Source organism: Pseudoduganella sp. RAF19 (assembly GCF_052114165.1).
In the GTDB taxonomy this organism is placed as follows: Bacteria; Pseudomonadota; Gammaproteobacteria; order Burkholderiales; family Burkholderiaceae_D; genus Rugamonas.
Genome location: NZ_JBFREF010000001.1, coordinates 224,050 through 278,075, shown reverse-complemented (window position 1 = coordinate 278,075; position 54,026 = coordinate 224,050). Strand labels below are relative to the sequence as shown.

At 62.4% G+C, this 54,026-nt stretch carries 58 protein-coding genes and 1 riboswitch (2 of these 59 only partly in view); of the genes, 39 read left to right on the top strand and 19 right to left on the bottom strand.

All coding sequences use genetic code 11. The features are described from left to right. The 21 genes from AB4Z19_RS01355 to AB4Z19_RS01255 form a co-directional block, all read left to right on the top strand. On the top strand, nucleotides 1-126 hold the final stretch of the coding sequence (locus AB4Z19_RS01355) for a sensor histidine kinase (RefSeq protein ID WP_442024941.1). 1,518 nt of this gene lie to the left of the window's left edge; only the last 126 of its 1,644 coding nucleotides appear in the window; the start codon falls outside the window, past its left edge; the stop codon is at nucleotides 124-126. A gap of 9 nt (nucleotides 127-135) precedes the next feature. After that, nucleotides 136-825, top strand: coding sequence for a response regulator (locus tag AB4Z19_RS01350; protein ID WP_442024943.1), 690 nt, complete (start codon nucleotides 136-138; stop codon nucleotides 823-825). Between the two features lie 259 nt (nucleotides 826-1,084). Further along, nucleotides 1,085-1,231, top strand: coding sequence for a hypothetical protein (locus tag AB4Z19_RS01345; protein ID WP_442024945.1), 147 nt, complete (start codon nucleotides 1,085-1,087; stop codon nucleotides 1,229-1,231). A 75-nt stretch (nucleotides 1,232-1,306) separates the two neighbouring features. Next, entirely contained in the window at nucleotides 1,307-1,480 is a 174-nt protein-coding gene (locus AB4Z19_RS01340) for a Flp family type IVb pilin (protein WP_442024947.1), read from the top strand. 65 nt (nucleotides 1,481-1,545) lie between these two features. Next, entirely contained in the window at nucleotides 1,546-1,722 is a 177-nt protein-coding gene (locus AB4Z19_RS01335) for a Flp family type IVb pilin (RefSeq protein ID WP_442024949.1), read from the top strand. Next, nucleotides 1,719-2,786 (top strand): phosphatase PAP2 family protein, encoded by a 1,068-nt coding sequence (locus tag AB4Z19_RS01330; RefSeq protein ID WP_442024951.1) that lies wholly within the window; start codon nucleotides 1,719-1,721, stop codon nucleotides 2,784-2,786. The genes AB4Z19_RS01335 and AB4Z19_RS01330 overlap by 4 nt, the downstream gene beginning before the upstream one ends. Beyond that, nucleotides 2,776-3,363: an A24 family peptidase gene (locus AB4Z19_RS01325; RefSeq protein ID WP_442024955.1), complete on the top strand. Its 588-nt coding sequence runs from the start codon at nucleotides 2,776-2,778 to the stop codon at nucleotides 3,361-3,363. Before AB4Z19_RS01330 ends, AB4Z19_RS01325 begins: the two co-directional genes overlap by 11 nt. 28 nt (nucleotides 3,364-3,391) lie before the next feature. Continuing rightward, on the top strand, nucleotides 3,392-4,012 hold the full coding sequence (locus AB4Z19_RS01320; RefSeq protein ID WP_442024957.1) for a methyltransferase family protein: 621 nt from the start codon (nucleotides 3,392-3,394) through the stop codon (nucleotides 4,010-4,012). Nucleotides 4,013-4,025: 13 nt separating this feature from the next. Beyond that, nucleotides 4,026-5,342: an ATP-binding protein gene (locus AB4Z19_RS01315; protein WP_442024959.1), complete on the top strand. Its 1,317-nt coding sequence runs from the start codon at nucleotides 4,026-4,028 to the stop codon at nucleotides 5,340-5,342. A gap of 23 nt (nucleotides 5,343-5,365) precedes the next feature. Next, the gene (gene cpaB, locus AB4Z19_RS01310) at nucleotides 5,366-6,205 is read left to right on the top strand and encodes a Flp pilus assembly protein CpaB (protein ID WP_442024961.1); all 840 of its coding nucleotides are present in this window, start codon (nucleotides 5,366-5,368) and stop codon (nucleotides 6,203-6,205) included. A 16-nt stretch (nucleotides 6,206-6,221) separates the two neighbouring features. Next, nucleotides 6,222-7,790: a type II and III secretion system protein family protein gene (locus AB4Z19_RS01305; protein WP_442033991.1), complete on the top strand. Its 1,569-nt coding sequence runs from the start codon at nucleotides 6,222-6,224 to the stop codon at nucleotides 7,788-7,790. Nucleotides 7,791-7,799: 9 nt separating this feature from the next. After that, on the top strand, nucleotides 7,800-8,075 hold the full coding sequence (locus tag AB4Z19_RS01300) for a hypothetical protein (RefSeq protein ID WP_442024965.1): 276 nt from the start codon (nucleotides 7,800-7,802) through the stop codon (nucleotides 8,073-8,075). Nucleotides 8,076-8,100: 25 nt separating this feature from the next. Continuing rightward, on the top strand, nucleotides 8,101-9,747 hold the full coding sequence (locus AB4Z19_RS01295) for a pilus assembly protein TadG-related protein (RefSeq protein ID WP_442033990.1): 1,647 nt from the start codon (nucleotides 8,101-8,103) through the stop codon (nucleotides 9,745-9,747). A gap of 5 nt (nucleotides 9,748-9,752) precedes the next feature. Further along, nucleotides 9,753-10,217 (top strand): TadE/TadG family type IV pilus assembly protein, encoded by a 465-nt coding sequence (locus AB4Z19_RS01290; protein WP_442028762.1) that lies wholly within the window; start codon nucleotides 9,753-9,755, stop codon nucleotides 10,215-10,217. A 9-nt stretch (nucleotides 10,218-10,226) separates the two neighbouring features. Then, nucleotides 10,227-10,766 carry a TadE/TadG family type IV pilus assembly protein gene (locus tag AB4Z19_RS01285; RefSeq protein ID WP_442028761.1) on the top strand — a complete coding sequence of 180 codons (540 nt, stop codon included), beginning with the start codon at nucleotides 10,227-10,229 and terminating at the stop codon, nucleotides 10,764-10,766. Nucleotides 10,767-10,788: 22 nt separating this feature from the next. Continuing rightward, nucleotides 10,789-11,946, top strand: a complete 1,158-nt coding sequence (locus AB4Z19_RS01280) for an AAA family ATPase (protein WP_442028760.1) — start codon at nucleotides 10,789-10,791, stop codon at nucleotides 11,944-11,946. Between the two features lie 27 nt (nucleotides 11,947-11,973). Next, nucleotides 11,974-13,338: a CpaF family protein gene (locus AB4Z19_RS01275; RefSeq protein WP_442033988.1), complete on the top strand. Its 1,365-nt coding sequence runs from the start codon at nucleotides 11,974-11,976 to the stop codon at nucleotides 13,336-13,338. Between the two features lie 3 nt (nucleotides 13,339-13,341). Beyond that, the gene (locus AB4Z19_RS01270) at nucleotides 13,342-14,319 is read left to right on the top strand and encodes a type II secretion system F family protein (protein WP_442029283.1); all 978 of its coding nucleotides are present in this window, start codon (nucleotides 13,342-13,344) and stop codon (nucleotides 14,317-14,319) included. Nucleotides 14,320-14,333: 14 nt separating this feature from the next. Continuing rightward, nucleotides 14,334-15,290 carry a type II secretion system F family protein gene (locus AB4Z19_RS01265; protein WP_442029282.1) on the top strand — a complete coding sequence of 319 codons (957 nt, stop codon included), beginning with the start codon at nucleotides 14,334-14,336 and terminating at the stop codon, nucleotides 15,288-15,290. A gap of 20 nt (nucleotides 15,291-15,310) precedes the next feature. Further along, a complete protein-coding gene (locus tag AB4Z19_RS01260; protein WP_442033986.1) occupies nucleotides 15,311-16,501 on the top strand; it encodes a LytR C-terminal domain-containing protein in 1,191 nt (396 codons plus the stop codon). 17 nt (nucleotides 16,502-16,518) lie between these two features. Beyond that, nucleotides 16,519-18,534, top strand: a complete 2,016-nt coding sequence (locus tag AB4Z19_RS01255) for a hypothetical protein (RefSeq protein ID WP_442033984.1) — start codon at nucleotides 16,519-16,521, stop codon at nucleotides 18,532-18,534. Here AB4Z19_RS01255 and AB4Z19_RS01250 read toward each other — a convergent pair. Continuing rightward, on the bottom strand, nucleotides 18,531-20,000 hold the full coding sequence (locus tag AB4Z19_RS01250; RefSeq protein WP_442033982.1) for an aminotransferase-like domain-containing protein: 1,470 nt from the start codon (nucleotides 19,998-20,000) through the stop codon (nucleotides 18,531-18,533). The two genes, AB4Z19_RS01255 and AB4Z19_RS01250, sit on opposite strands and share 4 nt — an antisense overlap. Before the next feature lie 104 nt (nucleotides 20,001-20,104). On the opposite strand from AB4Z19_RS01250, the gene AB4Z19_RS01245 reads away from it, so the two are divergent. The 5 genes from AB4Z19_RS01245 to AB4Z19_RS01225 all read left to right on the top strand — a co-directional run bounded on the left by AB4Z19_RS01245 (nucleotide 20,105) and on the right by AB4Z19_RS01225 (nucleotide 25,423). Further along, a complete protein-coding gene (locus AB4Z19_RS01245; protein WP_442026123.1) occupies nucleotides 20,105-21,082 on the top strand; it encodes a threonine dehydratase in 978 nt (325 codons plus the stop codon). A 143-nt stretch (nucleotides 21,083-21,225) separates the two neighbouring features. Further along, nucleotides 21,226-22,083: a DMT family transporter gene (locus tag AB4Z19_RS01240; protein ID WP_442026127.1), complete on the top strand. Its 858-nt coding sequence runs from the start codon at nucleotides 21,226-21,228 to the stop codon at nucleotides 22,081-22,083. A 70-nt stretch (nucleotides 22,084-22,153) separates the two neighbouring features. Continuing rightward, a complete protein-coding gene (locus tag AB4Z19_RS01235) occupies nucleotides 22,154-22,615 on the top strand; it encodes a RidA family protein (protein WP_442026124.1) in 462 nt (153 codons plus the stop codon). Between the two features lie 55 nt (nucleotides 22,616-22,670). Beyond that, complete coding sequence (locus AB4Z19_RS01230) at nucleotides 22,671-23,864, top strand: aminotransferase-like domain-containing protein (RefSeq protein WP_442026125.1); 1,194 nt, start codon at nucleotides 22,671-22,673, stop codon at nucleotides 23,862-23,864. Between the two features lie 200 nt (nucleotides 23,865-24,064). Beyond that, on the top strand, nucleotides 24,065-25,423 hold the full coding sequence (locus AB4Z19_RS01225) for a diguanylate cyclase domain-containing protein (RefSeq protein WP_442026126.1): 1,359 nt from the start codon (nucleotides 24,065-24,067) through the stop codon (nucleotides 25,421-25,423). Here the strand turns inward: AB4Z19_RS01225 and AB4Z19_RS01220 are convergent. The 3 genes from AB4Z19_RS01220 to AB4Z19_RS01210 all read right to left on the bottom strand — a co-directional run bounded on the left by AB4Z19_RS01220 (nucleotide 25,420) and on the right by AB4Z19_RS01210 (nucleotide 30,274). Beyond that, nucleotides 25,420-26,982: an FGGY-family carbohydrate kinase gene (locus tag AB4Z19_RS01220; protein ID WP_442033980.1), complete on the bottom strand. Its 1,563-nt coding sequence runs from the start codon at nucleotides 26,980-26,982 to the stop codon at nucleotides 25,420-25,422. The two genes, AB4Z19_RS01225 and AB4Z19_RS01220, sit on opposite strands and share 4 nt — an antisense overlap. A gap of 8 nt (nucleotides 26,983-26,990) precedes the next feature. Then, the gene (locus tag AB4Z19_RS01215; protein ID WP_442033978.1) at nucleotides 26,991-28,583 is read right to left on the bottom strand and encodes a glycerol-3-phosphate dehydrogenase/oxidase; all 1,593 of its coding nucleotides are present in this window, start codon (nucleotides 28,581-28,583) and stop codon (nucleotides 26,991-26,993) included. 95 nt (nucleotides 28,584-28,678) lie between these two features. Next, nucleotides 28,679-30,274 carry an FAD-binding oxidoreductase gene (locus AB4Z19_RS01210; RefSeq protein ID WP_442029329.1) on the bottom strand — a complete coding sequence of 532 codons (1,596 nt, stop codon included), beginning with the start codon at nucleotides 30,272-30,274 and terminating at the stop codon, nucleotides 28,679-28,681. A gap of 67 nt (nucleotides 30,275-30,341) precedes the next feature. On the opposite strand from AB4Z19_RS01210, the gene AB4Z19_RS01205 reads away from it, so the two are divergent. After that, nucleotides 30,342-31,379, top strand: a complete 1,038-nt coding sequence (locus tag AB4Z19_RS01205) for an AraC family transcriptional regulator (protein ID WP_442033976.1) — start codon at nucleotides 30,342-30,344, stop codon at nucleotides 31,377-31,379. A gap of 48 nt (nucleotides 31,380-31,427) precedes the next feature. Here AB4Z19_RS01205 and AB4Z19_RS01200 read toward each other — a convergent pair whose 3' ends face one another. Genes AB4Z19_RS01200 through AB4Z19_RS01175 form a run of 6 tightly spaced genes read right to left on the bottom strand, consistent with a single transcriptional unit; the run spans nucleotide 31,428 to nucleotide 38,109 of the window. Next, nucleotides 31,428-31,859 carry a hypothetical protein gene (locus tag AB4Z19_RS01200; RefSeq protein ID WP_442033975.1) on the bottom strand — a complete coding sequence of 144 codons (432 nt, stop codon included), beginning with the start codon at nucleotides 31,857-31,859 and terminating at the stop codon, nucleotides 31,428-31,430. 42 nt (nucleotides 31,860-31,901) lie between these two features. Next, on the bottom strand, nucleotides 31,902-32,288 hold the full coding sequence (locus AB4Z19_RS01195; RefSeq protein ID WP_442028060.1) for a hypothetical protein: 387 nt from the start codon (nucleotides 32,286-32,288) through the stop codon (nucleotides 31,902-31,904). A gap of 1 nt (nucleotide 32,289) precedes the next feature. Beyond that, nucleotides 32,290-32,814 (bottom strand): SRPBCC family protein, encoded by a 525-nt coding sequence (locus AB4Z19_RS01190; RefSeq protein WP_442028061.1) that lies wholly within the window; start codon nucleotides 32,812-32,814, stop codon nucleotides 32,290-32,292. 39 nt (nucleotides 32,815-32,853) lie between these two features. Next, nucleotides 32,854-34,302, bottom strand: coding sequence for a cytochrome P450 (locus tag AB4Z19_RS01185; RefSeq protein WP_442033973.1), 1,449 nt, complete (start codon nucleotides 34,300-34,302; stop codon nucleotides 32,854-32,856). 2 nt (nucleotides 34,303-34,304) lie between these two features. Then, nucleotides 34,305-35,228, bottom strand: a complete 924-nt coding sequence (locus AB4Z19_RS01180; protein ID WP_442033971.1) for a sulfurtransferase — start codon at nucleotides 35,226-35,228, stop codon at nucleotides 34,305-34,307. Nucleotides 35,229-35,253: 25 nt separating this feature from the next. Then, a complete protein-coding gene (locus AB4Z19_RS01175; RefSeq protein ID WP_442033969.1) occupies nucleotides 35,254-38,109 on the bottom strand; it encodes a M16 family metallopeptidase in 2,856 nt (951 codons plus the stop codon). Nucleotides 38,110-38,200: 91 nt separating this feature from the next. Beyond that, nucleotides 38,201-38,349: riboswitch (FMN riboswitch) on the top strand. Nucleotides 38,350-38,446: 97 nt separating this feature from the next. Here AB4Z19_RS01175 and ribB point away from each other — a divergent pair. Next, complete coding sequence (ribB, locus tag AB4Z19_RS01170) at nucleotides 38,447-39,076, top strand: 3,4-dihydroxy-2-butanone-4-phosphate synthase (RefSeq protein WP_442033967.1); 630 nt, start codon at nucleotides 38,447-38,449, stop codon at nucleotides 39,074-39,076. A gap of 71 nt (nucleotides 39,077-39,147) precedes the next feature. Here ribB and AB4Z19_RS01165 read toward each other — a convergent pair whose 3' ends face one another. Further along, a complete protein-coding gene (locus tag AB4Z19_RS01165; protein WP_442026619.1) occupies nucleotides 39,148-40,560 on the bottom strand; it encodes an MFS transporter in 1,413 nt (470 codons plus the stop codon). A gap of 45 nt (nucleotides 40,561-40,605) precedes the next feature. Between AB4Z19_RS01165 and AB4Z19_RS01160 the strand changes: the two genes are divergently transcribed. The 6 genes from AB4Z19_RS01160 (at nucleotide 40,606) to AB4Z19_RS01135 (ending at nucleotide 44,825) form a co-directional block, all read left to right on the top strand. Further along, a complete protein-coding gene (locus tag AB4Z19_RS01160; RefSeq protein WP_442026617.1) occupies nucleotides 40,606-41,466 on the top strand; it encodes a LysR family transcriptional regulator in 861 nt (286 codons plus the stop codon). Next, complete coding sequence (locus AB4Z19_RS01155) at nucleotides 41,463-42,266, top strand: ABC transporter permease (RefSeq protein WP_442026615.1); 804 nt, start codon at nucleotides 41,463-41,465, stop codon at nucleotides 42,264-42,266. The genes AB4Z19_RS01160 and AB4Z19_RS01155 overlap by 4 nt, the downstream gene beginning before the upstream one ends. A gap of 1 nt (nucleotide 42,267) precedes the next feature. Continuing rightward, the gene (locus AB4Z19_RS01150; RefSeq protein ID WP_442026614.1) at nucleotides 42,268-43,218 is read left to right on the top strand and encodes an MlaD family protein; all 951 of its coding nucleotides are present in this window, start codon (nucleotides 42,268-42,270) and stop codon (nucleotides 43,216-43,218) included. Further along, nucleotides 43,215-43,877, top strand: coding sequence for a hypothetical protein (locus tag AB4Z19_RS01145; protein WP_442026612.1), 663 nt, complete (start codon nucleotides 43,215-43,217; stop codon nucleotides 43,875-43,877). Before AB4Z19_RS01150 ends, AB4Z19_RS01145 begins: the two co-directional genes overlap by 4 nt. Before the next feature lie 92 nt (nucleotides 43,878-43,969). Then, on the top strand, nucleotides 43,970-44,407 hold the full coding sequence (locus AB4Z19_RS01140; protein WP_442026610.1) for a carboxymuconolactone decarboxylase family protein: 438 nt from the start codon (nucleotides 43,970-43,972) through the stop codon (nucleotides 44,405-44,407). Nucleotides 44,408-44,417: 10 nt separating this feature from the next. Continuing rightward, complete coding sequence (locus AB4Z19_RS01135) at nucleotides 44,418-44,825, top strand: cupin domain-containing protein (RefSeq protein WP_442026608.1); 408 nt, start codon at nucleotides 44,418-44,420, stop codon at nucleotides 44,823-44,825. Between the two features lie 48 nt (nucleotides 44,826-44,873). On the opposite strand, the gene AB4Z19_RS01130 is transcribed toward AB4Z19_RS01135, so the two are convergent. Then, the gene (locus tag AB4Z19_RS01130) at nucleotides 44,874-46,133 is read right to left on the bottom strand and encodes a DEAD/DEAH box helicase (protein WP_442034437.1); all 1,260 of its coding nucleotides are present in this window, start codon (nucleotides 46,131-46,133) and stop codon (nucleotides 44,874-44,876) included. Between the two features lie 89 nt (nucleotides 46,134-46,222). Between AB4Z19_RS01130 and AB4Z19_RS01125 the strand changes: the two genes are divergently transcribed. After that, on the top strand, nucleotides 46,223-47,188 hold the full coding sequence (locus tag AB4Z19_RS01125) for a dipeptidase (RefSeq protein ID WP_442029911.1): 966 nt from the start codon (nucleotides 46,223-46,225) through the stop codon (nucleotides 47,186-47,188). Beyond that, nucleotides 47,188-48,165, top strand: coding sequence for a hypothetical protein (locus tag AB4Z19_RS01120; RefSeq protein WP_442033965.1), 978 nt, complete (start codon nucleotides 47,188-47,190; stop codon nucleotides 48,163-48,165). Before AB4Z19_RS01125 ends, AB4Z19_RS01120 begins: the two co-directional genes overlap by 1 nt. Nucleotides 48,166-48,175: 10 nt before the next feature. Here the strand turns inward: AB4Z19_RS01120 and AB4Z19_RS01115 are convergent, their stop codons facing one another. The 3 genes from AB4Z19_RS01115 to AB4Z19_RS01105 all read right to left on the bottom strand — a co-directional run bounded on the left by AB4Z19_RS01115 (nucleotide 48,176) and on the right by AB4Z19_RS01105 (nucleotide 49,572). Beyond that, on the bottom strand, nucleotides 48,176-48,712 hold the full coding sequence (locus tag AB4Z19_RS01115) for a dihydrofolate reductase family protein (protein WP_442026817.1): 537 nt from the start codon (nucleotides 48,710-48,712) through the stop codon (nucleotides 48,176-48,178). 63 nt (nucleotides 48,713-48,775) lie between these two features. Then, on the bottom strand, nucleotides 48,776-49,165 hold the full coding sequence (locus AB4Z19_RS01110; protein ID WP_442026819.1) for a VOC family protein: 390 nt from the start codon (nucleotides 49,163-49,165) through the stop codon (nucleotides 48,776-48,778). Next, nucleotides 49,147-49,572, bottom strand: coding sequence for a hypothetical protein (locus AB4Z19_RS01105; protein WP_442026820.1), 426 nt, complete (start codon nucleotides 49,570-49,572; stop codon nucleotides 49,147-49,149). Before AB4Z19_RS01105 ends, AB4Z19_RS01110 begins: the two co-directional genes overlap by 19 nt. A 57-nt stretch (nucleotides 49,573-49,629) precedes the next feature. Here AB4Z19_RS01105 and AB4Z19_RS01100 point away from each other — a divergent pair, with 57 nt between their 5' ends. Continuing rightward, nucleotides 49,630-49,989 (top strand): MerR family transcriptional regulator, encoded by a 360-nt coding sequence (locus AB4Z19_RS01100; RefSeq protein ID WP_442026822.1) that lies wholly within the window; start codon nucleotides 49,630-49,632, stop codon nucleotides 49,987-49,989. Here the strand turns inward: AB4Z19_RS01100 and AB4Z19_RS01095 are convergent. Then, nucleotides 49,986-50,873, bottom strand: coding sequence for a LysR family transcriptional regulator (locus AB4Z19_RS01095; RefSeq protein WP_442026824.1), 888 nt, complete (start codon nucleotides 50,871-50,873; stop codon nucleotides 49,986-49,988). The two genes, AB4Z19_RS01100 and AB4Z19_RS01095, sit on opposite strands and share 4 nt — an antisense overlap. Nucleotides 50,874-50,969: 96 nt before the next feature. Here AB4Z19_RS01095 and AB4Z19_RS01090 point away from each other — a divergent pair, with 96 nt between their 5' ends. Then, on the top strand, nucleotides 50,970-52,163 hold the full coding sequence (locus tag AB4Z19_RS01090; protein ID WP_442026826.1) for an MFS transporter: 1,194 nt from the start codon (nucleotides 50,970-50,972) through the stop codon (nucleotides 52,161-52,163). A gap of 38 nt (nucleotides 52,164-52,201) precedes the next feature. On the opposite strand, the gene AB4Z19_RS01085 is transcribed toward AB4Z19_RS01090, so the two are convergent. From AB4Z19_RS01085 to AB4Z19_RS01075, 3 genes are read right to left on the bottom strand one after another with little or no spacing between them, the layout of a single operon-like run. Next, nucleotides 52,202-52,483 carry a DUF1330 domain-containing protein gene (locus AB4Z19_RS01085; RefSeq protein ID WP_442026827.1) on the bottom strand — a complete coding sequence of 94 codons (282 nt, stop codon included), beginning with the start codon at nucleotides 52,481-52,483 and terminating at the stop codon, nucleotides 52,202-52,204. Then, on the bottom strand, nucleotides 52,480-53,046 hold the full coding sequence (locus tag AB4Z19_RS01080; protein ID WP_442026829.1) for a flavodoxin family protein: 567 nt from the start codon (nucleotides 53,044-53,046) through the stop codon (nucleotides 52,480-52,482). The genes AB4Z19_RS01085 and AB4Z19_RS01080 overlap by 4 nt, the downstream gene beginning before the upstream one ends. Then, nucleotides 53,043-53,654: an isochorismatase family cysteine hydrolase gene (locus AB4Z19_RS01075; RefSeq protein ID WP_442026831.1), complete on the bottom strand. Its 612-nt coding sequence runs from the start codon at nucleotides 53,652-53,654 to the stop codon at nucleotides 53,043-53,045. Before AB4Z19_RS01075 ends, AB4Z19_RS01080 begins: the two co-directional genes overlap by 4 nt. 116 nt (nucleotides 53,655-53,770) lie before the next feature. Here AB4Z19_RS01075 and AB4Z19_RS01070 point away from each other — a divergent pair, with 116 nt between their 5' ends. Then, nucleotides 53,771-54,026 carry the start of a LysR family transcriptional regulator gene (locus tag AB4Z19_RS01070; protein ID WP_442033963.1) on the top strand. The gene runs 626 nt beyond the window's last position, so only the first 256 of its 882 coding nucleotides appear in the window; it begins with the start codon at nucleotides 53,771-53,773; its stop codon lies off the right edge, out of view.

Below are 54,026 nucleotides of genomic sequence, written 5' to 3'. Positions count from 1 at the left end.
GGTCATCCGGTGCTAGACTTTACCCCGAGTTCAATCGCCGAGCGTGCCGCGGCGTTGGGCGGCGTAGCGCGAGTACAGCGGGGCCGGCACAATAACACGGCGGTTCAGATCATCATCCCGGTGTAGGAGGCTCGTATGGTGCAGGCTGAAAAGCGTATTCGCATCTTGCTGGTTGACGATCACAAGACCCTGTTGTGGGGCTTGAGCAGATTGATCGAAAGCGATGCCAGTCACATGATTGTGGTGGGCACAGCGCGCGACTGTCCCAGCGCCATTGACATGGCAGCCCAGGTGCTGCCCGATGTGATTTTGCTCGATCTCGATCTGGGTGGCTGCAGCTCGCTTGACGTGCTGCCGGAGCTGCTCGAAAAAAGCGGCGGTGCACGCATCCTGATCCTGTCCGGCACCCGTGATCGCGACATGCTGGATAACGCCATCATGCGCGGTGCGCGCGGCGTGGTGAGCAAGGACGAACCGGCGGAAACCGTGCTCAAGGCGATCGAGAAAGTGCAGGAGGGCGAGCTGTGGCTGGATGGTGTGGCCTTAAGCCGCGTCTTCGAAGCCATGCGCAATCCGCAAGCCTCACGGCGCCAGGACCCTGACCTGGACAAGATCGCCCAGTTGACCGCCAAGGAACGCCGCATCTGCAGCCTGATTGCGACCGGCGGCGGCGCGGTGAATAAGGCATTGGCGCAACAGTTGTTTATCTCCGAACACACACTGCGCAATCATTTGACGCAGATTTACCACAAACTGGGCGTCAGCAACCGCCTGGATCTCTACGTTTTTGCCACGAAGCATCGTCTGGACCAGGTCGACGCCTGAGCCTTTTTCCCTCTTAATAACGGCGTTTTCATAGGGCGGACTTCGGTCCGTCCTTTGTCGCTGCGTCATTGTTGCTTCGACACCAGTGACAAATGTCACGGATTCTCACATTCAAATCGCGCGGTCCGTCCTGAACAGAAAGTGACCACTGTCCGATGTCGCAGCGCTGTTGAGTCTCTAAAGTGAACTCATCAGCACGGCAGACATGTCGGCTGAGACTAACCAGGCAAGGCCAACACAACCATGTCCGGAGCACAAAATGCGCGAAGACAAGCAGCCAGCAACCGACACCAGAACCTTCCTTGACGAGGAAGATGGCGGCTCGTTTTACGAATATGTGCTTGTAGCCTCACTGACAGTTGTCGTCGGCATCATTGTGCTTCTGGCGCTTGGAAAGAGCATGTGAGGCGGAGCAGCAACCGCCGATCTGCAAACACTTTGGTGCATTTGATCGCTTCTAAAAAACTGAAAGGGAATCATCATGAAAGCCATCCAAAAATTCATCCGTGACGAAGAAGGCGTAACCGCAATCGAATACGGCCTGATCGCTGCCCTGATCGCTGTCGTCATCATCACGGCTGTGAAGTATGTCGGCACCCAACTGAAAGCGACTTTCAACTTCATCGGTACGTCGCTCAAAGCAGCTAATGCCTGATGTAGCGCCTGGGGCGTGAGCAACCGCCACGCCCCGTCCTGGTCACTTGCCACGGAGCCTTTATCGTGAAGAACCGCATCCTTCATTTTCTTAGGGACCGGACGGCAGTAGCCTCCATCGAATACGCGCTACTTGGTCTGCTGATTTCGACCGTCATCCTGCTTGCGGTCCAATACACCGGCACCCAGCTTCTGGGGATTTTCAACTTCGTTAAGGACCAAGTTGTCCAAGCAATGTCATGAGCGCGATCCTAACTACACCGGTCACTACGCCCAGCTTTGAGTACCGCACACTTTGGCGTGAGCACGCAAGCCTGGCAGTAATCGTAGGTCTGCATACGCTGGCGGCAACATCGCTGTCCTGGAGCCTGCCAGGTAAATACAATCACAGCCTGCAATTAGAGGGTTTTGTACTTTCTCTCGTACTCGGCCTCTTATTTGCGCTGTGCTCTTATACCTTGTGGGTCATGGCCTTCAAGCGTCCGGCTCAATTGCTGCGTTATCTTCGCCAGCATTTGACCGCCTATCTGACCCGCGAGCGCATCACTTTTGCGCTGCCAGTGCTGTTGATGATGCCGCTCTTTGCATCCAGCTTCAGTCTCGTCAAATCGACAATACCTGTCCTGCGCCCCTACGCGTGGGACCACTTCATGTCGCGCTCAGACGCATGGCTGCACGGCGGAGTCCAGCCATGGGAATTGCTTCAACCGGTGTTTGGCCATCCTTTCATGACTGCCATACTGAACGTCAACTACCACCTGTGGTTCTTCATCATGCTCGCCACGGTTTACTGGCTGGCATTTTCGATCGAACGCCGCGCCCTGCGTATGCAATTCCTGCTTAGCTTCGTTCTAAGCTGGATCGTGCTTGGGAACGTATTTGCAATTTTGTTTTCTTCTGTTGGCCCATGCTACTACGGCCACATGGTCGCCGGTCTCGATCCTTACCACGGACTGATCGAATACCTCCGCCATGCGGACAAAGAAATTCCGGTGATGGCGTTGACGGTACAAGATGCCCTGTGGAGCGACTACAGCCGAGGCGTTGGCAGCACAGCGCTTAGCATTTCGGCGATGCCGAGCATGCATGTGGCAAGCGCAGTCCTTCTGGCACAGCTGGGTTGGAGTCTTTGCCGCAAGGCGGGAATCGCCCTGACGATTTTTGCGATCCTGATCTTCCTCGGCTCCATCCATCTTGGCTGGCACTACGCACTGGACGGCTACGTCGGAGGCGCTGGCGCATGGATCATCTGGAAGCTGGTTGGACGTTTCACGTCTTCCCGTCATGGCGGCGCATATGGACGTTGAATTTCATCGCCTTCTGCCGATCATTGCTCTGGGCCTGATTTTTATCAGCGCGATGCGGAGCGATCTGAAGGAGCGACGCATTCCCAATGCACTCGTTCTCGGAGGCCTCATTACTGGCCTGGTCATGCAGTCGATTCTAAAGCCGGGGATGGGACTCTTCAACTCCGCTTACGGAGCACTCGGCTTTGTTGAGGCCGGCGAAGGCGCGTTGCTTGGCCTGGCCCTGCTGCTTCCAATGTACGCGGTGGGGGCGCTCGGCGCCGGTGACGTCAAATTCATGGCAGTGATAGGTAGCTTCCTTGGCCCCACAGACATCGTTGGCGCTACCGTTTTCACTCTGCTCGCTGGTGGTGTCCTTGCAATTAGCGTCGCAGCCGTGCAAGGGCAACTTCGGCAAGTGATGCACAACATAAAACTCATCATTTTTGGATTCTTACTTCGCGCGTTCGCTGGACAAGGTTTGACGGTCGACGCGCCGGCGAAGCAAACTGGAAAACTTCCATACGCTATCGCGATTTGCACTGGTACAGCAGCCTATCTTTTGTTTGCCAAGGCGGCCGGATATCGGATTTGGTAATCCACACGATCTGCAAGGGATTGGAATCATGGAAAGCACGTCAAACGTTCTATCTGCAAGGTTTACGAATCTGGCAGTCGCTGTACTTATGGCAGGGTTGTGGGGTGCGTTTGCCAGCAGCCATATCACCGGTTTCTATCGTAATGGTGACTGGTCGCTACTGCTGTTCTGCGCTTCGGAGACACTGGTTGCTTTGTTATTTGTATTGCGATCAAAGCCCGTTGACGTATCCACCTCTCCAATTGATTGGCTGCTGGCGATCGCCTCCACCTTTGCACCGTTCGCATTCGCACCGGTCGGCGGCAACATTGTTCCCCTTGCTCGCTTGCTGATTGTGGCTGGTGTCTGCATTCAGATTGCGGGACTTCTGTCCTTGAACCGCAGCTTCGGTCTGGTCGCAGCCCGGCGCCAGGTCAAGACTTCCGGCATGTACCGGTTCGTGCGGCACCCCCTCTATGCCAGCTATCTGATGTCGTATTTCGGCTATGTCCTGATTAACAGCAGCGTGAATAATATGCTTGTCGGCTTGGGGGCAACAGTGCTCCTCATCTATCGCATGCTGCGTGAAGAACGTTTCCTGGCACGTGACCTCGACTACCGCGTTTACATGCGGCAGGTGAAATATCGTGTCGTCCCAATGATTCTCTAACACGGAGAGCATCATGCCTGCCGACTACGACGATAACGCCGACCGCCCCTGGTCCGAAGATCCGCTCCGCGTGGCAGCGCCGCGCCGGGTGGAAGATACCGGCCTGCCCTTCCAGTTGCTGGTGGAGCTGGCTGCCAAAATTCTCTATCAGCGCGGCCAGGTCAAGCTGAGCGACCTGTCCGGCCACATGAAGCTGCCACTCAGTGTGCTCGACCCGGTGGCGGGCTTCATGCGTACCGAACGCCTGATTGAAATGGTCCGCCGCGGCACCAGCAACACGGACGCCGACATCGTCTATATCCTGACCGATACCGGCCGCCATCGTGCCGCGGAATTCGTGCGCCGCGACAGCTATGCGGGCGCGGCGCCAGTCTCATACACCGACTACACGGCACGCGTGCAGACGCATAGCGTGGCCGGCATGGAAGTGACGCGCAACCACATCCAGCAGGCCTTCAACGGCATTGTCGCCAGTCCCACCATACTGGACCAGCTGGGTGCCGCAATGAATTCGGGCCGCGCCATTTTCATCCACGGCCCGGCAGGCAGCGGCAAGACTTTCCTGGCCGAGCGCCTGAATGGCCTGCTGCGCGGCCACATCGCCGTGCCGCATGCCCTGCTGGTGGACGACGACATCATCCCGGTCTACGACCCGGCCGTGCACGACGCGGTGGAAGACAATCTGCCGCCCGGCATGGTATTCGACCGCCGCTCGCCGCGCGACCAGCGCTGGGTGCGTTCCAAACGTCCCGCCATCCTGACCGGCGGCGAACTGACCATGGAAATGCTGGACCTGCGCTTCGACCACGCCACCCGCCTGTATCAGGCGCCGCCACACCTGAAGGCCAATGGCGGCATCTTCATCATCGACGACCTGGGACGCCAGCGCTGCTCGCCGGTCGAACTGATGAACCGCTGGATTGTGCCGATGGACCGCCAGGTCGATTTTCTGGCACTGCAGAATGGCTACAAGTTCGCCGTGCCTTTCGATGTGGTGGTCGTGTTCTCCTCCAACCTGCCGCCCGAATCGCTGGCCGACGGCTCCTTCCTGCGCCGCCTGGGCTACAAGATTCACGTTGGTCCTTTGACGCCGCAGCAGTACGAGGCGGTGTTCCGCCAGGTCTGCAACCGCTATTCGATCATGTTTGACGGCGCTTCGTTCGACTGGCTGCTGCGCCGCCACACCGAAGAACAACGGCCCCTGATGGCCTGCTATCCGCGCGACCTGCTGTCGCAGCTGCGCGATCTGGCCGTCTATGAAGGCCGTATTCCCTCTCTCGACACACCGGGCCTGGACTGGGCCTGGCATAACTACTTCGCCCGCGCCTGAGGGCTTGATTCAAGGGGACTGACATGAGAAATACACGTGCACTCATCATGATGGTGGTAGCTGTTGGCATGGCACTGGTGGCCGTGGTGATGGCTGCGCGCTGGATCAACGCCCAGGCATCCACCAGCACCGCCAAGGTCGCTGTGGCGCAAGTCGATATCAGCCTCGGCGCCCGTATCACACCGGAGATGATCTCCATGGTCGACTGGCCCAGCAGCGTTCAGCCACCCGGCGCCATCCCGGACGCCAAGATGCTGGACGCCCGCGTAGCCCGCAGCAGCATCATGCGCGGCGAGCCTATCCTCGAATCCAAGCTGGCGCCACCGGGCACCCAGGGCGGCTTGTCCGCCGTGGTCGCGGAAGGCAAGCGCGCTATGACGGTACGGGTGAACGACGTGATCGGCGTGGCGGGATTCGCACTGCCGGGCAATTACGTGGACATCCTCGTCAACACGCAGGAAGAAGGCCAGCGCAATGGCAACAAGGACCCCAGCATCTCGAAAATCGTGCTGGAACGGATCCTGGTGCTGGCCGTGGCGCAGGAAGCGAACCGTGACGAAACCAAGCCGAAAGTGGTGAATGCCGTGACGCTGGAGCTAAGCCCTGAAGAAGTCGAAAAGCTTGATCTGGCGCGCAGCGTTGGCAGCCTGTCGCTGGTACTGCGCAACCAAGTCGATCCGAAACCGGCAGAAACCCGCGGTGCGACCAAAACCACCTTGCTGGCGCTGCAGCAGCAGCCGGCACCCAAGGCTGAACCGGCACCACGTCCCGCACCGGTGCACCGTGCCGCCCCGGCACCTGCTGCACCGGGCGTGAAAGTGGAAGTGATCAAAGGCCTGGAACGTAGCAGCCAGCAATTCTGATCTGACAGGAGCTACCATGAAAAGAATAACTACCTCAGCAAACAAGGCCGCTTTGGGCAAGCTGTGCATGGCTGCCGCCATGTCTCTCGCCTTGCCGGTGCTGGCGGAACCCGCCGCTACAGAGGCTGCTGCCAAAGACAGCAAGGTTTCCAAGGCATCCAAAGCCAAGAACGGCCCTGAATCGATGGCCACCGAGCCTCTCGGAAATGGCCGTACCGAGTTCGCACCGGCCATGCAGCTGGCCGAGGGCAAATCGAATATCGTGCGCCTGCCCTATCCCGCAACGCGCGTGGCGGTTGGCGACAATCACGTAGCAGACGTGATCCTGCTAAACCCACGCGAGCTGTATATCCTGGGCCGCGCGGTCGGAACTACCAACCTGATCCTGTGGCAGAAAAGTGGTGATACCGTGATTGCCGACCTGACCGTCAGCCTTGACACAGTCGCCCTGCAGGATGGCATCGACAAACTGACCGGTGCCAAAGGCATAGTGCGGGTTTCCTCCGCCGCGGATTCGTTGATCCTTACCGGCACCGTTCCTGACGTCGTGATGGCGGACCGCGTGATCTCGATGACCAACGCTTATCTGAGCCGCAACCGCGCACTCGCCACCCAGGCCGGCGCGCAGCAACAGCAGCAACCGCAGAATTCGTCGAGCAGCGAATTGATCGTTTCGACGAAGATCATTAATATGATGACCGTCGCTGCTCCGCAGCAGGTCATGCTGGAAGTGAAAGTGGCCGAAGTGTCGAAGAGCCTGGTCGACCAGTTGGGCACCAGCCTGGGTGTAAGCCATGCGATCGGCAACTGGACCTACACCTTGCTGTCCAATCTGCTGACTGGGAATCCCGGTGTAGCCGATGCCTTCAATCGCCGCAACGGCAACTTCCTCACCATCGACGCCCAGAAGCGGGACGGTCTGGTGAAGATGCTGGCAGAGCCAAACCTGATGGCCATCAGCGGCCAGGAAGCCAGCTTCCTGGCTGGCGGCAAGATCTTCATTCCGGTGGCGCAGACCGCTGCCAACGGTGCCTCCACCATCACCCTGGAGGAAAAGGAATTTGGTGTGGCTGTGCGCTTCACGCCCACCGTGCTGGAAGGCGGCCGCATTAACTTGAAGGTGGCACCGGAAGTCTCAGAACTGAACAAGGATGGCATTGGCGTCACTGCCACCGGCATCAATGGCACGGCCATCCTGCCTTCCTTCACCACACGCCGTGCAGCCACCGTCGTGCAGCTGTATGACGGCCAGAGCTTCGCCATCGGCGGCCTGATCAAGAACAACACGACCACCAATGTCAAAACGCTGCCCTTCCTCGGGGAGGTACCCGTACTGGGTGCCCTGTTCCGCAGCAATGACTTCCAGACGGACCGCTCGGAACTGGTCTTCGTCATCACGCCGCGTCTGGTCAAGCCGCTGCCGCCGGGATACGAAGACAAGCTTCCGACTGCTGGCTATGTTGATCCAAGCCGCGCGGAGCGACTGCTAATGGGGAAAATGGAAGGCGACCCGTCACCTGCCAACACCCCTGCCCAGCAAACCGACCGTACCGGCAAGCCAGCCGGCGGCTTTGACTTGAATTAGGAGGCAGCCATGAAAAACCAGCTCCTGCGCCACGCCTGCCTGCTCGCCACCGCCACCGCGCTGATGGCCTGCAGCAGCTCTACACCTTACTACGACGCACATTTTGGCGAGTCAGTCGCAGACATGCAGAAAATGCAGATTCTGAATCCTGGCGCCGAGCGCAATGCGACAGTACCAGTCGGCATCGACGGCAAGGCCGCCTATTCCGGTTACGAACAGTACCAGAAATCGTTCAAGGCACCGGAGCCGAAGACCAATGTCTTTACTATCGGCGTTGGCCGATAAGCCCTGGACTTATCGGGAGACCGTCATGCGATCGCTCAGGTATCCACACAATAAACGCCAGCGCGGCGCCATCGCCGCCATGACGGCTTTTCTGCTGTTATTCGTGCTGTGCGCAGTAGGTGGTTTATCGTTGGACCTGGGCCGTCTGTACATTGTAAAGAGCGAATTGCAAAACATCGCCGACGCGGCAGCGCTGGCGGCCGCAAAGGACCTGGACAATTCAGCCGCGGGGGTGCAAGCAGCCTACAACTCTGGCGTCGCGCTCGCAGCCAAGAACAAGTACAACTTCAACACGACGCTCACGCTGACACAGGCCAATTTCCGCTTTGCGGATACGCCTGACGGTCCGTGGTATTCATATGCGGATACCTACAGCAATCCCTCGGGCCGCACCTTTGTCGAAGTCGATACGCGCGTCGGTGGCAACGGTGGAACAAACCAGAGTATCGGCACCTACCTGATGCGTGTGGCCAGCATCAACAGCATGTCCACCCTCGGCTATGCCGTGGCCGGGCGCTACGTCGACTCGGTAACGCCGATCGGTATCTGCGCTATTGACCCGAACCACCGCAACGCCAACTATGACTACGGAACCTTTACTGAGCTGGTTGAGTACGGCTTCCGCCGCGGCATGGCATATAACGTCTTTGCGCTTGGCTCTCTTGGTTCTTCTTCCTCGGATCCCTATCTGATCAACCCGGTAAACGCCCCTCCCAACGCTTGCGACTCAAATAATTCCTCGGCAAGCAAAACGGCTCCTTTTATGTGCTCCGGCAACAGCGCTGTGCTGCCACTAGGTTCGGGAACGGTCTACGCCAATACCGGCGTCAGCGCGACCCTCGACACGGCATTGAACTCGCGCTTCAACTACTTCCCGAATAGTTCGCAATGCGATCCGACAACGGCACCGCCGGATGTCAATATTCGCGAATATCCTTGCCACGGCAACAGTGGCCCCTGTGTGAAGAACGCTTCCAATACGATATCCGTTACGCCATCGATGGACTGGATGGACAGCACCGCAGGAAGCTATACCTACCCGAACCAGCAGGACGTCACCGTCACGACGAGCCAGCCCTACACCCCGAAATATGCGCTGCCCTATGAAGCCAGCGCCATCAATTCCAGCAAGGTCTGGCCGAGCACGGTCAGCGCCAGTTCGCGCGTGACTACGCAAGACACCTATCCCGAACACGGCACGCTCTGGGCCTACACACCACCAGTGCAGTCCGATGGGACCACTTTGATCACCCCGGCCCAAGCCAACGGCACAATCGGAACCAATACACCAGGCACGGACAAGCTGATGTACGGCCCCAAGGGCGGTGCCACTGACTATATCGACGCGAGCAAATACCCAACCACAGCCGGCAACGCCTTCCCGGCCGGGACACCAGCCGCGCCATACAACCAGTCCAGCAACTCGAACTATTACCTGGGACCGACGGGCCGCACCGGTCAAATCGACCGCCGCGTGTTGAACCTTGTGTTGATTAATTGTTCCGCGACGCCGGTTGGCAGTGGTGCATGCGCCAAGATGCCGGCCGTCGGAATTGGCAAATTCTTCATGCTGACGCAGGCCGACTTTTCCGGCTCGCCTAAAAAACTGTTTGTGGAATTCACTGGCCTTGTCGAGCCGGTGCCCACCGCCGAAGTCAAGCTCTATAAGTGAATGCCATGAATAGCCGCCATCATCGCCATACTTCCGGATCCATCGCTGTGGAATTCGCGTTGATCCTGCCGATCATGATCACGTTGCTGGCCGGCGTTTTCGGCCTGGGACGAGCCTTGGCCCAGTACGAAACTCTGACCAAGGCGACCCGTGACGGCGCTCGCCTGTTCAGCATGGCCGCCAAAGCCACGATCAACTCGGCAGCCGTGCAGGCGGCCAAGGACCGCGTGGTGGCCGAGGCCCAGGCTGGCGGAATGCCAGGTTTCGGCAGCAGCAATGTCCTGGTGACCTGCCTGGACAAGACCACCTACGCCGACGGCACCTGCACCGACGGTACTGAGCCAGGCGGTGTGCGCGTCGAAACCACCGGTTGGAGCTATGTCTTCGGCAGCACGGTCCCTCTGCTTACGGGCTCGACAACACTGACGATGAAGGCTTCGACCACCATGCGCTATATGCAGCCCAATTAGGAGGCCGACATGAATGCCCGCCCGTCCCCCCGACACCTGCCGCGCCAGCGCGGCGGCGTAGCCGTCGAATTTGCGCTTCTGGCCTTGTTTGTGTTTTTCCCGCTCATGCTGGCCATCATCGAAGTCGGCCGCTATATGTACGTGTATAACACGATGCAGGAAGTGACCCGGCGCGCCGCGCGCGAAGCGGCCATCCGCTGGACCAGCACGGCGGACAACACGACGGCAAAAACCCTGGCCATGTTTAACAGGACCACTGTCGTTCCAGGCGCCAGCGAAATAACGCCCGGAACCATTAACATCACTTACCTGAACAAGGCCGGAACCGCCGTCATCAACCCGCCCACCGATCCCGCGGACAATATGTCAGCCTGCAATGATGCCCTCCGCACTGCAAGCTGCATCTATTCGGTCCAGGTCCAGATGACGAACGTGCAGTTCACGCCGTTCGTGGCCAACAGCTCCCTGTTCAACAGCAACAGCCTGAAGATCAACATGCCGGCTTCGACCGTGATCATGTATGCAGAAAGCATGGGCTTCACCAACTAGCGAGCGCGCACCGGAGAGCATCATGAAGATCACCGCCATCTCCAACAACGACAAGCATCTCTTCGAAATCGGGCGCCTGCTGCGCGAGCGCAGCGTCACCGATCACGTGGAGCTGGTTTCCGGAGCAATGGACAAGCTGAACACGTCCGAGCACGTGCCGGATCTGGTCCTGCTTGCACAGCCGGTCGTCAACGGCAAGGAATTCGAGCGCATCGAAAGCCTGAGCAGCCAGCATCCTGGCACCGCCATCATCGTCGCCTGCCAGCAGCAGACTCCGGAATTCCTGCTGCAAGCCATGCGCGCCGGCGTGCGCGAAGTGCTGCCGCTGCCGATGGACCAGCATGCACTGATCGAAGCGGTGCGCCGCATCGACGAAAAGCGTGCCGTCTCTTCCCGCGCTACCGGCAAGGTGTTGGCCTTCGTCTCGTGCAAAGGCGGCAGCGGCGCCACCTTCCTCGCTACCAATCTGGCCTACGCGCTGGCCGCTGCAGAAGGCAAGCGCGTGGCCCTGTTCGATCTGAACCTGCAGTTCGGCGATGCTTCCCTGTTCGTGTCCGACCTGCGTCCGGCCGCCAGCCTGGCCCAGGTAGCGCAGCAGATCCACCGCCTCGACCCGTCCTTCCTGGCTTCCAGCATGGTTCAGGTCACCCCCAACTTCGGCGTGCTGGCCGCACCGGAAGACCCGACGCATGCCAACGACGTGCAGCCGGAGCATATCGATGCCCTGCTCAAACTGGCCCGCCAGCACTACGACTTCGTCATTCTCGACATCGGCCGCAACTTCGATGCCGTCAGCGTGCGCGCGCTGGACCATGCGGACATGCTGTTCCCGATCCTGCAGGCCACCCTGCCCTACATCCGCGATGGCAAGCGCCTGCTTTCGGTCTTCCGCTCGCTGGGCTACAGCAGCGACAGAATCAACCTGATCGTCAACCGCTTTTCCAACAGCGGCGACATCCGCCTGGCCGACTGCGAAAAAGCCTATGGCACGCGCATGTTCAAAACCGTTCCGAATCATTACGAAGCGGCTGCTGCCTCCGTCAATCAGGGCGTGCCGATCCTGAAACTGGCGCGCAACAGCCCTGTATCCAAAACATTGCAGGAAATGGCCCGCGAACTGGCCGGCGAGCCAGAGGGCGAACAGCGCGGCTGGCTGTCGCGCATCCTGCAGCGCAATTGAAGACACCGAAGTCCCCGGGAGAGAATCATGCAAATACCAGCTCATACCCTTCGCAACCGCCTTGGCGCCGGCGCCAGCGGCAATGTCGCCCCGCTGCGCACGGAAGGCATCGACAACCGCGCCTATCAGCAGCTCAAGCACCGCATCCACCAGACCCTGCTCGACCGCGTGGATCTGGAAGGCATGCAGCGCCTGACCCAGGACCAGATCAAGGACGAGCTGCGCATCCTGGTCGAGCGCCTGCTCGAAGAGAATATGGTGGTCATCAACGACAGCGAGCGCCGCAACCTCACCCGCGACATCCAGTACGAGGTGCTCGGCTTCGGCCCGTTGGAACCGCTGCTGGCCGACCCGAATATCTCGGACATCCTGGTCAATACCGCGCGCCAGGTCTTCGTGGAACGCCGCGGCTGCCTCGAACTGACGCCGGTGACCTTCAACGACGACGCCCACCTGATGAAGATCATCGACAAGATCGTCTCGCGCGTGGGCCGCCGCATCGACGAATCCAGCCCGATGGTGGACGCCCGCCTGCCGGATGGTTCGCGCGTCAATGCCATCATTCCGCCGCTGGCCATCGACGGCCCGATCCTGTCGATTCGCCGCTTCTCGGCCGAGCCGCTGGGCATGAATGAGCTGATCAGCTTTGGCTCGATGACCGAAGCCATGGCCACCATCCTTCAGGCGCTGGGCAAATCCAAGGTGAACATCCTGATCTCGGGCGGTACCGGCTCCGGCAAGACCACCATGCTGAACGCCGTGTCCGGCCATATCAGCCACAGCGAACGTATCGTGACCATCGAAGACGCGGCCGAACTGCAGCTACAGCAGCCGCACGTAGTGCGCCTGGAAACGCGCCCGCCCAATATCGAAGGCAAGGGCGAGGTGACGCAGCGCGCCCTGGTGCGCAACGCCCTGCGTATGCGTCCCGACCGCATCATCCTGGGCGAGGTGCGCGGCGCCGAAGCGCTGGACATGCTGCAGGCGATGAACACCGGCCATGAAGGCTCGATGGCCACCATCCACGCCAACACCCCGCGCGATGCCCTGACCCGCCTGGAAAACATGATCAGCATGGGCGCCGCCGGCCTGCCGGTGAAAGCCATGCGCCAGCAGATCAGCTCCGCCATCGGCGTCGTGGTGCAGGTGGCGCGCCTGACAGACGGCAAGCGCAAGGTGATGTCGATCTCGGAGATCACCGGCATGGAAGGCGAAATGATCACCATGCAGGAGATCATCTGCTTCAAGCAGACCGGCCTGTCCAATGAAGGCGCAGTCCAAGGCTACTTCACCGCCAGCGGCGTACGCCCCCGCTTCGGTGAACGCCTGCGCAATTTCGGCGTCGTCCTGCCCGACGAGATCTTTACCCCAGCCCTGCCGACGAAAGGCTAAGCCATGGACTACCTCTACTACATCATGGGGACACTGATCTTCCTGGCCGTGGTGCTGGGGATCGAAGGTCTCTACCTCGCCTGGAATGCGCAGAAAGGCCCGGAAGCCGAACGCGTGGCACGCCGCCTGCGCCTGATGTCCGCCGGCGGCTACGCCGGCCAGCAAAACAGCTCGATGATCAAGCAACGGCTGCTGAGCGAGTCGCCTTACCTTCAACGTCTGCTGCTCAAGCTACCCCGCGTAAGCACTTTGGACCGCCTGCTCGAACAATCGGGTCTGTCCTGGAGCGTATCGGACTTTATCACGCTGTCCCTGTTAGCGGCTGCGCTGGCAGGCGGGTTCGCTCTTTGGCTCGGTCTCCATGGACTTCTGGTCTTTGCCGCAGCCGGACTTGCCATAGATCTACCCTTACTCTATGCGCGCCGCGCCAAGGCAAAGCGCTTGCACAAAATCGACTATCAACTGCCGGACGCGCTGGATCTCATTGGCCGGGCTCTACGCGCAGGCCACGCCTTCCCAACCGCCTTGAAAATGGTGGGCGACGAAATGCGTGATCCGATCGCCGAGGAATTTCGCATCGCCTTCGACGAAGTCAACTTCGGTATGTCCATGTCGGAGGCATTGATGAATCTTGCCACCCGCGTCCCCAGCACTGACGTGCGCTACTTCGTGATCGCAGTGATGATCCAACGCGAGACCGGCGGCAATCTCTCTGAGCTTCTCGGCAATATCAGCGCCATTATCCGCGAACGCATCAAACTGCTCGGCCAGGTGCGCGTGCTGTCGGCAGAAGGACGGATGTCAGCCTGGGTGCTAGGGCTGTTGCCCTTTGTGGCGGGCTTCGTTATCCAGCTGTCGAATCCCGAGTTCTTGCAAGTGCTGTACACCGACCCTGCAGGGCGCAAGATGATTATCGGCGCGCTGTCTCTGATGGTTTCGGGTGTATTCGTGATGCGCCGCATTATTAAAATTCGCGTGTAGTTACGGAGGCTGCCATGAGTATCATGCAGATCGCTTTCCTCGCAGTGGTCTTCACCGCCGTTTTCGGCATGGCCTATGCGATCATGAGCCGTTTCTCGGCCGACCCTGTGCAGGAACGCCTGCAGGCCGTAACGGACGCCGGCAGCCGGCGCGGGCATGACCGCAAGGAACGCGGGGCGGCCCGCATGGCGCGGCTGGCACGTATGACGGCGCCACTGGCCAAGTTGTCCGGCGAGTCCGACGAAAACTGGGAACACTCCGCGCTACGCACACGCTTCTTTAACGCCGGTCTGCGCCATCCCAGCGCGCCGGTTCTGTATTTCGCCGCCAAGACAGCCCTGGCGGCAGGGTTGCCGCTGCTGGTGATGATTTTTCACGCTGTCAGCAACAGCAAGATGTCCACGAACGGCACGCTGTTCTGGCTGTTGGTTTCTGCCGCTTTCGGCTACTACTTCCCAAACTTCCTGCTGGCGAATCTGATCCAGCGCCGGCAGCGCGAAATCTTTGAATCCTTCCCTGACGCGCTTGATCTGATGACCGTCTGTGTGGAAGCCGGCCTTGCGATGGACGCCGCCCTGCTGCGTGTGGCCGACGAGATCGGCCTGAAAAGCCCTGTGCTGAGCGACGAACTGCACCTCGTTACGCTGGAACTACGTGCTGGTCTGCCCAAGGAACGCGCACTGCGCAATCTCGCCTTACGCACCGGAGTTGAAGACGTGGATGCACTTGTCGCCATGCTGATTCAGGCCGAGCGCTTTGGCACCAGCATCGCCGATTCGCTTCGCGTGCAATCCGAACAGCTTCGTACCAGGCGCCGTCAGCGTGCGGAAGAAGCAGCCGCCAAGATCGCGCTGAAATTGCTGTTCCCGCTGATTTTCTTCATATTCCCCTCGCTGCTGGTCGTCCTGATGGGGCCAGCCTTCATCCAGATCTATCGCGTGCTGCTGCCCACCATGAGTGGCGTAAATTGAAAACAAGAAGGAGCAAAAAAATGAAGCTCAAGCCCATTGTCTTCGCCATTCTTACCGGTGGCCTTCTGCTACAGGGTTGCGGTGCTCCGCCATCCCGCCCGCTCGCCATGCAGCCGGTCATGCGCATTAATCAGGATAATCAGCTCGCATCATGGAATCGCCTCGGACGCTTTCATCAGGAACGCGGCCAACTGGCCCTGGCGCTCGGCGCTTATGCACAGTCACTGTCGCTGGACTCGAATCAGCTGGAAGCTCGCAATGCGGTCGCCGTCATCGAAGCGCAGCAAGGCCATCTTGAAGAAGCCCGCAAAGCGCTGGTCGCGCTGGTGAATGACTATCCGGGCGAAGCGCAGCCGCATACAAATCTCGGTTACATTCAATATCTGATGGGCGATAACGTGGCCGCCGTGCAGACGCTCCGCCGCGCAATGGCGCTGGGTGCAGGACCGAAGGCCTTCCAGAATCTGCAGTTGGCCGAAGCCGCCGCCCCTGTCACCAAGCCGTCGGAAGCTGAGCAACCCATGATCGCTGCCAACGCTCCTGCAGCCGCCCCCCTCGCCTCAGGCATTCCATCCGCTCCGGCAGCGCTTCAGCCCCAGGCACCGGTCGCGGAATCAACCGAACCGGCGCCGGAGCCTTATGTGCAGCGCGCGCCGAAGGCAACCATGTCCATCACCGACCCGACCCAGCTTGCCTCGCGCATGGAACTGGTGCAGCTCTCACCTAACGTCTTCGAGCTGAAGCAGCGCGTAGCTGTCGCAGCATCAGCGGCGGCTGGTTCCGCTACTGCGCCCGCCGCAGCGATACCACTTGCCAAGCAAGAACCGAAAGCAGCCCAGGCGGCGCTTGCCGCGATGCCCAAAGCGACCAAAGTGCAAATGGCGCGCCTTGAAATCTCTAATGGCAACGGCGTCACCGGCATGGCTAAACGCTTCCGCAGCATGCTGGGCCAAATCGGCATTCCCGTTGACCGTCTGAGCAACGACAAGCCATACCGCCAGGTCGCTACCACGATCCAGTACAGCCCAGGTTTCGAAAAGCAGGCCGAAAGCCTGCAGAAAGCGCTGCAGGGTAAAGCCCAACTGGCCAGCCGCCAGTTGCAGGCAAGCGATGTGCGTATTGTGCTGGGCAAGGATGCGCAGCAAAGCCTGACCGCAGCAACCGAAGCAGCGGGACTCACACTCGTGGTACTTAACAACGACAACAACTAAGCACAATGGGGTGGCAAATGTCGAACACATCGAGGCTCACTGGTCTAGCAACCTTCCTGATCGCTTTCCTGCTTGCAGCCTTCCTCTCAGCCTGCGGCGGCGGCGGACGGGATGACGGCTGCATCAACGTCGACCCCACACGAAGCTCAGCGCTGCCCGGCTGCGGTGGCGCCACAACAAGCCCTGGTTCAGGCACGTCGGCAAGCGCCATGACCATGTCGCTGCTGGACAGCTCCGGGGCAACAACCACGACGCTCATGCCGGGCAATGCCGCTACGGTGAAGGTCAATCTGAAGGACAGCAATAATGCAACCGTCGCCAACTTGGTGGTGACTTTCTCCAGCACGGATGGAACAGCCGTATTTTCGCCGTCATCACGCACCGCCATGACTGACAGCAGCGGTAACGCAACTATCACCTTGGCCGCCGGGACGCAAGCAGGGGCGTTCACGGTAAGCGCCAGCGCAACGGTCGGTGTAACATCGGTCAAGGCTTCCGCCAATTACACCGTCAGCTTCCCTGCCCTTAGCCTGAGCGCCATGCAGGTTGCACCGTCAACACTGTCTGCCGGCGGCAACGCCAGCCTGACGGTCAGCATCATGAATGGCGATGCGCCTTATACGACGCCAGTCACGGTGAACTTCACTTCCTCATGTGTCGCCGCTGGCAAGGCAATCATCGGCACGCCAGTCACCACACAGAACGGCACCGCAACGGCAAGCTATACGGACAAAGGCTGTGGCACGACCGACAGGGTAACTGCTACCGTGACGCTGCCCAATGCGACATTGACCCAGTCCGCCTCCATCAATGTGCTGCCAGCGACGATCGGCTCTATCAAGTATATTGGGGTCGATACCGCCAACATCGCCCTTAAGGGCACCGGTGGGCCGGGCCGCCCCGAATATGCGACGGTGAAGTTCCAGGTGTTCGACATGAACGGCAGTCCGGTCGCAGGTCGGCAGGTGAGCTTCGTTTTCGCGGACAGCAACTCATCCAGCACAACGGGCGACCTGAAGCTCAATCCCGCAACTGCAACCAGTGCTGCTGATGGCACGGTCACAACGGCGGTATCCGCCGGTACCATTCCAACCTCGGTCCGCGTCATCGCCACCGTTGCAGGTTCCAATCCTCCGCTGACGTCAGTGTCCAGCCAGCTGGTGGTGTCCAGCGGCGTGCCGGATCAGGCGCACTTCTCGCTATCCACATCCACTGGCAACTGCGAAGGCTGGAATATCGACAAATTGTGCAGCACCGTACAAGTGATCCTTGGCGACCACTTTGGCAATCCGGTGCCGGACGGCACGGCGGTTAACTTCTCCGCAGAAGGTGGCGTGATCGGAGCGTCCTGCCAGACGGTGAACGGCGTTTGCACTGTGCCACTGTATTCGGCGCAGCCGCGGCCAGAGTCACGCATCACTGTTCTGGCTTACGCACTGGGTGAAGAAACGTTCACGGATACGAACGGCAATAACGTCTACGATCCCGGCGAGCCCTTCGCCGACCTGCCGCGGAACATCTTCCGTGACGATAACGAGAGCGGCACCTGGACTGCGGGAGAACCATGCATCGGTACCAATCCGCCCCCAGGCTGCACGGCGCCGGGAGACGGCATCTACAACGGCGTACTGCGCATTCCGCAAGTACCAAGCGCTCAGACCCTGTACGTATCGAGTCAGTTGGTGCAGCAGTTCTCGACCAGTGCCGCGGCAATCACCATCGCACCGGGAACATTGAGCTGCGTTGGCGTTTCGTCGGTCACGGCACAAGTGACGGTGACGGACCTGCACGGTGTATGGATGCCGGCTGGCTCCACCATCAGCTTCAGCGCACTTTTCGGCACATCGACTGTCACAACGGTGCCGTCCAGTGCGACCGTGCCAAATGTGGTGCTGGGTATTGGTTCGCCGCTAGGTATTCCTACCTATGTGGTTACCATTCCTTGCCCAACAGCCGGTGGCTCCGGGCAGTTCAATGTCACCGTCCAGTCGCCCAGCGGCGTGCTGACGCCCGCCAGCCGGGTGATCAACTAAGCCCCCAGTTCGCGCTGCAGGAAGCGCCAGATTTCTGGCCCCTGCAGCGCAGCCACATTCAGGCGCATGAACGTGGACGGCAGCTGGCTTGGCGAGAACAGGCTACCGGGCGCCAGCAGCAGGCCTTCGGCCATTGCATGTTCGGTCAGCACATTGGTGTCGCGTCCTGCATCGGCCCAGACGAATATGCCGGCCGGCGGCGCCACCGGCACTTTCAATCCCACCTGCTCCATCTGGCGTACAGCACGGGCGCGGACCGCGTCCAGCCGGTTGCGCACGCGTTCGACGTGCTTGCGGTACAGTCCTTCCGACAGAATCTTGTACACCACCCGCTCGCCGATATCGCTGGTGGTCAGGGTTTGCAGCATCTTGCGGTCGGCCAGACGCTGCGCCAGCTCGGGCGAGGTGGCGATGTAGCCGACCCGCAGATTGGCTGCCATCGTCTTCGAGAAACCACCGAGATAGATCACCCGCTGCAACTGGTCCAGCGCGGCCAGACGCGTTGCGGGCTGCACTGCGCTGCCCGGATGCAGGTCGCAGTAGATATCGTCCTCCACGATGGTGATGCCGTGTTCTTCTGCAATGCGCAGAATCTGGAAGGCTTTGGCGGCGGACAGCGACGTCGAACTGGGGTTGTGCAGCACGGAGTTGATCACGTACAGGCGCGGCTTGTGGATCGCCGCCAGTTCCGCCAGCTGGGCGATATCGGGACCATCGGCCAGGCGCGGAATGCCGACCACTTTCGCACCCAGCGCGGCGAAGGAACCGAACATCAGAAACCATGCCGGATCGTCGACAAAGATCGTGTCGCCGGGCCGCGTGAATTCGCGCGCCACCATGTCCAGCGCCTGCGTCACGCCGGCGGTGGTCACCAGCTGTTCGGGCGTGGCGGCGATTTCCAGCTCGGCCAGTTTGTGCTGCAGCTGCTGGCGCAGCGGCAGGAAGCCTTGCGGCACGCCGTAATTGAGCAGCAGTCCCGCGTGCTGCCGGCTGATGGCGCGCAGCGCGTTGGCGATCACCGGGCCATCCAGCCAGTCCGCCGGCAGTACGCCTGTACCGGGAGTGTGCTGGTGCGCCATCGGGCGGAACATATTGCGGACCAGCCAGACCACGTCAAGCGTATGCCCGTCCGGGAACGGCGCCTGGCTGCGCTGCTCGGGCGCGTTCAATGCCGTTCGCTCGCGGATGTAGAAACCTGCGCCGCGCCGCGATTCGAGATAGCCGTGCGCCACCAGCTTGTCGTAGGCGGCGACCACGGTGAAGGCAGACACGCCATGCGTGGCGGCGAACTGGCGGATCGAGGGCATGCGCGCGCCGCTGCGCAGGACACGGTCGTCAATGCGTGCGGCGACCGAGCGCACGATCTGGTCGATCAGCGATTCGCCGGATTCGCGCGACAGCAACGCCATCGGCGCAGAGCCACGCGGCGCCCGGGCCGGGGCCGAAGAAATGAGTGTATCGGTCATTTTACCGTCACAGTGCGTAGGATTATCGTCGAAAGTGTACTGGTTCTGTACTGGTCATTTATCCTACGATACACCCATCGATCCACTTTTTCCAGCACACGATCATGAAGCTTCCAAGCGCCATTGAGATTGCCCATGCCGCCGACATCGTCTACTCGGTCATGCCGCCTACGCCACAGATCTCCTGGGCCTTGTTGAATGAGGCGCTGGGCACGCAAGCCTGGATCAAGCACGAAAACCATACGCCGACCGCGGCCTTCAAGGCGCGCGGAGGCCTGGTCTACATGCGCAAGCTGTTGCAGCGTTCACCGGACACGCCGGGCGTGATTACCGCTACGCGCGGCAACCATGGCGTGTCGACGGCGTTTGCGGCACAGCGCAATGGATTGAAGGCGACCATCGTTTTCCCGCACGGGAATGGCGCGGAGAAGACGGCCATGATGCGCTCACTTGGCGCAAATATCGTCGAACACGGCGATGATTTTCAGGCCAGCCGCGAGCATGCCGTGATGCTGGCGGAGCGTGATGGACTGCATATGGTGCCGCCATGCCACGAAGACCTCGTCGCTGGCGTCGCCACCTATTGGCTGGAGCTGCTGCGCGCACGGCCGGATATCGACACGGTGTTCGTGCCGATCGGACAGGGCTCCGGCTTTTGCGCGGCCATCGCAGCACGCGGGGCGCTGGGCTTGAACACGCGCGTGATTGGCGTGGTGTCGGCCGGTGCGCCGGGCTATCAGCTGTCGTTCCGCGCCGGCGAGCCGGTCAGCGCTGCGGTGGATACGGCGATCGCGGACGGCATGGCGTGCCGCACGCCTGATCCGGCGTCGCTGCCGTTCGTGCTGCAATATGCGGACGATGTGGTTGCGGTCAGCGACGACGAAATCGCACGCGCCATTCGTCTGTATTACTACGCGACGCACAATGTCGCGGAAGGCGCCGGCGCCGCGGCGCTGGCGGCGGCCATGCAGCTCAGGAACGACCCGCGCGTCAAGGGCAAGAAGCTCGGCCTGCCGCTGACCGGCGCCAACCTCGAAGCCGAACAATTGCGCCGCGTGCTGGGCGAGGAGCAGTTGCGATGAGCGCCCACAGTACAGACTACCCGACGGGCCAACGCGACTTGTCCATGTGCGCGGCCAGCGGCAGTGCGCCACACGAAGCGGCAGACAACCTGCACACCGGGCCGGGCAGCGTCGTGGAGGGCGGCGGTGCGGAGACGCGGGGGATGTTGCTGGGTCTGGCCGGCGTGGCGATCTTCAGTCTCACGCTGCCGTTCACGCGGATGGCCGTCGCCGATCTCGATCCTGTTTTTGTGGTGATGGGCCGCGCCGTGGTGGCGGCATTGCTGTCGGCCTGCTGGCTGCTGTGGAAGCGTGCGCCGCTGCCGACGCAAAAGCAGATCCCGCCCCTGCTGATGGCCGGCGCCGGCTGCGTCATCGGCTTTCCGCTGCTGACATCCATCGCCATGCGCACCCTGCCCGCTTCGCACGGCGCGGTGCTGGTTGGCGTGCTGCCGCTGGCCACGGCACTGATGTCCGCCCTGCGCGGACATGAACGGCCGTCCATGGGCTTCTGGATGACGGCCCTGCTGGGCAGCGCGCTGGTGGCCGCATTCGCGCTACGCCAGAGCGGCGGCACGCTGCACGCCGCCGACCTGGCCATCTTCGCCGCCGTGCTGTGCGCCGGCGCGGGCTACGCGGAAGGCGGCCGGCTGTCGCAGCAAATGGGCGGCGAACAGGTCATCGCCTGGGGACTCGTGCTGTCGCTGCCGGTAGCGTTGCCAATCGCGACCTGGCAGGCCTGGACCCACGCCCTGCAGCTCGGCGGCGCGAGCGTGCAAGCCTGGGGCGGCTTCGCCTACACCTGCGTGTTCTCCATGTTTATCGGATTCTTCTTCTGGTACCGCGGCATGGCGCTGGGCGGCGTTTCACGGGTGGGACAAGTGCAGCTGGTGCAGCCTTTCCTGTCCCTGCTGGGCGCCGCGCTGGTGCTGAACGAAAAGCTGCAAACCGAGCATATTTTGTTCGCTCTCGCCGTTATTGCCACTGTCAGCGCAGGAAAACGCTTCAAAGTAGCCCGTTGACCGTCGCTTATTCGGAAGGCCCCAGAGTACAATAGCGGTCTTACCGAACCATTTTTACCCGGGAAAAACCATGTCCGTCTACGAAAAACTGAAGTCGCTCGATATCACCCTGGCTCCTCCGGCCGCTCCTGTTGCTGCCTACGTTATGTACGTGCAGACCGGTAACCTGGTGTTCATCTCCGGCCACATCGCCAAGAAGCCGGACGGTAACCCATGGGTTGGCCAACTGGGCAAGAACATCGACACCGCCGAAGGCCAGAAAGCCGCACGCGCCATCGCCATCGACCTGATGGGCACCCTGCAGGAAGCCTGCGGCGGCGACCTGACCCGCGTGAAGCGCATCGTCAAGGTCATGAGCCTGGTGAACTCCACGCCGGACTTCACGGAACAGCACCTGGTCACCAACGGCTGCTCCGAGCTGCTGGGCGAAGTGTTCGGCGACGCCGGCAAGCACGCCCGCTCCGCCTTCGGTGTGGCCCAGATCCCGCGCGGCGCCTGCGTTGAGATCGAACTGATCGCCGAAATCGCCTAAATAGTTTACAGATTGCCGGAAGGCGCTTCGGCGCCCTCCCTTACCGAGAATATTTATGAAAATCGAGACACCGAACCCGCTGCAGTGGCACTTCTCCGAGCGTGCGATGCAGATGCAAAGCTCCTTCATCCGCGAAATCCTGAAGGTGACCCAGCAGCCTGAGATCATCTCCTTCGCCGGCGGCCTGCCATCGCCAGCCACCTTCCCGGTCGAAGTCATGCAGAAAGCGTTCGACAAAGTGCTGTCCACCGCCGGCAAAACTGCCCTGCAGTACGGTCCGACCGACGGCTACATGCCGCTGCGCCAGTGGATCGCGGACTCGGTGTCGCAAAACGGCGCACAGATCTCGCCGGAACAAGTGCTGATGGTGTCCGGCTCCCAGCAGGCGCTGGACCTAATTGGCAAAGTGCTGATCGACGAAGGCAGCAAAGTGCTGGTGGAGACCCCGTCCTACCTGGGCGCGCTGCAAGCCTTCTCCGTGTATCGTCCTGAATTCGTGTCGGTGGACACCGACGAACATGGCCTGGTGCCGTCCTCGCTGGACCGCATCGCCGCCGGCGCGCGCCTGCTGTACGCGTTGCCGAACTTCCAGAACCCGACCGGCCGTTCGCTGTCCGTCGAGCGCCGCCAGGAACTGGTGGAAACCTGCGCCCGCCTGAACCTGCCGCTGATCGAAGACGATCCTTACGGCGCCCTGAGCTACAAAGGCCAGCCTAGCCCGAAAATGGTCGCCATGAATCCGGATGGCGTGATCTACATGGGTTCCTTCTCCAAAGTGCTGACCCCTGGCATCCGCCTGGGTTACGTCGTGGCGCCGAAGCCGATGGTGCGCCGCCTGGAACTGGCCAAGCAAGCCGCCGACCTGCACACCGCCCAGCTGACCCAGATGGTGGTGCATGAAGTGGTGAAGGATGGCTTCCTGGACCAGCACATTCCGACCATCCGCGAACTGTACGGCAACCAGTGCCAGGCCATGCTGGATGCGATGGCCGAACACTTCCCTGCCTCCGCCACCTGGACCAAGCCGGAAGGCGGCATGTTCATCTGGGTTGATCTGCCAAAGCACATCAACGCCATGGAACTGCTGGACGAAGCCATCAAGCAAAAGGTCGCCTTCGTGCCAGGCTCGCCGTTCTACGCCAACGAGCCGGAAACCAACACCCTGCGCCTGTCCTTCGTGACCGTGCCGCCGGAGCGTATTCGCCAGGGCATCGAAATCCTGGGCAAACTGATCAAGGCTCGTCTGTAAATAATCGTCACAATGCCGACGGGATTTCCCGTCGGCAATTAACACCAATTGTCACAGAATTCCGTTAGATAATTGCCAAGTTTGTTGAACAGACAGCGTTTCCGCGTCTTATTTCGGCAAAACTTAGCATGATTTTTTACAATTCTTGTTGGCTAGCCGGTATGATTTGGCCAGACAGTCACCACGGACTTTAGGCCAGCATGATTCCAGGCGGTACCAGCTTTACGACGCGGCGAGACGCCGCGATCCTCATCGTCGATGACGCGCCGGATAACCTGAGTGTTCTGCGGAAGCTGATGGTCGAACAGGGTTACCAGACCTTCGTGGCCAATTCGGGCGAACGCGCCCTGGAAATTGCGCGCCGCGTGCACCCCGACCTGATCCTGCTGGATGTGATCATGCCCGGCATGGACGGCTTCGAAACCTGCCGCCAGCTGAAGGCCAACGCCGCTACCCAAAATATTCCCGTTCTGTTCATGAGCGCCCGCAATGGACAGGACGATGTCGTCGCCGGTTTCGATCTCGGCGCCGTCGATTACATCAGCAAGCCGCTGCGCATGGCCGAAGTGTGCGCACGTGTGCGCACCCAGCTGCAGATCCGCTTCGCTACCGAGAGCCAGCAGGAACAGGCGGAACGCCTGCGCACCATCGTCAACAATATGGCCGAAGGCTTGATGATCATCGAGCCGGATGGACGCATTCAGTTCACCAATCCGGCTTGCGACGGCTATCTGGGTTATATGACCAACGAGCTGGCGGGCAAATCGATTTCCGACCTGCTGAATCCTCTGGTGGCGCAGGAATACCTGGAATACTTCTCGCGCTACACTGCCTCGCCGGATACGGCGCATAGCCACGGCACGCGCGAAGTGATCATCCGCCACCGCACCGGCAAGTCCGTGTGCATGGACCTGACGCTGACGCCGATGTTCCTGCGCCAGCCGCTGTTCATCGGCCTGCTGCACGACATCACCCACCACAAGCTGTCCGAAGATGCGCTGCAGCGCGCGGCGATGGTCGACCCGCTGACCAAGATCGCCAACCGCCGCCACTTCGATACCTTCCTGGAAAAGGAATGGCAGCGCGCCATGCGCAACGGCGCCGCACTGTCGCTGGTGGTGCTGGACGTGGACCACTTCAAGCTCTATAACGACACCCTGGGCCATGCTCAGGGCGACGTCTGCCTGCAGCAGGTCGCGCAAGCCATCAGCACCCACGCCCTGCGCGTCACCGATCTCGCTGCGCGCTACGGCGGCGAAGAATTCGTGCTGCTGTTCGCGGAGACGGAAGCGGATTCGGCCTACTTGCTGGCGGAGTCGATTCGCGCGCATATCGAATCGCTGCAGCTGCCGCATCCGAAATCGCCAACCTCGCCGTGGATTACGGTCAGCATCGGCGTGACCACGCTGCACCCCACCCCGACCGATAATATCGAGGCCCTGTTTGTCGCCGCCGACCGCGCCATGTACGTGGCCAAGGAAAGCGGACGCAATCAGGTCCGCGCCACCCGCCCCGGTGGTGCAGCCCTCGACGCCATCAAGACCGTCGCCAACCGCTAAAGCGCTTCCGGATAGCCTGTGATCGCAGCGATTTCCTGGTACATCGGCTGCAGCCGCTTGTACATTTTCAGGTAGACCCGCTTGTACAGCTGCTCATAAGTCTTGCGATGCGCAGGATCGGGCTGGAACACGCGGCCCGGCCGTGTCATCGCGCTGATCGCTTCGCGGAAGCTGCCGTGCAAGCCGAGGCCCGCCGCGACCGCAATCGCAGCACCCAATCCCGACGTTTCGTAGATGTGCGCACGCGCCGCAGGCAGGCCGAAGATATCGGCCGTCAGCTGCATGGCTGCATCGCTTTGCGAGCCGCCGCCCGCCACGCGCAGCTCGGTGATTGGCACGCCGCTGCGTTTTTCGATGCGCTCCTTGCCTTCTCTCAGAGCGTAAGCCAGGCCTTCCAGGATCGCGCGGTACATATGGGCGCGCGTGTGCACATCGCCGAAACCGATCATGGCGCCCTTCGCTTCCGGTCCCGGCACCTTGATGCCTGGACTCCAGTATGGCTGCAGCATCAGGCCCATGGAACCTGGCGGCACCGCATTCACCAGGCTGTCGAACAGCGCTTCCGGCGCCATGCCACGCTCCGTCGCCACGGCCTGCTCGCGGTCGCCGAACTGCTCCTTGAACCAGTTGACCATCCAGTAGCCGCGGAAGATCTGTACTTCGGTGCTGTAGGCGCCCGGAATCGCCGCCGGATAAGGCGGAATGAAGGGCGTGACTTCCACATACTTCTTGCTGGTGGTGTTGATGGTGGCCGTGGTGCCGTAGCTCAGGCAACCAATGTGCGGCTCCAGGCAACCTGCGCCAATCACTTCGCAGGCCTTGTCGGCCGCCGCAGCCACCAGGGGCAAACCTTGCGGGATGCCTGTTTCGTCGGATGCCTGCTGGGTGATCACGCCGATCACAGTACCCGGCTCCACCAGCTCCGGCAGCATGTCGGGGCGAATCGCCAGCGCCTGCCATTTCCAGTCGCGCGCACCGGCCCATTTGTGGCGCTTGTAATCGAACGGGACGTAAGCCACTTGCGATCCGGTCGAATCGGCATAACGCCCGCTCAGGCAGTAATTCAGATAGCCGGACAGCAGCAGGAACTTGCCCGTGCGATTCCACACATCCGGCTGATGGGCCTTGATCCAGTTGATCTCGGCCTCGCGGCGGAAATAATCGATAGTGCCGTCCACGCCCGCCACCTTGAACGCGGCTTTCCATAAGCCGCCCAGCGGCGGCACCTGCTCGGTGCGGCGCTGGTCCAGCCAGGTGATGGCCGCACGCAGCGGCTTGCCTTCGCTGTCCACGTTGACCACCGTGCCGCGCTGCGTGGTCACGGCCACGCCTTTCACCTGCGATCTGCTGATGCTGGTGGTGGCCCATAGGCGCTGGCAGGCCAGGCACACCGCCTGCCAGTAGCCTTCGGCCTTGTGCTCGGCCCAGCCAGGGTGATCGGAGTAGTAAGGCTCCAGGTGGACTTGCGTCTTGGCGGCGAGGTTGCCGTGCAGGTCGAACAGCAAGGCGCGCACGCTCTGCGTTCCATTGTCGATGGACAGGATATAGGATTCGGACATGTCGTCTCTTATGCTCGCTCTCGCGGCAAGCTGTAATGATTCTTCCATAATGCCAGATATGCCGCCTCTTCGGCAGTCCAGCGTTCGTCGGACCACTCTAATTCCGGCTGGCAGATGGCCCGCACGCGGGGCATGATGTCCGCACCGCCGCCGCGCAGCTGAATGCCGAGGCGCGTACGCCGCAGCAGCAGGTCGTCCAGCCGCAGCACCGCCTCATGGCGCGCCGCCCAGCGCAGCTGCGCCCACAGGGTTTGTGTGCCGGGCACGACTTGCAGCTCGTCTTCACGCGCGGCTTCGGCCAGCGCCTGCGCCTGCGCGCCATAGCGTCCTTCCAGACGATGCGCCTGGCCCGCCGGCAGATGCAGGCCGTGGTTCAGCGGCGCCGTATTGCGGAAGATCGGCTGCGGCGCCAGGTCTGCCTGCCACTCCGGCAGCAGCGGCCTGGCGTGCTTCAGCGTATCCAGCGCGATGACACGGAAGGTGGTCAGCTTGCCGCCGGTGACGGTCAGCAGGCCATCCTCCAGCCACAGCGCGTGATCGCGCGCCTCTTTCGATGGATCGGACTTGCCGGTATCGATCACCGGGCGCACGCCGGCGTATGTCGCAATCACGTCCTGCTCGCTCAGGCCCAGCGTAGGAAACTGGTCGTGCAGCGCGGCCAGCAGGTAGTCGGTTTCCTCCTGCGTGATGGCGGCCTCGCGCGACAGGTGCGCGCTGTGGTCGACGTCCGTTGTCCCCACCAGAGTCACGCCCTCCCACGGGAAGGCAAACACCGGGCGGCCGTCACGCGGATGCATCAGGCTGACCGCCTGCGCCAGCGGCAGCCGCCACGCAGGCAGCACGAGATGGCTGCCGCGCAGGGGACGCAGGCGCGGCTTGGCGCCGTTGTGTGCGCGCAGCAGGTCGGCCCAGGCGCCGGTGGCGCTGATGGTCGCTCTGGCCCGCACCGTTTGCATGGTTTGCGTCAGTTCATCGCGCAGCACAGCGCCGCGCACCGTGCCGCCTTCGCGCCGCAGTGATTGCACAGACAAGTAATTGAAGGCCGCGCCGCCGTGCTGCTGCGCCTCGTGCAGCACGCGCATGACGAGGCGCGCATCGTCGGTCTTGGCGTCGTGGTAGCAGATGCCGCCGCGCAGGCCCTCGGTGCGGATGTGCGGCGCCATTTGCAGGAAGGCCTCACGCTCGTGGTAGTGGCGCTCGCGCTGTCCCGCCATGCGGTCGTAGATGGCCAGACCAAGCAGCATGGAGCGCCGGCCCGGCTTGCGACCCTCATAGTCGCCGAAGGCAAAGCTTTGCGGCTCGACCAGCCCGGCGGCCTCGCGCAGCAGGCTCTCGCGCTCATGCACAGACTCGCGCGTCAGCGAAAACTGGCCTTCCTTCAGGTAGCGCAAGCCACCGTGCACCAGTTTGGATGAGCGGCTGGAGGTGCCCCAGGCGAAGTCGCGCTGCTCCACCAGCAGCGCACGCAAGCCGCGGCGCGAGGCTTCCAGCAGGATGCCTGCGCCCGTGATGCCGCCGCCGATAATCAGCAAATCCCATTCCAGCGCCAGCATGTCAGCCAGCAGCTCGCGCCCAGCCGGGCGCCAGTGTGCTGCCGGCATGACCCCTAACATCGGGTCAGACCCGGAGGGTCCGACCCCGGCTTCCGCGGCATCAGGGTCTGACCCTTTGGGTCCGACCCGGTCGTTCGGGTTCATCATGGCTGCACCAGCTTCCCTGGATTCATGATGCCTTGCGGGTCGAAGTGGCGGAACAGCGCCTGCATGGCCGCGATGCCTGCAGCGCCCTTCTCCGCCGGCAGATACGGTGCATGGTCGCTGCCCACGCCATGCTGGTGGCTGATGGTGCCGCCATTGTCGACAATCGCCATGCTGACCGCATGCTTCAACGCGCGCCAGCGCTCCATATTCTGTTCGAAGTCGCCCGCCAGGCGGTACACAAAGGTGGTGTAGACGCTGGCTCCCTGCGCATACAAATGCGACACGTGCGTGTACGCATGCACCTTCTCGCCCAGCCCCTCCAGCGCGCGCGTGGCGGCATGTTCGACCGCGCGCATCATCGTGCCCACGCGCGGCCAGTCCACCGCCGTTTCCACCGTGTCGATCACATAGCCCTGCTGCCAGGCCGCATTGCGCAGGTAGACATTGCGGAAGCGTCCTTCCTTCCATTTATCGCCCATGCGGCGGCCTACATGCACGCCGTCCTGCGCGCGGCACAGCGCCAGTGCGGAACGCAGCGCGGCTTTTGATTGCGCACGTCCACCGCTAACGCCAATCATCAGCATGCACTTGCCTTCGCCACAGCCGCGCCAGCGCAGCCAGGCTTCCAGCGCACCGATCAGACGCTTATGGCCCGCCAGCGCCAGCATGGTCACCGTCTCCAGTGGATTCGACAGGCGCAGCATGGACAGCCCCAGTTTGCCCTGCGCCAGCGCGCGCACGGCGGCTTCCGCCTGCTGCCAGCTGGGGAAGAATACGGCGTGGAAGGATTCGTGTTCCGGCACCGGCGTCACGCGCACCGTAGCCTCGGTCAGGATGCCCATGCGGCCTTCGGAGCCCAGCACCATCTCGCGCAAGTCCGTACCTGCCGCCGATGCCGGGAAAGTCGGGATCTCCAGCTTGCCTTTCGGCGTTTCGACCACGCCGCCGGCAAACATCTGCTCGATGCGCCCGTAGCGCAGGGACTGCTGGCCGGAAGAGCGCGTGACCACCCAGCCACCCAAGGTCGAGTATTCGAAGGACTGCGGGAAGTGGCCCAGCATATAACCGTGGGCTCGCAACTGCGCTTCCAGGTCCGGCCCAAACACGCCGGCGCCGAAGGTGGCCAGCTGCGCTTCCTTGTCCAGGTAATGCAGATGGCTCATGCGCGTCATGTTCACCACCAGCACGGCGGGGGCGGATTCCGGCGCGGTCAGGTGTCCCGCCACGCTGGTGCCGCCGCCCTGCGGTATCAAGGCCACGCCATGCTCGCGGGCGTAGTCGAGCAGCGCGCGCACGTCGTCCGCGCTTTCGGGATAAGCCACGCCATCCGGCGCGGCGCCAATGCGGCCAAAGCGCAGGCGCAGCCAGTCCGGCAGGCTCTGGCCGAGCGCATTGCGCAGGCGGGTTTCGGGACGGGTGTCGATCAGACGGTGCGGCGCCAGCCGAGGTGGCGGCAGCGTGGCGCAGGCTTGTTCGAAGCTGGCGTCCTGCACCGGCTGGCCCGCGCCCACGCGCTGGGCGAGGAAGGCCAGCGCATCGGCGTGCAGCGGAAAGTCAATTGTGTCGTCGCCCCAACCGTTCCATCTTCTCATGCTTGTCCCTTGTTATACTCAGTGCAAGAAGATTAATCCGACCGGCAAGACCCGGTCTTGCGCTTTCATGCCAGCTGACTTGTTCGATCATGCCAGTCTTGCCCGTGTGGCGGGCTCCTATCTGCAGCCATTGCTGGAGGCGGCCGCCGCGCGTGGCGTGGGCGCCACGGCGCTGGCGCAGACAGCCGGGCTGGCCTCGTCCGCCCTCGATCCGCTGCCGGAGTCCCTGCCGGCGGACGATTACGTGCGTCTGCTCGACGTCGCAGCGGCACTGGCCGGCGATCCGCACTTTGGCCTGCACGTGGGCGAGCGCGTGAAGATGGGCACCTACAGCGTGTATGGCCTGATTCTGCTCAGCTGCCGCGATTTCGGCCAGGCCTTCGAGCAGACCATGCGCTACGAACAGCTGGCGCATGACCTGGGCCGCTCCGAGCTGCAAATCCGCGGCGGCAAAGCCCACTACACCTGGCACAGCAACTATCCGGCTACGCGGCGTCACCTGGCCGACAGCGTGTTCGCCGGCATCCGCACTTTCGGCAACTGGCTGGCGGGGAGCACGCTGCCCGCAGCGGAACTGGAGCTGATGCACGATGGCGGCGATCCGGCCGGGTATGCCGAATATGTGCGCGTGTTTGGCGCCCTGCCCCGCTTCGGTTCACCATCCAACACGGCCAGCTTCGACGCAGCCATGCTGGCCTGGCCGGTGCCGAATGCGGATGTCAGCCTGTACCCGGTATTGCAGCAGCATGCGGAACATTTGCTGAAGCAGCGCGCCCAGCCCGACGCGGGCATCGTGAGCCAGGTACACGCGGCGGTGGTGCGCCGCCTGTCGCAGGGACAGGTGCGGCTGGCGTCTGTGGCGCAAGATTTGAAGCTGACGCCGCGCACGCTGCAGCGCAAGCTGTCGGAAGCGGGAGCCAGTTTCCAGCAGGTGCTGGACCAGGCGCGTTTTGCTCTGGCGCGCGATTATTTGCGGCAGCCGGGATTAAGCCTGGTGGATATTGCCTTCCTGCTCGGGTACCAGGAGCAAAGCGCCTTCAATCACGCCTTCCGCGAGTGGTCCGGCATGAATCCCGGCGCCTGGCGAGATGCGGCGGATCATTGATCCGCCCTACCACGCCGCTCGTAGGGCGGATCATCGATCCGCCGGGTTTCAAGTTTCACTGCCCTTCACGCGCACGAAGGGGCCGATGCAGCTGTCCGTATCTTTTTTCTGGCACATGAGGAACATATTGCCGGATGGGTGGAACAGGATGAAGCTCTTGATCACGTGCCCCACTTTGGTGATTTCGCCGGTGCAGTCTTCCTTGCCGTTGTCCTTCACGATCTTGTCGTCGGACTGGTAATAGCCTTCGGTATCCGGCTGGTCTTCGATATTGAATTCCGATTCGGCCACTTCATGTGCGCTGGTGATGAGCGCCGTGCCGTCCGGCCGTATGCGGTAGATTTCGTGACAGGAACCGTCCGGCAGCACGAAGCGCCAGGTGCCGACGATGGGATGGTCATTGCGCAGGGGAGCAGCCGTGGCGCAACTGGTGGCGATAGCCGCCACAGCGGCGAGCAGGCGGAGCGAGACGGTTTTCATGGCGGCTCCCGTAGTTGATAACTACAGTATATCCCGCCTAAATTATTTGCATTTCCCGTTTGCTGCGGCGTAAAACACATGGGGCAGCGCGAGCAATCCACCCAGCACGATCGGTACGCCGGCCACCGAAACCACGGGCGGATTGTGCTTGAGCGCCCCGCCGCCCCAGCAGCTTTCCACGACAGCATCTTCAAAGGCGCGATCGATCGCGGCCTGGCTGGTGCCGAAGGTGCCGGGAGCGGATGCGCCGGCGCTGAAATCCGCCTTTGCATCCGGCGGCGGCAGCTTGGGCATTTCCGCGACGGTGGCCTTGATCGCGTCCTGGATGACTTTGTCGTCCAGGCGCGAGGTGGGCACGGGCGCCGGCTGGCCGGCCTGCGCCCACACCGCGCTGCACAAGAAGCCCAGGAGCAAGGCCAGGCGACGCATCTTACTTCTCCGCCACTGCCTTCAGCTGGGACAGGCCCTGCTCGAAGTCCTTGCCGATCATCTTGTCCATGCTGACGAACACGGTCATCAGCTTGGTGATGAACTGGCTGGGGCCGTTCATGGTCCAGGTGACCACGGTGCTGTCGCCTTGCGGCTGCAGCGCGAAGATGGCCTGGTTGGTGGATTTGAAGGGCTTGATGAAATCGAGCTTGATCACGACTTTGGACGGCGGCGAGTTCTCGGTGATTTCCATGCGACCCTGGCCCACTTCATCATTGCCGATCCAGGCATACACCGCGCCCTGGCCGCTGACCGGGCCTTCGAAAGTGCGCTTCATGTTCGGGTCCAGCTTTTCCCATGGCGACCAGGCGGCCCACTGGTGGAAGTCGTTGATGTAGCCGATGATTTTTTCCGGCGGCGCCTTGATGGTGGCGCTGCGCTGCACGGTGAAGCTATCCGGCTGGGTCAATGCCAGGCCGAGCACGGCGGCCACGATCACGACAATCGCGATAAGAACTTTCTTCAAGTTGCACCCCTCATTGTGGTTGGTCTGCGCGCAAGACTATCACAGGGTGCGCCGCTGCAAAAGCACCGGCAGCGCACTGGGGGTCATCGTGAAGGTAAACAGTTCTTCGACGGGCGCCGCATCGCGTACCGGCACCAGCGAGAAGCTGCGCGCCAGCATGGAAACGACCAGGCGGATTTCCGTCATCGCCAGATAGCGCCCCGGACAGAAACGCGGCCCGCCGCCAAAGGGCAGCAGCTTGCGCGAGGGATCATCCGGTGCTTCCTTGTGCGCCGCTTCCAGCCAGCGTTCGGGCAGGAAGCGCTCCGCATCCGGCAGCGGCGTATCGAGTTTGAATGCGTGGCGCATCAGAGGGAAGACGACAATTCCCGCCGGCAGATGCACATCGCCCAGGACCAGATCGACCGTCGGCTCGAAGCCGAGCATGGGCGCCACAGGCTTGATACGCATGGCTTCGCGCGTGCACAGGTCCAGCCAGGGTAGCTTGTCCAGCAGGCGGTAATCACGCAGCACCGTGAAGGGACCCAGCACCGACGCCGCTTCCTCGGCCAGCCGCGCCATGGCCAGCGGGGCGCCGGACAGCAGATGCACCAGCCAGGCAATGGTGTTGGAGGTGGTGTCTTCGCCAGCGAACACCATCACCACGGCATTGCCGATCAGGTCTTCATCCGTCATACCGGAGCCCGGCGCATCACGGTCCACCACCATCGCTTCCAGCATATTGGATGGCTTTTCGCGCAGCGCGGGCACGGCCGCGAGACGCATGCGCGCACGTTCGACAAATCCTGCCACCGCGTTCCGTACCCGCACGACGGCTGCATCCGTTTCGCGGTCCACCGGCAGCTTGAAAGCGCGCCAGTATTCGATCGGCGAGGTGAGCCTGCGCGCCACGCGGTTGAACAGGAATTCGATATCGCGCTGCAGTGGATTGTCTTCGTGCTCCAGCGTGTTGAGGTCCTGCCCCATGGAGAGGCCGATCGTCACGTCCAGCGCATAAGCCTTCAGGTCGCGCAGGATATTCGGCTGGCGGCCGGCATCCACGGCAGCCATCCAGCGCCGGTGCAGGCGCTCCGTCATCGCGATCAAAGTAGGATAAAAGCGGTGGATCACTTCCGGCGTGAGCGCATGCATCACCAGCTTGCGCTGGCGGCGCCATTCTTCGCCCTCCGCGGTGAACAGGCCGCGCGCACCCACTTCTTCCAGCGTGGTGGTGGAGCGCTCGGTGCGGCGCCACAGTTCGGGCCTTTCGTGCAGGATGTAGCTGACGTCTTCGCGGCGCGCAGTGGCCACGAAAGTGCGGTTCATCAAGCGGAATTTGTAGATCGGGCCGTATTCGACGGCCCATTGTTCCAGGGTGCGGTGGAAGTGCATCGCATCCATGCGGGCGATGTTGCCGACGACTGGCCAACCGTGCGGACCCGGCAGGCTTTCCACGCTGCGGGCGGCATCAAATCGGTCGTGTTCCAGTCTGGTGCCGCGTTTGCTCATGGTTAGCCTGCTTTCCGTATCACAGGATTGCCGGGGTCCCGGCTCCATTCGCACCAGCCGCCATCGTAGACGCTGATGCGCTCCCAATCCATCAACCAAGCGTAAAAGAATGCGAGCGAGGCGCGCCAGCCGGTGCCGCAGTAGAAAGCCGTTTGCTGGCCGGAATGGATGCCCGCTTCCCGCCATAACCGGCTAATCTCGACCGCAGGCTTCATCGTGCCGTCCGCATGGTGATACTCGCTCATGCTGTGCACATCACCATCCTTGCCTGCACGGCCCCAACGCGCACCGGGGATGTCCCCCTTTCCTTCAATATAACTATACCCCGAAGTTTTTCCTACGTGCTCACGCCAGGTTCGGATGCTCACGAGCACCGCGTCTTCCCTCTGGAGAAGGGCCCTCGCCTCATCGGTATTGATCAGAAAGTCGGGCCGTGCGGGGAACCGCGCGCCAAAGCTGTTAACCGCTTCGATCTGCGCGCTGGCGCCCTGCTCCGCCGGATAATGGGAGCGCTGCCATGCATCGAAACCGCCATCGAGCAGGCGCACGTCGGTGACGCCGGCGTACAACATCAGATGCGCGGCGCGCGCGGCGGCCAACGAACTGCGGCCATACAGAATAACGGTGGTGTCGTGGCGGATGCCGTGTTCCAGCAGCAGCGCGTGCAAGGCATCATCGGAAACCTTGTTCCATAGGGGCTGGATTTCGAGACGGTTGGTATCCAGATAGGCGGCGCCGGGAATGTGCGCGCGGCGGAATGCTTCCTCGCTGCCGCAGCCGACTTCGAACAGGCGCCAGGTACCACGCGGCGCCGCCAGCACGGGGCGCCCTTCCAGCAACTGCGCCAGCCATGCTGGATGCAGCAGATGGCGCCAGCGCGCAAGGTCCGGTCGGAAGCCCTGCGCCTCCTGCTGTTCTGCCATCATTGCCACTTTTACTACTGCACGAAAATTAACCAGGCGGCAGTTTATCAGGTTCCGCTTTCTGCTCCGGTTTCTGCTCCTGCTTCGATTCCGGATACAGCACCACTTGCACGTAATTCCTGAAATCGAAATAGCGCCTGGCGGCGGCTTGCAGATCGGCCGGTGCCAGTGCATTCACGCGTTCCGTGTGACGCAGGATGACCGACGGATCGGTGCCATTGATGTACATGCTCTGCAGTGCGCTGATCCAGTAAGCGTTTTCCCGCACGGCGCGGCGATGATTGTTGATCCAGTTCTCCTTCACCTTGGCCAGGTCGGCTGCATCCGGGCCTTCGTCCTGCAGCTTGCGGATTTCGGCGAAGGTCGCCTCCAGCACCTTGTTCACGTTTTCCGGGCCGGTCGGCAGATTGATCGTGATGGTGTAGTTGCCGAATGGGTAGCGCGCCATGGTACCGCCCGCACCGCCGCCGTAAATCAGCGCCAGCTTTTCGCGCAGCGTTTCGGTGAGCTTGATGTTCAGCACTTCCACCATGGCGCTCAGACGCATTTGCTCGTCTTCCGAATACTTTGCGTCGCCGGCGAAAGTAAGATTGATGGTGCTCTTGGCTTCGTGGCCGCGATGCACTTCCTTCTTCACCACGCCGCGCACCGCACGCACGCCGCGATCCTTGAAGTTGTGCGCAATCTCGCCGCCCGGCAGGCTGGCGATATAAGTCGCGATCAGCGGCTTAACCTTGGCCACGTCGAAACTGCCGACCATGAAGAAGGTCATCCCGCGCGCACTGCTGAAGCGCTCCTTGTAGATATTGATGACGCGGTCGAGATTGATGCCTTCGTACTCCTCCGCACGCGGCACCAGCGCAATACGCGGGTGGTTGCCGTACAAGGTGCTGCGCATCGTATCCAGCAGCACGGACTCGGGGCGCGACAGGCTGTTGCGCGCCAGATCCTGCTGCTTGCCGATGAAGGACTGGAACAGCGCTTCGTCGCGGCGCGGATGGGTGAATTCGAGATTCACCAGCTGCAGCATGGTGTCCACATCCGCGCTGCCGGAATTCCCGCTCAACCCTTCCGTCAGGGCGCCCAGCGACGTGCCGACGTTGGCGGTCTTGCCGGCCAGGGTGCGCTGCAAATCCAGCGGCGTAAAGGTGGACACGCCCATCTGCGCCATGATGGTGCTGGTGTAGCGCGAATTGAAAATATCCGCTTCCTCGAACAGCGACTGGCCGCCGAAGCGCACGGCGCTCATCAGCACCTGATCGTTCTTGAAATCGGTCGGTTTCAGGATGACGCGGGCACCGTTGGACAGGGTCAGTTCCGTCGTGCCCAGCGTTTTATTCGCTGTTTCCTTCACGATCTTGCCTGGCTTCGGCATGACCGGCATCAGGCTTGCCGTGTAGGCCTTGTCTTCACGCGCCGTAACGGTGACTTTTTCAGCGGCGTCGACGGCGGTCAGGAGCGTGCTGGCAGGCGGCGCATCGGTCTTGTCGCTGCCCATGTAGATCACCAGCTTGGTCTGGCCTTCCGGAATCGACTTGCGCAGGCTGGCGTTGACTTCATCCAGCGTCACGGTCGGCACGATCTCGTTGACGTACTTGAATTCGTTCTCGATGCCGGGCATCGACTCGCCTTCCAGGAAGTTGCGCAGGTATTCCGACACGTACATCGAGGAATCGGACTTATCTCGCTCGTTGTACAGGCGCTCGATATTGCGCAGCATGGCTTTCTTGGCGCGGTCCAGTTCCGCCGGCGTGAAGCCGAACTGGCGCACGCGCTCGCCCTCCTGCACCAGCGCATTGATGGCGGGCAGTGGACCATCGCGGCCCAGCAGCGCCACGGAACTGAAGGAGCGATAACCGCGCACCACACGGCCCATGCTGCTGCCGCCCTGGATGAATGGCGGGTTGGCTTGCTGTGTCAATTCCGTGATGCGCTGGCTCAGCATCAGCGCGCCGAGGTTCTCGACCAGGCGCTCGCGGTATTCGCCGAAGGTGCTGCCTTCCGGCTTGTGCAGGATCGGGTAGCGGATGTGCAACACGTTGGTGGTCGCTTCCTTGTCCGTGATCACCAGCGCTTCGGACTTGGTGCGCTCCGGAATTTCAGCATAGGTACGCGGACGCTCGTTTTCAGGATTCTTCAAGTTGCTGAAATGGCTGATCACCAGCTTTTCCGTTTCGGCCGGATCGATATCCCCCACCACGAAGACGGCCATCAGGTCCGGGCGATACCAGTCGTGATAGAAGCGGCGGATCGTCTCCGGCTTGAAGCTGCGCAGGATCTCGGCCTTGCCGATCGGCAGGCGGTCGGCGTAGCGCGAGCCGTTGAACAACTTGGGCATCAGGATCTTGTTCATGCGGTCGGTGGCGCCGCGGCCGAGGCGCAGTTCTTCCAGCACGATATTGCGTTCGCTATCGACGTCCGCATCGTTGAACAGCACGCCGCCGGCCCAGTCTTCCAGCACCAGCAGGCCTTTATCGAGGTTTTCCTTGCGGTCCACCGGAATCGGCAGCATATACACCGTTTCGTCGACGCCAGTGTAGGCATTCAGGTCGGCGCCGAACTTCACGCCGATCGACTGCAGCCAGGACACCAGCTCGTGGCGCTTGAAATGGGTAGAGCCGTTGAAGGCCATGTGCTCGGTGAAGTGAGCCAGGCCTTGCTGATCGTCGTCTTCGAGAATGGAACCGGCGCGCACGGCCAGGCGCAGCTCCGCCCTTTGCTGCGGCTTGGGATTGCGCTGGATGTAGTAAGTGAGTCCATTCGGCAGTTTGCCGACGCGAACTTGCGGCGAAACGGGCAGCGGGTCGGTCGGATTGATTTCTGCATGCGTGAGCAGGGAGCAGCTCAAAAGCGCGGTGGCGAGTACGGCTTTCAGTCGGTTCATGGGCATCGGCAAGGTTGACATTTTCTTACGATACCAGATTTGCGCCGTCCTGCTACAATCCTCGGGCTCACGGCACGTTGCCGTGGGATTTTTACGTCTTCGGGGCGGGGTGAAATTCCCCACCGGCGGTATGGTCGCTTGCGACCGAGCCCGCGAGCGCCTGCGCAGTCCTGTGCAGGGTCAGCAGACCTGGTGAGAGGCCAGGGCCGACGGTCATAGTCCGGATGAAAGAAGATGTGTGCTTGCTTCCCTGCCGCCTTGCGCGGTTTGGGTTGTTGCGCCTGTTCGCTTGCCCTGGAGCGTTTTTCGCCATTTACTTTTGCGAGGAGCGTTTCCTATGTTTGATACTTCCACTGACCTTTCCACTCGTGTTCACGCAGCGCTGGATGCCATGCGCGCGGGCGTGCCCGTGGTCCTGCTCGATGATGCGGACCGCGAGAACGAGGCCGATCTGATTGTCGCGGCCGACCGCCTGACCGTCGAAACCATGGCGCTCATGATCCGCGAATGCAGCGGTATTGTTTGCCTGTGTTTGTCTGCCGAGCGCGTACGCGAGCTGGAGCTGCCGCCGATGGCTTCGGAAAACGGCAGCCGCTTCGGCACTGCATTCACCGTGTCGATTGAAGCCCGCCAAGGTGTAACCACGGGCGTTTCAGCTGCCGACCGCGTGACCACCATTCGCGCCGCCACTACACCTGATGCCCGGCCCTCGGACCTGGTGCGCCCCGGCCACGTCTTCCCCCTGCGCGCAACGCCAGGCGGCGTACTGGCCCGCGCCGGCCATACCGAAGGCTCGGTCGACCTGGCCGTGCTGGCGGGCCTGTCGCCGGCAGCCGTGCTGTGCGAGCTGATGAATCCCGATGGCACCATGATGCGCGGCGAGCAGATCGAGCGCTTCGCCGCCTTGCACGGCATGCCCATCCTAACCATCGCCGACCTGATCGCCTGGCGCGAGCAGCTGTTCTGACGTGGCGGCACCCGGCGCGGCCTCCGCGCTGGCCCGGATGCGGCGCCAGACCAGAAGCCGCGTAGGGCGGATCAATGATCCGCCGTTACCAGCGCTGACGTGGCGGCCCCCGGCGCGGCCTCCGCGCCGGCCCGGATGCGGCGCCAGACCAGAAGCGCAGCGCTGGCATAGGACAAGGCAATAGCGCAGAAACCCAGCGCAAGCCGCGTATCCCACGCCGGCGCCGCGTGCAGGATCACACCCATCACCGCCACCCCAACCAGCGCCCCCACCTGCCGGTTGGCATTCAACGCCGCCGCAGCGCTATTGGCATGTTCACGTCCGGAAGCCTGCATGACGGTGTTGGTCATCGCCGGAATCGAAATGCCGATCGCGAAGAAAATAGCCATCGCCCCGGCGAGAATCAAGGCATAAGGCGTATCCGCCCGCGCCCCGATCAGCAACACGGCCACCGCTGCCGCAGCAACCAGACCGCCCAGCAGCGGACCGCGTGTCCCGAACCGCCCCATCACCCGTCCGGACAAAAAATTGGTCAGCGTGCTGGACGCCATCATCGGCAGCAGCAACAGCCCGGTATGCAGTGCATCCCTCCCCTGCGCCTGCTGCAGGAAAAGACTCAGCAGGAACAGCTGGCCGAACACACTGAAATTAATCAGGAAGCCCGTCACCACCGCCGCACCGAACGAAGGCGAAGCAAACAAGGCGCGCGGCAGCATGGGATGCGCGCTGCGCCGCTCGCGCAGCCAGAGCGCGCCGCCCAGCACCAGCGCGGCCACCACGGCGCTCAGCACCGCCGCAGAGGTCCAGCCGCGCGCCTGCCCCTCAATCAGCACAAAACTCAGCGCGCCAAGCGTCGCCACACCCAGCGCATGGGTGAACAGCGAAAGCTGACGCGGAGAAGCCGCCGGCGCCGGCACGCGCCACTGCGCCAGTGCGATGCCCAGCAAGCCCACCGGCACATTAATCCAGAACACCGCGCGCCAGCCGAAGCCCTGCACCAGCAGACCGCCCACCAGCGGCCCAGCCGTCGCCGCCACGCCCACCAGTGCCGACCAGATGGCGACCATGCGCGCCCGCTGCTGCGGATTGTCAAAGGTATGCGTCAGCAGGCTCAAAGAGCTCGGCATGAACAGCGCCGCGCCCGCGCCTTGCAGCAGGCGCGCAGCCACCAGCGCGCCACCGGCAGGCGCCAGCGCGCACAGCACGGAAGCCAGCAGGAACAGGCACAAGCCGCCCTGGTAGGCCTGGCGCGGCCCGAAACGGTCAGCCAGAGCGCCGCCAGCCAGCAGCAGCGCGGCAAAAGTCAGCGTGTAGCCGTCCACCACCCAGACCAGGCCCGATAACGGCACATCCAGGTCAGCGGCGATGGCGCCAAGCGCGGTATTGACGGCCGTGACGTCGATCATGGCCATCACGAAGCCTATGGCAAGCGTAAATATCAGCATGCCGCAATGATGCGCGCACTTGCCTGATGCAGTAAACATGCATACCATCAGCACTCTGATGCAAAAATGCATCCAGGAGCCAAAATGGACTGGGACAACACCCGCATCTTCCTCGCCATCTACCGCGCCGGCACGCTGCGCGGTGCGGCCGCCCTGCTCGATATCGACCAGGCCACGGTCGGCCGCCGCCTCAACGCCATGGAAAAGGCGCTGAACGCCAAGCTGTTTCTGCGCACGCCCTCCGGCTACGTCGCCACGCCGGCCGGCGAAATCGCCTGCCGCTCCGCCATGCAGATGGAGGAAGCGGCGCTGCAGCTGGAACGGGAAATGTCCGGCATCGACAACCGGCTTTCAGGCACGGTGCGCGTGGCGACTACGGACACCATCAGCCACGCCTTCGTGATGGAAGCCATGCGCCGCCTGCACGAGCAGCATCCGGACATCCGCATCGTGCTGGAAGTGAACACCCAGCTGTCCAGCCTCACGCGCCGCGAAACCGACCTGGCGGTACGCACCGTGCGTCCGACCAGTCCCGACCTGATCTCGCGCCACCTCGGCAAGCGCGTGGCGGGGCTGTACGCCACGCCCGCCTACATCGCAACACGCGGAGAACCCGGTACCGGCTTCGCAGGCCACGACCTGGTGATCTACCACAGCAGCGTCACCGCGCGGCAAGGCGAAAAGCTGGGCGGAGAGCCCATCACCAACGCCCGTGTGGCCATGGAAGTCAACACCGGCATGGTGCTGCTGGAAGCCGTGCAGGCCGGCATCGGCATCGGCGAACTGCCCATCCACATCGCGGCCAAGCTGCCCGGACTGCGCCGCATCTGGCCGGAGCGCGAGCACCGCTACGACGTCTACCTGGTGATGCACGCCGACCTGGCGCGCAGCGCTCGCGTGCGGGCCGTCGCAGATGCGATTGTTGATGCTAATATCGCAATATGAACGCTCATGCATCGCATTCCTCGTCCGGACCGCGTCTGCACCTATGGGCCCAGGCCTGGCTGACCAGCTGGTGGCGGCTGCTGCAATTTGCCGCCCTGCTGACCACGCGCGCCTTCCTGCCTTCCAGCTACCGGCGCGATAACCTGCGCGCACTCGCCGAGCAGCTCGTGGTGACGACGGCGAATAACCTGATCTGGTTCACCATGCTGGCCTCTCTGATCAGCCTTGTGATCATCCGCATCGTGGTGGTCACTGCCGTCAGCTATGGCCTGTCGCGTTATGCACTGAATCTGGTGGTGCGCGTGCTGGTGCTGGAACTGGTGCCCTTGACGGCCGCCCTGTTTGTCGCCTTGCGCTCCACCCTGCCCGCAGGGGTCGAATTCGCCCAGCAGCGCGCCGCCGGCGAACAGCTGGAGCCGCATCTCGCGCTGCGTACGCAATTCTTCCCGCGCGCCGCGGCGGGCATGTTCGCGGTGTGGCTGCTGGCCGCCGTGAGCTGCGTGACGACGCTGGTCCTGGCCTATCTGGTGATCTATGGCTTCACGCCCTGGGCCTTGCCCGGCTACACGCGCGTGGTGGGACAAATCTTCGAACCCGCCGTGGCCCTGATCCTGTGGCTGAAGATCGTGTTCTTCAGTATGGCCGTGGCGGTGATTCCGCTGGCATCTTCCTATTACACGGGCGCCGCCAATCCATTGCTGCGCCGCCGCGGCGTGGCGCACGGGCTGGCGGACATGGTGCGCATGTTTGCCGTGATCCTGCTGATCGAAACGGCTTCGCTGATGGGGAACTACTACTGATATGAACGACACCACACAACCCGAACCGGCGCCGGTACGCAACGCGGAATTCAAGGCGCTGCTGCTCCTGATCCTGCTGGGCGTGCTGCTGGTCGGCACGGTGCTTTACCTGATGTACGCACGCGGCGCTTTCGAAGCGACGCAGCGGCTGGTGCTGACCGCCGACGATTCCGAAGGCGTGACCGTGGGCATGGACGTGACCTTCGCCGGCTTCCCCATCGGCCGCGTGCAGCGCATTGAACTGAGCCCGCAAGGCAAGGCGCGCGTGCTGATCGACGTTCCGCAAAAGGATGCGCATTGGCTGCGCACCAGCAGCATCTTCACGCTGGAAAAAGGCCTGGTGGGCGGCGCGCGGCTGCGTGCCTTCTCCGGCATCCCGACCGATCCCCCTTTGCCGGACAACGCCGAACGCGGCCTGCTGGTCGGCGATACAGCCTCCGAGATTCCGAAAGTGGTGCAGGCTGCGAAGGATGTGCTGGAAAACCTGAGCGCCCTCACCGCCAATGAAGGTCCGCTGGGCGCCAGCCTGCGCAACCTGCAGGGCGCGACGGAAAAGCTGAATGGTCCCGGCGGCGCCTTTGGCCTGCTGACCGGAGAAGACCAGAAGGCGCGCGAACTGCTGCGCAATGCGAATTCCCTGATCGTCAAGGCGGACAGCCTGGTAGGCAATGCGGACCGCCGTGTGTTCGGCGACAAAGGCATCGCCACCGATGCGCAGGCCACCATCGTGCAGTTGAACGGCCTGCTGGCCGACGCCCGCACCAGCCTGAAGAAAATGGACGCCATCCTGGCTGATGCCCAGGTGGTCGGCAAGAACGCCCGTGCCGCCACCGAAGACCTGGGCACGCTACGGGCGGAGATCGACAGCAATCTGCGGCAGATCGAACAACTGGTCAATGAGATCAACCGCAAATGGCCATTCAAACGCGATACGGAGATCAAGCTGCCATGAAACGACTCCTGATCTGTAGCGCAGTCCTGCTCTCCGCCTGCGGCGGCGGCCCGCGCGTGCCGGACTGGCAGATGAATGCCCACCAGTCGCTGGAACGGGCGCAGGCGGCCTACCTGTCCGGCAAGGACAATGTCGAGAAGACTGAATTCGCACGCGCCCGCGAGCAGATCGCCAGCACCGGCAAGGTGGAACTGATCATCCGCATCGAACTGGCGCGCTGCGCCGCGCGCGTGGCAGCGCTATCGTTTGGCGAGTGCCCCGGCTTCGAAGCCCTGCGCGCCGACGCCAGCCCGGCCGACGCAGCTTACGCAAACTATATTGCCGGCCGCGCGCAAGCGTCCGAGGCGGCCCTGCTGCCCGAACCCCAGCGCGCCGTGCTGGCGGCCGGTGGCGACGAAGCCGCCGCGAAAGCCGTGGCGGCCATTCCCGATCCACTATCGCGCCTGGTCGCAGCCGGGGCCGTGTTCCGCGCCAACCGCGCCACACCTGCGGTGCTGGACACGGCTGTCGAAACCGCGTCCGCGCAAGGCTGGAAGCGTCCCCTGCTGGCGTGGCTGAATGTGCAGGCCATGCGGGCCGAAAAAGCCGGTGATTCGGCCGAAGCTGCCCGTCTGCGCCGCCGCATGGTGCTGGTCGAGGGACCAATTGCAGGAAGTTGACCCCTGATTTCTCCCGGAATTGGCCCCTTCGCAGGGCGATGGCCTCCCTACAATGGACTCCATCGAACACCAATTCTTCAAGGAGAACTCACATGGAACGCATCAACTACTACACTGCATCGCCGGAAGCCATGAAAGCCATGATGGCGCTGGAAAAGGCCGTCAACAGCCTGGGTCTGGAAAAACCGCTGGTGGAACTGGTCAAGCTGCGCACTTCGCAGATCAATGGCTGCGCCTTTTGCGTGGACATGCACTCCACCGACGCCCGCAAAGCCGGCGAGACTGAACGCCGCCTGATGGGCGTGTCGGTATGGCGCGAAACCCCGTTCTTCACCCCGCGTGAACGCGCTGCTCTGGCATGGACCGAAGCGCTGACCCGCCTGTCCGAAACCCACGCGCCGGACGAAGACTACGCCGCCATGGCCAAGGAGTTCACGCCGGCCGAGCAGGTCAATCTGACCATGGCCATCAATACGATCAATGCCTGGAACCGCTTCGGTGTCGGTTTCCGCGTCATCCCTGCAGTGTAAGGAGGCCGCCATGCTGAAACGCGCTATTTTTGCAGCAATCGGCGCCGCTGTGTTTGCGGTGGGCCTGCCATCGCAAGCGCATGATGCGGCCGACAACGCCACCGTCCTGCAAAAGCACGCCTTGCCGGAAGCGCCGGGCCATACCGGGATTATGCTGACCGTGAATTACGCGCCTGGCCAGTCTTCGCCAGCGCATGTGCATCCGGGTTCCGTGTTCGCCTATGTGATGGAAGGTGAAGTGGAGTCGCAACTGGAAGGCGAGGCGCCGGTGAAGTACAAGGCGGGCCAGTTCTGGTACGAATCGCCGAAGCACCCGCACGTGGTGTCGCGCAATGCGAGCAAGACCAAGCCGGCCAAGCTGCTGGTGGTGCTGATGGTCGGCGATGGCGAAGAGATTCTCCAGCCGTATAAAAAGTAAACCCACGGCGTGAAGCAGGTGCCAGCCACATCGTGGCTGGCACCAGGTTTAAGGCTCTGGTTTTTGGACCGCCGCGGCGGCTTCCCGCAGCTTGTCCTTCTTGCTCTTGCGCTTGCCTTTGACGCCGCCGTTCGCCGTATCGGTAGCGGCGCCCGGTGCGGGCGCCTGCGTCACCGGTTCAAAGCCCGCAACACGCTCGCGCGCCACGCGCTTGTCCTGGCGCTTCTCGATCAGGCGGAAATGCTGTTCCATCTCCGGCGTAATAAAGCTCACGGCCAGCCCGCTGGCGCCCGCGCGGCCCGTACGGCCGATGCGGTGGATGTAATCGGCCGGAGAGCGCGGCAAATCGTAGTTCACCACCACCGGCAATTGCGCGATGTCGATGCCGCGCGCCGCGACGTCGGTCGCCACCAGCACGTGCATTTTCCCCGACTTGAAATCGGCCAGCACTTCGGTGCGCGCGCCCTGGCTGAAGTCGCCGTGGAAAGCTTCGGCAGCGACGCCGTTGTGGCGCAGCTTGTCGGCCACGTGCTCGGACGCGTACTTGGTCGCCACGAACACCAGCACCTGGTTCCATTTATTCTCGCGCACCAGCTGGCGCAGCAGCTGGGTGCGGCGCCCAGCATCCACTTCAATAGCGCGCTGGGTGATGTCCGGCTCGTGCGCCTCTTCGCTCACCGTCTCGATGCGCACGGGATTGCGCAGCATGCGCGTGGCCAGTGTCTGCACAGCCGGCGGGAAAGTCGCGGAGAAGAACAGGTTCTGGCGCTGTTCCGGCAGCAGCGACAGGATGCGCGAAATCTCTTCGCTGAAGCCCATGTCCAGCAGCTTGTCCGCCTCATCCAGCACCAGCGTGGCGCAGCGGTCCAGTTTGAGCGCATTGTGTTCGACCAGGTCCAGCAGGCGGCCGGGTGTGGCGACCATGATGTCCGTACCGCCGCGCAGCGCCATCATCTGCGGGTTGATCGACACGCCGCCAAAGGCAATCGACACTTTCAACGGTACCGGCAGATGTTGCACCAGGGTACGGATCGCCTCCCCTACCTGGGCCGCCAGCTCGCGCGTCGGCACCAGTACCAGTCCATGCAGGCCGCTGCGCTGGCCGGAACGCGCCGACAGCAGCGCATGCAGCATGGGCAGCGCAAAAGCGGCAGTCTTGCCCGATCCGGTCTGGGCCTGGCCCAACACGTCTTCACCGCGCAGGGCGGCAGGAATGGCGGCGGACTGGATGGCGGTAGGTGCGTCGTAGCCGATGGCGGCAACGGCGTTCAGCAGGGGGGGCGCAAGGCCGAGCGAGGAAAAGGACATGGTGGACATTAACTGGTTCAAGGCAGCAGTATACCTTGCCCGGCCATTCATGCGACCATAAGGTTCCTGCCACAATATAAACGATAAAAATGATTAACTGGGACGCTCACTACTGCCTGCCGCAGCATCCGCATGCGGATTTTTCGCCGATCGACCGGCTGCATGCTTCCGGTGTCAATTATGTTTCGCTCAATGTGGGGGCGGATATGAATCCGGTCTCGCAGGTGATGTCCGTGATTGCGGGCTATCGTGCGCGCATCGACGCCAATCCTGAACGCTATGCGCTGGCATCGACCGTGGACGAGATCATTCAGGCGGCGGCAGATGGCAAGCTGGCGATCGGCTTCGATCTGGAAGGTTCGATGCCGCTGATGGACCAGCCGGAAATGGCGGCTTTATATGCCCAGCTGGGCGTACGCCAGATGCACTTCGCTTACAACCGCAATAACAGCGTGGCTGGTGGATGCCACGACACGTCGCAGGGTTTGACCGCGCTGGGCCATCGCGTGCTGGCGGCGGTCAATGACGCCGGGATTATTGTGGATTGCTCGCATACGGGGCGTATGTCCAGCCTGGACATCATGGCCGCGTCGACCAAACCGGTGGTGTTCAGCCACGCGAATCCCTTCACGCTGGTGCAGCACGGGCGCAATGTGACCGATGAACAGATCCAGGCTTGCGCGGAGACAGGTGGCGTGGTGTGCGTGTCCGGCTTGTCGTGGTTTATCGGCAAGGAGAATCCTGGCGCTACTGATGTGGCGCGCCATATCGCTTATGTCGCCGACGTGGCGGGCACCGCGCACGTTGGGGTTGGCCTGGACATCTGCGTCAGCGAACCGGATCTGGACGATACGCCGCCTGGCGATTTCGATCCTTCGTATTGGTGGCCGGCGTCGGCGGGCTATAGCGCGGAGCGCAAGCCAAGCTTCGCGCCGGCATCCGTGTGGCGTGAACTGCCGGGCGAGTTGCGCAAACTGGGCATGGCGCCCAGCGAGATTGAGCAGGTCCTCGGACGCAATATGCTGCGCGTCGCGCGCGCCACCTGGGGCGCTTAATGCGCGTGGCCGCAGCGGCGCTGGCCTGCGCCTGTGCAAGTGCCGGCGCGCACGCTGCCGCCGCGCCAACGCACAAGGCCGCAGCGGCGCCTCGCGCGCACGCATCACATGCGCACACCGCCGCTCCGGTCGACGCAGCAGTCCAGCGCCTGCCCGGCGAGCCGCAAGCGGTATTCGTCAAGGACGGCGCGATCATGAGCCCAGTGGCCACCGTTGCCGCCGGCAGCATCGACGCCTTCCCATCCGCCTCCACCGCGGCGGGTATCGCGGCTAGCACAACAGCGGCGAGCGTGAATACGGACCTGGCGCAACGGTACTTCCTGCCGGGCCGTGCCTACTATCTTTATGGCGACGGCGCCGCAGCCAAGGGCATCGCGGCGGGGCCGAAGAAGATGTCCTGCGAATCGCTGACTGGCGCAGTGGCCGCGCCGGCCGGAGCCGCAGCGCCGACGGACGGCGTGCTGACCAATTTCGCGCTCGGCCCGCAAGGCCCGGCCGCGCGCGCGCCGACCGCGGACGAGCAAAAGCTGATCACCCAAATGGCCAAGCAGCTGCTGAAGCGTCAGAACGTGCCGCCACACTACATCGCTCTCCTGCTGGGCAAATTGCAGACCGGCCTACAGCGCCAGCAATCGCAGGCTGTGTTAGCGCTTCCGGGCAAAACCAGGCCGTTGTTATTTGCCAGCTATGCGCTGGACTGGACGCTTGCGAATCTGCGCGGCAGCTTCTCGCTCACCTTCATCGCCGAACCGAATGACACCGGCGTCTACATCCCAACCTACCGCGACTTCGACAATATCGAGGGCGAAGGCAGCGGCGAAACGCGCAAGTTCCTGGCCAATGTGGACCTGAACGGCGATGGCAGCGATGAACTGATCCTGTCCGCGACAGGCGGCGAGCACTGGTGGTACGAAGTGCTGTCGCGCGTGAACGGCAAGTGGACGCTGGCTGCAAAAGGCGGTGGCGGCGGCTGCTAAGCGGGACGTGCTAAGCGGGACGCAACACCTGTCCCATCACGCCATTGCGAAAATACCGCAACTGCGTCAGCGATAGCTGCATCGGCTCATCCAGAATCGGGAACAGCGGCAGTCCGCTGCCCAGCGCCAGCGGATGCACCAGCAAGCGAAACTCATCCACCTGCCCTGCCCTGATCAGCGCCTGCGCCACGCTGGCACCGCCGTGCGCAACCAGATCGCTTCCCGGCTCGCGCTTGAGACGCGCCACCGTCTGCTCTAGCGGACCTGGCAAGGATACGGTAGCAGGCGTCGGTACGAAATCACCCCGCGTCAGTACCAGCAAAGGCGCGGCGCGGAAGCCCAGCGCGCACGGCCCTTCGCTCCAGCGTGCAGAAATCTCCAGCAGTGAATCGCTGCCTACCAGATGCACGCCCGCACCTGTCAAGCCGTCGGCGAGCCAGTGCTGGACATCCTCGTCCAACCCGGCCCCAATCCACCCGGTTTCACCATTGATGCCCGCCACGAAGCCGTCGGCGGACAGGGACATTGTCAAAATCAGCTTGCGCATTGCATTCTCCATAGCGGTCTGTTACCGCTACGACGAACCACAAAGCGCAAAATCGACAATAGCTCACATGCCTACGTCACCATACGGCCCCGCCACCACGACCACATAGCCGTCCGGGTCGCGCAGCCAGATTTCGCGGTGCTGGGCATTGGTGTTTTCCTTGGGGCCTTCCACAACGTGGGCATTGGCGCGCGACGCGCGGTCGACAGCATCGTCGAATTCGTCGGTCCAGAACCACAACAGCACGCCGTTGCCGTAGGGGCGTTTTTCGGGATCGCCCATGTGCGGATGGTGGTGCGCCTCCCAATGGTGCAGTTGCAGCACCAGTTTGCCGTCGTTCAGGAGCATTTCGTACTCGTTGCCACCGTGCCCACTCTTTAGGCCAAGCGCTTTCTGGTACCAGCGGCTGCTGGCTTCAACGTTGCTGACGGCTATCAAAGGTTGCGGTTGCATGGCACACTCCTCTTGACGGACGAGTGCCAAGGATACCACTGCGCAAGGCACCAGGAAAACTCCGGCACGAGGAAAAGCCACAGCAGCGGTGCACCAGTTTGAGCCAGCGCCCATGCCATCCATGCACTGCAAAGCAGGCGTGCCGCGCCGTCATACAGCCCGTATTGCGGCTGCGGATTACGCAGCCGCAGCATCGACCACACCATGACCAGACTGCCCATCAGTCCTGCGAACAGCACCTGGAAGGCCGAGAATGGTGGCAATGGCAAGCCGCCCAGCGCGGCATTGATCGCCGACAGCTGGCCGTGCGCAATTGCGAAAGTCCACGGCGTGGCAAAGGGAAAAGTGACCAGTAGGTCGTACAGCGCGCTGGCGCGCACAATGCGGAGGTAAGTTTCGGTTTTCATGCTCCGCATGCTAAAGCCTGGAGTACACTCCAGGGTCAAGCACTTTTGGAGACTGCCATGCAGATTGGCGCCATCGCCGAAGCTACCGGCATCAGCCGCGACACCTTGCGCTTTTACGAGAAGCGCGGCCTGCTGCGCGCGCGCCGCAACAGCAATGGCTATCGCGACTATCCGCCGGAAGCGGTGGACTGGCTGCGCTACATCCGCACCGCGCAATCGCTCGGATTCAGCCTGGCGGAAATTGAGGCGGATCTGCCGCTGCTGTCGGCGCCAGATGCATCGGCGGATACGCTGCGTGCCGCGCTGGCCGCCAAGCTGGATGAAATCGACCGCCGCATCGCCGGCCTGCAGGAGCTGCGCGGTGAACTTGCGCGAAGGCTCGATGTCGGCATGGCGAACTGCCCGCTGCGCCCTTAATCGGGCAAATGGCTGCTGAGCTGTTCGGCAAATTTCTCGGCTGCGATGGACAGCGTCCGCCCCTTCAGCTTTCCAAGAACGACTTTGATGTGATCGATGTCCTGCGTGCTGATCGGCCGCGCGCAAATCCGCTTGTCGCCAAGCGGCATGCCACTCAGCGCCACAAAAGTGATGGCAGACTCGCGCAGAACGAAGCTGCGCAGGAATTCAATCGAGCCGGATTCCACCGCCACCTCAGGCTGGATCTGGTGCCGGTAGATCCACTCGTCCAGTAGCGCACGCACCGCGAGGGCCTGGCTGGGCATGGCAATCGGATGTTTGAAGCAATCCCGCAGGCGGACCGTTTCCTTGTGCGCCAGCGGATGGGATTTGCTCATCACGGCACACAGCGGCTGTTTTTTGACCAGCATTTCCTGCATATCCGCTGACGGCGGCGGATCGATCAGCAGCGCGAGGTCGGCTTCGTAATTGGTCAGGGAGCTGATGCCCAGGAAGTTGTCGCGGATCTCCACAGTGAACGACACGTGCGGGTAATGCTTGCGGTAGGCCGCTATCTCATCCGGCAAGATGCCGTCGATGAAGGATTGGGCGGCAGCCACTGTAACGTGGCCGCGGCGGATACCCGCCAGATCCGAAAGCTGGGTGCGCAGCCGTTCGAAATCCGCATTCTGATTCTGGATATGGTGCAGCAGCAGATCCCCTGCCTCATTCAGGCGCATGCCTTGCGGCAGGCGCTCAAAAACCGGCGTTCCCAACTCCTCTTCGAAGTCCTGAATTCTGCGCGTCAGCGCCGATGGCGTGATGTGCAGATGGTCGGCCGCCTGACGTATGGACCCGATGCGCGCCACTTCCGCGATGAAGCGGTAAATCTGAAGATGTCTCATGCGTTCGATTTTACGCAACGGATCGTTGAAAATCGAGCACTAGACTGCAACACACACGGCTCCTATAGTTCAGCGTTGATTTGCAAGGAAACGCACGTGAACAAGAATCCAGCACCATCGATCAGCCCCGGACTGACGATCATCATGGCCATTGCCTGTGGCCTCTCGGTCGGCAATATCTATTACAACCAGCCCATGCTCGGCATCATGGGCGACAGCTTCCCCGACCATCGCGCCCTCGTCGGCTTTGTGCCAACGGCGACCCAGCTTGGCTACGCCCTGGACCTGCTGCTGGTCGTGCCGCTGGGCGACCGCTTTGAGCGGAGGCGCCTGATCGTGATTCAGTTCGCAGTGCTGGCGCTGTCGCTGGCGGCGGTGGCGCTGGCGCCGGACGCGTGGTCGGTGGTGATTGCGTCCGTATTTGTCGGCCTGACGTCCAGCGTGGTGCAGCAGATCCTGCCGTTTGCGGCCGAGCTGTCCGCGCCCCATCGTCGCGGCGCCACGATCGGCATTGTGATGAGCGGCCTGCTGTGCGGCATTCTGCTGGGACGTGCTTTTGCCGGCGTAGTGGCCGTGCATTTCGGCTGGCGCGCCATGTTCTGGCTGGGATTGATGCTGGCGATCCTGGTCGGCGCGGTGCTGGCTTGCGTCTTGCCGAAAAGCCCGGCCAAAACCCGCGCAAGCTACGGCGAGCTGCTTCTTTCACTGGCCACGCTGTGGCGCGAGGTGCCGCAACTACGGCGCGCGACCATGATCCAGGCTTGCGTGTTCGCTTCCTTCAGCTGCTTGTGGACCACGCTGGCCCTTCATCTCGACGCCAATTATCATCTCGGCGCGGACGTTGCCGGCATGTTCGGCATCATTGGCGCCGTCGGCGTGCTGTTTGCGCCGTTCGCCGGCAAGATCGCCGACCGGCGCGGGCCGCATTTTGTGATCGGACTGGCCGGCGCGACGGTCACGCTGTCCTGGCTGGTCTTTGGCGTCTGGGGCTCGGTGGCGGGACTGGTCGCGGGCGTGGTGCTGCTCGACTTCGGTGTGCAGGGCTCGCAAGTCTCGAACCAGCACGTGATCCAGGCACTCAGCCCCGAGGCACGCAACCGCCTGAACGCGACGTTCATGAGCGGCACCTTCCTCGGCGCCGCGGCTGGATCGGCAGCCGCGAGCCTGGCCTGGGAGTTCGCAGGCTGGAATGCCGTGTGCGCGCTGGGTGCAGTGTTTGCGGCATTCGCCCTCGGTGTGCACGCTACCGGGGTACGTACTGCATCCAGCAGAAGCTCAGGGTGCGCATAATTTTCGGCGTGCCATAGGCAGGAGGCATGAGTGCATCCTTAGCCGAGCAACTTGAATTCTGCGCTCATGGCGAGGTCGCGTGTTGCGCGCAGCTGGATGTAGTCCGGCGAGCGGTACCAGGCCAGTGCGGCATCCTGGCTTGGAAATGCGAGGACCACCGCACGCTGATATCTGATGTCGTGTGCATCCAGACCTTGCAGCGGCCCGCGCGCGATGACTTCACCGCCATGCCGAGCAATCAGCAGCCCCACCGCGGACACATATTCGCTGAGCGCCGTCGTGTCCTTCACATTGAATTCCGCAATGACGAAGGCAGTCATGATGCAAAGCTCACGCTGATTTCGGCAATGCGGCGGCCCAGGCGCGCTGCCGTTTGCAGGTCGGACTCCAGCATGCCTTCCGCACCCTGATCGGCGTTGGCTTGCGCCATCGCACCGGAGAAGCTGCCCAGCCGATTCAGATCATTCACGGAACCATTACTGTTGTTATTCCCCGGCGGGAGATCCAGGCCAACCCAGATCATGGCGTGCTGGTTGGCGAACACCATCATCTGCAGCAGCGAATTAAGCTTGTCGCCCGACTGCGACGCCGAGGTGGTGAAGCCGCCAGCCACCTTGTTCTTCCAGGCCTGGCCAAACCACGCCTTGGCACTCGCATCCATGAATCCCTTGAATGGCGCGGACACGCTGCCCATGTAGGTCGGCGCGCCGAAGATCATGGCATCGGCATCGGCCAATTCCTGCCAGGCTGCGTCGTCGAGCGCTTCGACCGGGTAGAGTTTCGCATCCACGCCGCTGACTTGTTCGACGCCGAGCCCCACTGCCTCAGCCTGGCGCGCGGTGTGTCCGTAGCCGCTGTGATAGACGATTGCGATCTTTTTCATTTTACGGAGCCCAGGAATTCGTCGATAGTGATGGTGGCGTGGCCAAAGGTCGGATACGAAATATCCAGTGCTGCGCGGTGCGCGGCTTCGGTGAATTCCGCGACGCCGTCGGACAGGAAGGTCACATGGAAGCCCGCTTCCAGTGCGTGACGGCCGGTGCCTTCCACGCAGGTGTGCGAGGTCAGGCCGGCAAGCACCACGCGCTCGATGCCATTGGCCCGCAGCTGCTGCTCAAGGTCGGTTCCGACGAAGGAGTCGAACATGCGGTGCTGGCTGATGATGATGTCGCCCCCTTGTGGCTTCAGGGGTTCGTAGAAATCGGCGCCCCAGCTACCCTTCCAGAAGACCTGCTTTTCCAGGCCGAACTGGAAACGCGGATGGACATGGTGCACGTCATCGAAGCTGTGCTCATCGACGCCGTGCGGCGAGTAAAAGATTTTGACGCCGGCGGCGCGGGCGCCTCGCAGCAGATGCTGGAGTTTCTCGATCAAGTTTGTCTGCTCGACCATTGGCGCGATCATGCCGTGCAGCTTGCCTTCGTCGGCAAGGAAATCGTTCAGCACGTCGACCAGAACGATGGCAGTAGTTGGGGCTGGATAGGCGTTCATATTCATCTTTCAAATATCTTGCTTGCGGCGGGGTGCCGCTTGCCTGACACAAGTCTAGGTTACGAACCAGCGTGTTACTATGCTCTCCGTTCGAATTAGACTTATTTGAAATTCAAATGAATGATCGCTTCCAGGAGCTGACCGTCTTCGTTCGCGCCGCCACGACCGGCAGCTTTTCCGCAGCTGCGCGCGAGCTTGGCCTGTCGCAGCCTTCTGTATCACGCATCATCTCCGAGCTGGAGGAGCGCCTCGGCGCGCGGCTTTTGTTGCGAAGTACGCGCAAGGTGGTACCCACCGACGCAGGCGAATCATTCCTGCAGCATGCGGGCCAGATCCTGGCCGATCTGGAGCGGGCGGATGAACTGGCGCGGA

What these genes read in the sequence shown, in the direction of transcription:
- AB4Z19_RS01270 (WP_442029283.1), top strand. Translation starts at nt 13,342, where the DNA reads ATGGACTACCTCTACTACATCATGGGGACACTGATCTTCCTGGCCGTG.
- AB4Z19_RS01235 (WP_442026124.1), top strand. Translation starts at nt 22,154, where the DNA reads ATGTCCGTCTACGAAAAACTGAAGTCGCTCGATATCACCCTGGCTCCT.
- AB4Z19_RS01245 (WP_442026123.1), top strand. Translation starts at nt 20,105, where the DNA reads ATGAAGCTTCCAAGCGCCATTGAGATTGCCCATGCCGCCGACATCGTC.
- AB4Z19_RS01250 (WP_442033982.1), bottom strand. Translation starts at nt 20,000, where the DNA reads ATGACCGATACACTCATTTCTTCGGCCCCGGCCCGGGCGCCGCGTGGC.
- AB4Z19_RS01085 (WP_442026827.1), bottom strand. Translation starts at nt 52,483, where the DNA reads ATGACTGCCTTCGTCATTGCGGAATTCAATGTGAAGGACACGACGGCG.
- AB4Z19_RS01095 (WP_442026824.1), bottom strand. Translation starts at nt 50,873, where the DNA reads ATGAGACATCTTCAGATTTACCGCTTCATCGCGGAAGTGGCGCGCATC.
- AB4Z19_RS01290 (WP_442028762.1), top strand. Translation starts at nt 9,753, where the DNA reads ATGAATAGCCGCCATCATCGCCATACTTCCGGATCCATCGCTGTGGAA.
- AB4Z19_RS01145 (WP_442026612.1), top strand. Translation starts at nt 43,215, where the DNA reads ATGAAACGACTCCTGATCTGTAGCGCAGTCCTGCTCTCCGCCTGCGGC.
- AB4Z19_RS01305 (WP_442033991.1), top strand. Translation starts at nt 6,222, where the DNA reads ATGAAAAGAATAACTACCTCAGCAAACAAGGCCGCTTTGGGCAAGCTG.
- AB4Z19_RS01345 (WP_442024945.1), top strand. Translation starts at nt 1,085, where the DNA reads ATGCGCGAAGACAAGCAGCCAGCAACCGACACCAGAACCTTCCTTGAC.
- AB4Z19_RS01155 (WP_442026615.1), top strand. Translation starts at nt 41,463, where the DNA reads ATGAACGCTCATGCATCGCATTCCTCGTCCGGACCGCGTCTGCACCTA.
- AB4Z19_RS01330 (WP_442024951.1), top strand. Translation starts at nt 1,719, where the DNA reads ATGAGCGCGATCCTAACTACACCGGTCACTACGCCCAGCTTTGAGTAC.
- AB4Z19_RS01120 (WP_442033965.1), top strand. Translation starts at nt 47,188, where the DNA reads ATGCGCGTGGCCGCAGCGGCGCTGGCCTGCGCCTGTGCAAGTGCCGGC.
- ribB (WP_442033967.1), top strand. Translation starts at nt 38,447, where the DNA reads ATGTTTGATACTTCCACTGACCTTTCCACTCGTGTTCACGCAGCGCTG.
- AB4Z19_RS01205 (WP_442033976.1), top strand. Translation starts at nt 30,342, where the DNA reads ATGCCAGCTGACTTGTTCGATCATGCCAGTCTTGCCCGTGTGGCGGGC.
- AB4Z19_RS01350 (WP_442024943.1), top strand. Translation starts at nt 136, where the DNA reads ATGGTGCAGGCTGAAAAGCGTATTCGCATCTTGCTGGTTGACGATCAC.
- AB4Z19_RS01325 (WP_442024955.1), top strand. Translation starts at nt 2,776, where the DNA reads ATGGACGTTGAATTTCATCGCCTTCTGCCGATCATTGCTCTGGGCCTG.
- AB4Z19_RS01275 (WP_442033988.1), top strand. Translation starts at nt 11,974, where the DNA reads ATGCAAATACCAGCTCATACCCTTCGCAACCGCCTTGGCGCCGGCGCC.
- AB4Z19_RS01075 (WP_442026831.1), bottom strand. Translation starts at nt 53,654, where the DNA reads ATGAACGCCTATCCAGCCCCAACTACTGCCATCGTTCTGGTCGACGTG.
- AB4Z19_RS01180 (WP_442033971.1), bottom strand. Translation starts at nt 35,228, where the DNA reads ATGATGGCAGAACAGCAGGAGGCGCAGGGCTTCCGACCGGACCTTGCG.
- AB4Z19_RS01200 (WP_442033975.1), bottom strand. Translation starts at nt 31,859, where the DNA reads ATGAAAACCGTCTCGCTCCGCCTGCTCGCCGCTGTGGCGGCTATCGCC.
- AB4Z19_RS01215 (WP_442033978.1), bottom strand. Translation starts at nt 28,583, where the DNA reads ATGCCGGCAGCACACTGGCGCCCGGCTGGGCGCGAGCTGCTGGCTGAC.
- AB4Z19_RS01280 (WP_442028760.1), top strand. Translation starts at nt 10,789, where the DNA reads ATGAAGATCACCGCCATCTCCAACAACGACAAGCATCTCTTCGAAATC.
- AB4Z19_RS01225 (WP_442026126.1), top strand. Translation starts at nt 24,065, where the DNA reads ATGATTCCAGGCGGTACCAGCTTTACGACGCGGCGAGACGCCGCGATC.
- AB4Z19_RS01260 (WP_442033986.1), top strand. Translation starts at nt 15,311, where the DNA reads ATGAAGCTCAAGCCCATTGTCTTCGCCATTCTTACCGGTGGCCTTCTG.
- AB4Z19_RS01080 (WP_442026829.1), bottom strand. Translation starts at nt 53,046, where the DNA reads ATGAAAAAGATCGCAATCGTCTATCACAGCGGCTACGGACACACCGCG.
- AB4Z19_RS01165 (WP_442026619.1), bottom strand. Translation starts at nt 40,560, where the DNA reads ATGTTTACTGCATCAGGCAAGTGCGCGCATCATTGCGGCATGCTGATA.
- AB4Z19_RS01130 (WP_442034437.1), bottom strand. Translation starts at nt 46,133, where the DNA reads ATGTCCTTTTCCTCGCTCGGCCTTGCGCCCCCCCTGCTGAACGCCGTT.
- AB4Z19_RS01175 (WP_442033969.1), bottom strand. Translation starts at nt 38,109, where the DNA reads ATGAACCGACTGAAAGCCGTACTCGCCACCGCGCTTTTGAGCTGCTCC.
- AB4Z19_RS01100 (WP_442026822.1), top strand. Translation starts at nt 49,630, where the DNA reads ATGCAGATTGGCGCCATCGCCGAAGCTACCGGCATCAGCCGCGACACC.
- AB4Z19_RS01300 (WP_442024965.1), top strand. Translation starts at nt 7,800, where the DNA reads ATGAAAAACCAGCTCCTGCGCCACGCCTGCCTGCTCGCCACCGCCACC.
- AB4Z19_RS01265 (WP_442029282.1), top strand. Translation starts at nt 14,334, where the DNA reads ATGAGTATCATGCAGATCGCTTTCCTCGCAGTGGTCTTCACCGCCGTT.
- AB4Z19_RS01150 (WP_442026614.1), top strand. Translation starts at nt 42,268, where the DNA reads ATGAACGACACCACACAACCCGAACCGGCGCCGGTACGCAACGCGGAA.
- AB4Z19_RS01220 (WP_442033980.1), bottom strand. Translation starts at nt 26,982, where the DNA reads ATGTCCGAATCCTATATCCTGTCCATCGACAATGGAACGCAGAGCGTG.
- AB4Z19_RS01195 (WP_442028060.1), bottom strand. Translation starts at nt 32,288, where the DNA reads ATGCGTCGCCTGGCCTTGCTCCTGGGCTTCTTGTGCAGCGCGGTGTGG.
- AB4Z19_RS01185 (WP_442033973.1), bottom strand. Translation starts at nt 34,302, where the DNA reads ATGAGCAAACGCGGCACCAGACTGGAACACGACCGATTTGATGCCGCC.
- AB4Z19_RS01230 (WP_442026125.1), top strand. Translation starts at nt 22,671, where the DNA reads ATGAAAATCGAGACACCGAACCCGCTGCAGTGGCACTTCTCCGAGCGT.
- AB4Z19_RS01115 (WP_442026817.1), bottom strand. Translation starts at nt 48,712, where the DNA reads ATGCGCAAGCTGATTTTGACAATGTCCCTGTCCGCCGACGGCTTCGTG.
- AB4Z19_RS01315 (WP_442024959.1), top strand. Translation starts at nt 4,026, where the DNA reads ATGCCTGCCGACTACGACGATAACGCCGACCGCCCCTGGTCCGAAGAT.
- AB4Z19_RS01105 (WP_442026820.1), bottom strand. Translation starts at nt 49,572, where the DNA reads ATGAAAACCGAAACTTACCTCCGCATTGTGCGCGCCAGCGCGCTGTAC.
- AB4Z19_RS01255 (WP_442033984.1), top strand. Translation starts at nt 16,519, where the DNA reads ATGTCGAACACATCGAGGCTCACTGGTCTAGCAACCTTCCTGATCGCT.
- AB4Z19_RS01240 (WP_442026127.1), top strand. Translation starts at nt 21,226, where the DNA reads ATGTTGCTGGGTCTGGCCGGCGTGGCGATCTTCAGTCTCACGCTGCCG.
- AB4Z19_RS01140 (WP_442026610.1), top strand. Translation starts at nt 43,970, where the DNA reads ATGGAACGCATCAACTACTACACTGCATCGCCGGAAGCCATGAAAGCC.
- AB4Z19_RS01125 (WP_442029911.1), top strand. Translation starts at nt 46,223, where the DNA reads ATGATTAACTGGGACGCTCACTACTGCCTGCCGCAGCATCCGCATGCG.
- AB4Z19_RS01295 (WP_442033990.1), top strand. Translation starts at nt 8,101, where the DNA reads ATGCGATCGCTCAGGTATCCACACAATAAACGCCAGCGCGGCGCCATC.
- AB4Z19_RS01340 (WP_442024947.1), top strand. Translation starts at nt 1,307, where the DNA reads ATGAAAGCCATCCAAAAATTCATCCGTGACGAAGAAGGCGTAACCGCA.
- AB4Z19_RS01285 (WP_442028761.1), top strand. Translation starts at nt 10,227, where the DNA reads ATGAATGCCCGCCCGTCCCCCCGACACCTGCCGCGCCAGCGCGGCGGC.
- cpaB (WP_442024961.1), top strand. Translation starts at nt 5,366, where the DNA reads ATGAGAAATACACGTGCACTCATCATGATGGTGGTAGCTGTTGGCATG.
- AB4Z19_RS01320 (WP_442024957.1), top strand. Translation starts at nt 3,392, where the DNA reads ATGGAAAGCACGTCAAACGTTCTATCTGCAAGGTTTACGAATCTGGCA.
- AB4Z19_RS01160 (WP_442026617.1), top strand. Translation starts at nt 40,606, where the DNA reads ATGGACTGGGACAACACCCGCATCTTCCTCGCCATCTACCGCGCCGGC.
- AB4Z19_RS01210 (WP_442029329.1), bottom strand. Translation starts at nt 30,274, where the DNA reads ATGAGAAGATGGAACGGTTGGGGCGACGACACAATTGACTTTCCGCTG.
- AB4Z19_RS01110 (WP_442026819.1), bottom strand. Translation starts at nt 49,165, where the DNA reads ATGCAACCGCAACCTTTGATAGCCGTCAGCAACGTTGAAGCCAGCAGC.
- AB4Z19_RS01135 (WP_442026608.1), top strand. Translation starts at nt 44,418, where the DNA reads ATGCTGAAACGCGCTATTTTTGCAGCAATCGGCGCCGCTGTGTTTGCG.